The 57,278-nt window shown below is 64.9% G+C and carries 50 protein-coding genes (2 of these 50 only partly in view); 25 read left to right on the forward strand and 25 right to left on the reverse strand.

The features are described from left to right. On the reverse strand, positions 1-676 hold the 5' portion of the coding sequence (locus KF941_RS26535; protein WP_214275069.1) for an acyl-CoA dehydrogenase family protein. 473 nt of this gene lie to the left of the window's left edge; only the first 676 of its 1,149 coding nucleotides appear in the window; it begins with the start codon at positions 674-676; its stop codon lies off the left edge, out of view. A 231-nt stretch (positions 677-907) separates the two neighbouring features. Between KF941_RS26535 and KF941_RS26540 the strand changes: the two genes are divergently transcribed. After that, a complete protein-coding gene (locus tag KF941_RS26540) occupies positions 908-1,441 on the forward strand; it encodes a MarR family transcriptional regulator (protein ID WP_214275070.1) in 534 nt (177 codons plus the stop codon). Between the two features lie 69 nt (positions 1,442-1,510). After that, positions 1,511-2,272 carry an enoyl-CoA hydratase-related protein gene (locus KF941_RS26545; protein ID WP_214275071.1) on the forward strand — a complete coding sequence of 254 codons (762 nt, stop codon included), beginning with the start codon at positions 1,511-1,513 and terminating at the stop codon, positions 2,270-2,272. A gap of 23 nt (positions 2,273-2,295) precedes the next feature. Here the strand turns inward: KF941_RS26545 and KF941_RS26550 are convergent, their stop codons facing one another. The 9 genes from KF941_RS26550 to KF941_RS26590 all read right to left on the reverse strand — a co-directional run bounded on the left by KF941_RS26550 (position 2,296) and on the right by KF941_RS26590 (position 11,608). After that, positions 2,296-2,928: a hypothetical protein gene (locus KF941_RS26550; RefSeq protein ID WP_214275072.1), complete on the reverse strand. Its 633-nt coding sequence runs from the start codon at positions 2,926-2,928 to the stop codon at positions 2,296-2,298. A gap of 7 nt (positions 2,929-2,935) precedes the next feature. Beyond that, positions 2,936-3,907 (reverse strand): hypothetical protein, encoded by a 972-nt coding sequence (locus KF941_RS26555; protein ID WP_214275073.1) that lies wholly within the window; start codon positions 3,905-3,907, stop codon positions 2,936-2,938. Positions 3,908-4,349: 442 nt separating this feature from the next. Then, complete coding sequence (locus KF941_RS26560) at positions 4,350-5,522, reverse strand: DcaP family trimeric outer membrane transporter (protein WP_214275074.1); 1,173 nt, start codon at positions 5,520-5,522, stop codon at positions 4,350-4,352. A 231-nt stretch (positions 5,523-5,753) separates the two neighbouring features. Then, complete coding sequence (locus tag KF941_RS26565; protein WP_214275075.1) at positions 5,754-6,524, reverse strand: enoyl-CoA hydratase-related protein; 771 nt, start codon at positions 6,522-6,524, stop codon at positions 5,754-5,756. Next, positions 6,517-7,395, reverse strand: coding sequence for a 3-hydroxyisobutyrate dehydrogenase (gene mmsB / locus KF941_RS26570; RefSeq protein ID WP_214275076.1), 879 nt, complete (start codon positions 7,393-7,395; stop codon positions 6,517-6,519). The genes KF941_RS26565 and mmsB overlap by 8 nt, the downstream gene beginning before the upstream one ends. Beyond that, entirely contained in the window at positions 7,392-8,405 is a 1,014-nt protein-coding gene (locus tag KF941_RS26575; protein WP_214275251.1) for an enoyl-CoA hydratase/isomerase family protein, read from the reverse strand. Before KF941_RS26575 ends, mmsB begins: the two co-directional genes overlap by 4 nt. Positions 8,406-8,488: 83 nt before the next feature. Further along, positions 8,489-9,634 carry an acyl-CoA dehydrogenase family protein gene (locus tag KF941_RS26580; RefSeq protein WP_036761056.1) on the reverse strand — a complete coding sequence of 382 codons (1,146 nt, stop codon included), beginning with the start codon at positions 9,632-9,634 and terminating at the stop codon, positions 8,489-8,491. Between the two features lie 62 nt (positions 9,635-9,696). Further along, positions 9,697-10,590, reverse strand: coding sequence for a MaoC family dehydratase (locus tag KF941_RS26585; protein ID WP_240540637.1), 894 nt, complete (start codon positions 10,588-10,590; stop codon positions 9,697-9,699). Between the two features lie 10 nt (positions 10,591-10,600). Further along, complete coding sequence (locus tag KF941_RS26590; RefSeq protein ID WP_214275077.1) at positions 10,601-11,608, reverse strand: phosphotransferase family protein; 1,008 nt, start codon at positions 11,606-11,608, stop codon at positions 10,601-10,603. A gap of 159 nt (positions 11,609-11,767) precedes the next feature. Here KF941_RS26590 and KF941_RS26595 point away from each other — a divergent pair, with 159 nt between their 5' ends. The 15 genes from KF941_RS26595 (at position 11,768) to KF941_RS26665 (ending at position 28,620) form a co-directional block, all read left to right on the forward strand. Then, complete coding sequence (locus KF941_RS26595) at positions 11,768-13,210, forward strand: OB-fold domain-containing protein (protein WP_214275078.1); 1,443 nt, start codon at positions 11,768-11,770, stop codon at positions 13,208-13,210. 4 nt (positions 13,211-13,214) lie between these two features. Beyond that, the gene (locus tag KF941_RS26600; RefSeq protein ID WP_214275079.1) at positions 13,215-14,411 is read left to right on the forward strand and encodes an acetyl-CoA acetyltransferase; all 1,197 of its coding nucleotides are present in this window, start codon (positions 13,215-13,217) and stop codon (positions 14,409-14,411) included. A 15-nt stretch (positions 14,412-14,426) separates the two neighbouring features. Beyond that, the gene (locus KF941_RS26605; RefSeq protein ID WP_214275080.1) at positions 14,427-14,879 is read left to right on the forward strand and encodes a MaoC family dehydratase; all 453 of its coding nucleotides are present in this window, start codon (positions 14,427-14,429) and stop codon (positions 14,877-14,879) included. Beyond that, positions 14,876-15,751 (forward strand): CoA ester lyase, encoded by an 876-nt coding sequence (locus KF941_RS26610; RefSeq protein WP_214275081.1) that lies wholly within the window; start codon positions 14,876-14,878, stop codon positions 15,749-15,751. The genes KF941_RS26605 and KF941_RS26610 overlap by 4 nt, the downstream gene beginning before the upstream one ends. A gap of 2 nt (positions 15,752-15,753) precedes the next feature. Then, complete coding sequence (locus KF941_RS26615; RefSeq protein WP_214275082.1) at positions 15,754-16,941, forward strand: acyl-CoA dehydrogenase family protein; 1,188 nt, start codon at positions 15,754-15,756, stop codon at positions 16,939-16,941. Positions 16,942-16,954: 13 nt separating this feature from the next. Next, on the forward strand, positions 16,955-17,872 hold the full coding sequence (locus tag KF941_RS26620) for an SDR family NAD(P)-dependent oxidoreductase (RefSeq protein WP_214275083.1): 918 nt from the start codon (positions 16,955-16,957) through the stop codon (positions 17,870-17,872). Positions 17,873-17,943: 71 nt separating this feature from the next. Continuing rightward, positions 17,944-18,672 (forward strand): CoA transferase subunit A, encoded by a 729-nt coding sequence (locus KF941_RS26625; protein WP_214275084.1) that lies wholly within the window; start codon positions 17,944-17,946, stop codon positions 18,670-18,672. Then, positions 18,672-19,316: a 3-oxoacid CoA-transferase subunit B gene (locus KF941_RS26630; RefSeq protein WP_072464098.1), complete on the forward strand. Its 645-nt coding sequence runs from the start codon at positions 18,672-18,674 to the stop codon at positions 19,314-19,316. Before KF941_RS26625 ends, KF941_RS26630 begins: the two co-directional genes overlap by 1 nt. Positions 19,317-19,445: 129 nt before the next feature. After that, positions 19,446-21,020 (forward strand): Re/Si-specific NAD(P)(+) transhydrogenase subunit alpha, encoded by a 1,575-nt coding sequence (locus KF941_RS26635; RefSeq protein ID WP_214275085.1) that lies wholly within the window; start codon positions 19,446-19,448, stop codon positions 21,018-21,020. A gap of 13 nt (positions 21,021-21,033) precedes the next feature. Next, a complete protein-coding gene (locus KF941_RS26640; protein WP_116220911.1) occupies positions 21,034-22,473 on the forward strand; it encodes an NAD(P)(+) transhydrogenase (Re/Si-specific) subunit beta in 1,440 nt (479 codons plus the stop codon). Positions 22,474-22,529: 56 nt separating this feature from the next. Beyond that, positions 22,530-24,191 (forward strand): electron transfer flavoprotein-ubiquinone oxidoreductase, encoded by a 1,662-nt coding sequence (locus KF941_RS26645; RefSeq protein WP_214275086.1) that lies wholly within the window; start codon positions 22,530-22,532, stop codon positions 24,189-24,191. A gap of 257 nt (positions 24,192-24,448) precedes the next feature. Next, positions 24,449-25,663 carry a phosphotransferase family protein gene (locus KF941_RS26650; protein WP_214275087.1) on the forward strand — a complete coding sequence of 405 codons (1,215 nt, stop codon included), beginning with the start codon at positions 24,449-24,451 and terminating at the stop codon, positions 25,661-25,663. Next, a complete protein-coding gene (locus KF941_RS26655; protein WP_214275088.1) occupies positions 25,663-26,196 on the forward strand; it encodes a hypothetical protein in 534 nt (177 codons plus the stop codon). Before KF941_RS26650 ends, KF941_RS26655 begins: the two co-directional genes overlap by 1 nt. 21 nt (positions 26,197-26,217) lie before the next feature. Beyond that, positions 26,218-27,243, forward strand: a complete 1,026-nt coding sequence (locus KF941_RS26660) for a hypothetical protein (RefSeq protein WP_214275089.1) — start codon at positions 26,218-26,220, stop codon at positions 27,241-27,243. Between the two features lie 57 nt (positions 27,244-27,300). Continuing rightward, the gene (locus tag KF941_RS26665) at positions 27,301-28,620 is read left to right on the forward strand and encodes an MFS transporter (protein WP_214275090.1); all 1,320 of its coding nucleotides are present in this window, start codon (positions 27,301-27,303) and stop codon (positions 28,618-28,620) included. 139 nt (positions 28,621-28,759) lie between these two features. On the opposite strand, the gene KF941_RS26670 is transcribed toward KF941_RS26665, so the two are convergent. The 3 genes from KF941_RS26670 to KF941_RS26680 are packed head-to-tail and all read right to left on the reverse strand — an operon-like array spanning position 28,760 to position 31,549. Beyond that, entirely contained in the window at positions 28,760-29,767 is a 1,008-nt protein-coding gene (locus tag KF941_RS26670; protein WP_214275091.1) for a hypothetical protein, read from the reverse strand. 28 nt (positions 29,768-29,795) lie between these two features. After that, positions 29,796-30,329, reverse strand: a complete 534-nt coding sequence (locus KF941_RS26675; RefSeq protein WP_214275092.1) for a hypothetical protein — start codon at positions 30,327-30,329, stop codon at positions 29,796-29,798. Further along, positions 30,329-31,549: a phosphotransferase family protein gene (locus KF941_RS26680; RefSeq protein ID WP_240540639.1), complete on the reverse strand. Its 1,221-nt coding sequence runs from the start codon at positions 31,547-31,549 to the stop codon at positions 30,329-30,331. The genes KF941_RS26675 and KF941_RS26680 overlap by 1 nt, the downstream gene beginning before the upstream one ends. A 216-nt stretch (positions 31,550-31,765) precedes the next feature. Here KF941_RS26680 and KF941_RS26685 point away from each other — a divergent pair, with 216 nt between their 5' ends. Continuing rightward, the gene (locus tag KF941_RS26685) at positions 31,766-34,384 is read left to right on the forward strand and encodes a LuxR C-terminal-related transcriptional regulator (protein ID WP_214275093.1); all 2,619 of its coding nucleotides are present in this window, start codon (positions 31,766-31,768) and stop codon (positions 34,382-34,384) included. Between the two features lie 48 nt (positions 34,385-34,432). On the opposite strand, the gene KF941_RS26690 is transcribed toward KF941_RS26685, so the two are convergent. The 4 genes from KF941_RS26690 to KF941_RS26705 all read right to left on the reverse strand — a co-directional run bounded on the left by KF941_RS26690 (position 34,433) and on the right by KF941_RS26705 (position 39,634). Continuing rightward, positions 34,433-35,332, reverse strand: a complete 900-nt coding sequence (locus tag KF941_RS26690; RefSeq protein WP_214275094.1) for a DMT family transporter — start codon at positions 35,330-35,332, stop codon at positions 34,433-34,435. A 191-nt stretch (positions 35,333-35,523) separates the two neighbouring features. Beyond that, positions 35,524-36,234, reverse strand: coding sequence for a tyrosine-protein phosphatase (locus KF941_RS26695; protein ID WP_214275095.1), 711 nt, complete (start codon positions 36,232-36,234; stop codon positions 35,524-35,526). 103 nt (positions 36,235-36,337) lie between these two features. Then, positions 36,338-39,103: a LuxR C-terminal-related transcriptional regulator gene (locus KF941_RS26700; RefSeq protein ID WP_214275096.1), complete on the reverse strand. Its 2,766-nt coding sequence runs from the start codon at positions 39,101-39,103 to the stop codon at positions 36,338-36,340. A gap of 72 nt (positions 39,104-39,175) precedes the next feature. Then, on the reverse strand, positions 39,176-39,634 hold the full coding sequence (locus tag KF941_RS26705; RefSeq protein ID WP_214275097.1) for a hypothetical protein: 459 nt from the start codon (positions 39,632-39,634) through the stop codon (positions 39,176-39,178). Between the two features lie 383 nt (positions 39,635-40,017). On the opposite strand from KF941_RS26705, the gene KF941_RS26710 reads away from it, so the two are divergent. The 5 genes from KF941_RS26710 (at position 40,018) to KF941_RS26730 (ending at position 44,970) form a co-directional block, all read left to right on the forward strand. Beyond that, positions 40,018-40,875, forward strand: a complete 858-nt coding sequence (locus tag KF941_RS26710; protein ID WP_140847419.1) for a branched-chain amino acid ABC transporter permease — start codon at positions 40,018-40,020, stop codon at positions 40,873-40,875. Continuing rightward, positions 40,872-41,867 (forward strand): branched-chain amino acid ABC transporter permease, encoded by a 996-nt coding sequence (locus tag KF941_RS26715; RefSeq protein ID WP_140847421.1) that lies wholly within the window; start codon positions 40,872-40,874, stop codon positions 41,865-41,867. The genes KF941_RS26710 and KF941_RS26715 overlap by 4 nt, the downstream gene beginning before the upstream one ends. Continuing rightward, positions 41,864-42,562 carry an ATP-binding cassette domain-containing protein gene (locus KF941_RS26720; protein ID WP_214275254.1) on the forward strand — a complete coding sequence of 233 codons (699 nt, stop codon included), beginning with the start codon at positions 41,864-41,866 and terminating at the stop codon, positions 42,560-42,562. Before KF941_RS26715 ends, KF941_RS26720 begins: the two co-directional genes overlap by 4 nt. Next, positions 42,559-43,254 carry an ABC transporter ATP-binding protein gene (locus tag KF941_RS26725; RefSeq protein ID WP_140847427.1) on the forward strand — a complete coding sequence of 232 codons (696 nt, stop codon included), beginning with the start codon at positions 42,559-42,561 and terminating at the stop codon, positions 43,252-43,254. The genes KF941_RS26720 and KF941_RS26725 overlap by 4 nt, the downstream gene beginning before the upstream one ends. A gap of 72 nt (positions 43,255-43,326) precedes the next feature. Then, the gene (locus KF941_RS26730; RefSeq protein ID WP_214275098.1) at positions 43,327-44,970 is read left to right on the forward strand and encodes a long-chain-fatty-acid--CoA ligase; all 1,644 of its coding nucleotides are present in this window, start codon (positions 43,327-43,329) and stop codon (positions 44,968-44,970) included. 105 nt (positions 44,971-45,075) lie between these two features. On the opposite strand, the gene KF941_RS26735 is transcribed toward KF941_RS26730, so the two are convergent. Together KF941_RS26735 and KF941_RS26740 are read right to left on the reverse strand one after the other, a co-directional pair. Next, on the reverse strand, positions 45,076-45,984 hold the full coding sequence (locus KF941_RS26735; protein ID WP_140847433.1) for an SDR family oxidoreductase: 909 nt from the start codon (positions 45,982-45,984) through the stop codon (positions 45,076-45,078). Next, positions 45,971-46,879: a 3-keto-5-aminohexanoate cleavage protein gene (locus tag KF941_RS26740; protein ID WP_214275099.1), complete on the reverse strand. Its 909-nt coding sequence runs from the start codon at positions 46,877-46,879 to the stop codon at positions 45,971-45,973. The genes KF941_RS26735 and KF941_RS26740 overlap by 14 nt, the downstream gene beginning before the upstream one ends. Positions 46,880-47,149: 270 nt before the next feature. On the opposite strand from KF941_RS26740, the gene KF941_RS26745 reads away from it, so the two are divergent. Both KF941_RS26745 and KF941_RS26750 read left to right on the forward strand, forming a co-directional pair. Continuing rightward, on the forward strand, positions 47,150-47,911 hold the full coding sequence (locus tag KF941_RS26745) for a glucose 1-dehydrogenase (protein ID WP_214275100.1): 762 nt from the start codon (positions 47,150-47,152) through the stop codon (positions 47,909-47,911). A gap of 11 nt (positions 47,912-47,922) precedes the next feature. After that, complete coding sequence (locus KF941_RS26750; RefSeq protein WP_214275101.1) at positions 47,923-48,393, forward strand: PaaI family thioesterase; 471 nt, start codon at positions 47,923-47,925, stop codon at positions 48,391-48,393. 135 nt (positions 48,394-48,528) lie between these two features. On the opposite strand, the gene KF941_RS26755 is transcribed toward KF941_RS26750, so the two are convergent. The 6 genes from KF941_RS26755 to KF941_RS26780 form a co-directional block, all read right to left on the reverse strand. Beyond that, positions 48,529-49,545 carry an NADP-dependent oxidoreductase gene (locus KF941_RS26755; protein WP_214275102.1) on the reverse strand — a complete coding sequence of 339 codons (1,017 nt, stop codon included), beginning with the start codon at positions 49,543-49,545 and terminating at the stop codon, positions 48,529-48,531. A gap of 30 nt (positions 49,546-49,575) precedes the next feature. Beyond that, complete coding sequence (locus KF941_RS26760) at positions 49,576-50,715, reverse strand: enoyl-CoA hydratase-related protein (protein ID WP_214275103.1); 1,140 nt, start codon at positions 50,713-50,715, stop codon at positions 49,576-49,578. A gap of 968 nt (positions 50,716-51,683) precedes the next feature. Further along, complete coding sequence (locus KF941_RS26765; RefSeq protein ID WP_214275104.1) at positions 51,684-52,883, reverse strand: ABC transporter substrate-binding protein; 1,200 nt, start codon at positions 52,881-52,883, stop codon at positions 51,684-51,686. A gap of 46 nt (positions 52,884-52,929) precedes the next feature. Then, a complete protein-coding gene (locus KF941_RS26770) occupies positions 52,930-54,480 on the reverse strand; it encodes an AMP-binding protein (RefSeq protein ID WP_214275105.1) in 1,551 nt (516 codons plus the stop codon). 28 nt (positions 54,481-54,508) lie between these two features. Then, complete coding sequence (locus tag KF941_RS26775; RefSeq protein ID WP_140847456.1) at positions 54,509-56,176, reverse strand: acyl-CoA dehydrogenase family protein; 1,668 nt, start codon at positions 56,174-56,176, stop codon at positions 54,509-54,511. 54 nt (positions 56,177-56,230) lie between these two features. Then, positions 56,231-57,278, reverse strand: the 3' portion of a protein-coding gene (locus KF941_RS26780) for an AMP-binding protein (protein ID WP_214275106.1). 881 nt of this gene lie beyond the right edge of the window; only the last 1,048 of its 1,929 coding nucleotides appear in the window; the start codon falls outside the window, past its right edge; it ends in the stop codon at positions 56,231-56,233.

Raw genomic sequence — 57,278 nt, forward strand, 5'->3', positions numbered from 1 at the left:
CTTCGTCGCCCAGCATGAATTCGGCCGGCACCACCACATCCTCGAAGAACACCGACCCGCGCGAGATCTGCCGGCATCCCACATCGTCGAAGCCGGTCGTGGCGATCCCCGCCACGCCTTCGGGGATGAAGAAGGCCGAGATCCCGCGCGCGCCGCTGTCGACTGGGCCGGTGCGGGCAAAGACCAGATGGATGTCGGCTTCGGTGGCAAAGGTAATCGACGTCTTCTCGCCTGTCAGTACGTAATCCGAACCGCGTTTGCGGGCGCGCAGCCGGATGTTGGCGGCATCCGAACCTCCCTGGGGTTCGGTCAGGCAGATCGACATGATCTTTTCCCCGCGCACCATCTGCGGCACCCATTCCTCGACGATGGGTCTTGGTGCGTGGCGCAACAGGATCGCTGCATTCAGCGAGACGTTGACCGGCACCTGGCTGATCGAGAAATCGCCATAGCCCAAGGCCTCTGCCACCAGTCCGACCATGATCGAGTCGGCGCCGAGCCCGCCGAGTTCCTCGGGCAGGTCGGCCCCCAGAAAGCCCAGATCGCCCAATTCACGGATGAGATCGCGGTCCAGCACACCTCGCTTTTCGCGAGCCAGATAGCCGGGTTGCAGCACCTCGCGCGCGAACCGCATGGCCATGTCGCGGATGGCTTCCTGTTCTTCAGAGAAAAGCATTTTCAGATCCTTGATGAGGTTGCGATCTGCCGGGGCGCGCGCGTGCCAACTCTCGTTCCGGCAGCATGGGATGCCAGATAACATTATGCATGCGTATCATACTGTAAGCCCTATGTCTATTGGATCTGGTAGCGCAACATATGCTTGAGTATTATCCATTCTTGGAGCTGCCGGTCCGGGATGCCGGGTCGGAGGCACGCAGCAGCGCATTGCATGAAGGAAAGGTTTACCATGAGTGTCAAGAAAGCGGTCGCCGTCGACAAGACCGGACGTGCCAACAACGATCTGCGGATCGGCTATTTTGTGCATGACGTTTCACGTCTGCGGCGCACCTTGTTCGACCAGAAGATGAAGCCCTTGGGGGTGACGCGCTCGCAATGGTGGGTGCTGGCGCAACTTGGCAGGTCGGAAAAGACCTTGGGCGAACAGGGCATGTTGCAGACTGAACTTGCCAATGTGCTGGATGTCGGCAAGGTCACGGTTGGCGGGTTGATCGACCGGCTGGAGGCGGGGGGGTTCGTGCGCCGCATGCCCTGTCCCAACGACCGCCGCGCCAAAAGGGTCGTGGTGACCGAGGCCGGCCGTGCGACGCTGCGGCAGATGCAAAGCGTCAGCCAGGAGCTCAATGCCCTGATCTTGAACGAGATTCCGAAAGAATCCATTCGCACGGCCGAAGAGGTCCTGGCGAAGATGAAAGCCAATATCATGCAGGAACTGCACGGAAACCATGTGGGAGAAGACGAGCTGATCGACGACGATCTCTGAGCGGTCCCCGCCCTTGAATAATTGGTTTGCAAGTGTATTATGTGTTTAAATGCATAATCGGGAGTCCTCATGTCCGCCTCGGAGCTTTTGACGGAAATTTCCGCGGAAGGTTGGGCTATTCTGCGCCTGAACCGGCCTGAACGGCTCAACACGCTGTCCGTTTCCCTGCGCAGGGCACTCATCGCGGAAGTGGCGCGGCTCGAAGCGGACCCGGAAGTCCGGGTTCTGATCCTGACCGGGAACGGCCGGGCCTTTTCCGCCGGCCTGGAAGTTTCTGAATGGGACAGCGCCGGAGCGGCCGCGGCAGGTGCCTGGGTCCATGACCCGGTCGCTGCGCTGCGCGGCTTTTCCGGGCCGGTGATCGGCGCAATCAACGGGCTATGCGTGACCGGCGGGCTTGAACTGGCGCTTGCCTGCGATCTGTTGGTCGCCGCACGGGGATCGCGCTTTGCGGATACGCACAGCCGGGTCGGCCTGTTGCCGGGCTGGGGGGGGAGCGTCCGGCTTGCACGGCGCATCGGCCCGGCGCGCGCCATGGAGATGGCGTTGACCGCGCGCTTCCTGTCCGATCAGGAGGCGCTCGATTGGGGTCTCGTCAATCATCTGGTGCCGCCCGATGCGCTTTTGCCCGCGGCGATCGACTTGGCGCGGCAAAGCCTGTCGGCACCCCAGGGCGGCGCCGAGGCCTATAAGGCGCTGCTGCAGCGCGGTTCGGCGGCAACCTTCGAAGAGGCCCTGACGCTGGAACGCACTACGGCGATGGCCGTGAATTCCAAGGTTTCCGCGACTGAAATTCAGGAAAGGATCGCCGCATTGCGCGGCAGGGGATAGTCCAGGGCCGGGCGCAGGCCGCCTCAGGACGGGCTTTTATCCGCGACAAGCTCGTGAAGCTTGGCGACAAACGGGTGGGCCCATCCCCTTTTTGCCGCGGTCTCGACGATTTCGCCCAGCGTGATGCGCAGGTTGATTTCCGCACGGGACAGACGCAGAACGCCGTTCGGATCCCCTTCGCCGATGAACCAGGCGGCCTCGTGCAGGAGCAGGCGGGCGGAATGGAGCCGCGCTTCGAAAAGCTCCAGCTCCGCCAGTTCGGTCCTGAGCCGTGGTTCCGCCTTGCTGCGGGCCACCGCAGCATCCGAACAGCATGTCGCCAATGCGGCGCCTGCACGGCCAAGAAGAATCGCCGCGCGAAACAGGGTTTGCAGCGGCTGGCAGGCATCTTGCGCGCCCAGCTGGCTCAGGAACTCATGTCCGGCCAACAGCCGCGCGAGCCTGGGACTCTGGCCCGAAGCCGCCTCGATGAACAAGATCAGGTCGAGCCAAGGGAGATTGATCTTGCCGGGAAAAGGCAGCAGGCCAAGAGCGGCCGCCTCTTCCAGCAAATGCTCCAGCCCTTCCGCATCGTCGCTTGCTCTTTCAACGCAGGCGGCCAGATCTTGGATCAGCTCGGCCACCGCATGCTGTTCCTCATGCAAGGCGAAATCCATCGGGGCGTCAGCCTTGGGCAGCCTGCTTGCGCTGGCGCAGGTAATCCAGATAGGGGGTAGGCCAGTGGGTCTCGAACTGTCCCGATCCGGCAATTCCGTCCAGGGTCGCGGCGCAGCCCGCTTCGGTGATCGTGACCGGGTTGCGCTTGGAACTGGGGAAGCGTATCGCCGAAAACGTGCTCAGCCGCAGTTCCATCGGTTGCTCGGCCCCATAGTCGATATTCATGACGGCCGATTGCTGCATCATCTCGGCGTCATATTCCGTGTGGTCGCGGATCGCGGTGATGGGGCTGACCTTGCCGTCGCGGGCGACATAGCCGGCCACGCCGCGTTCACCGCCCGCGATCCAGATCCAGCCGTTCATGGTGATCGACCCGTCCGGCGTATAGGCGGCAAGCCATTTCCAGTGCTGCGGCATGGCCCATTCGCGCAAACCCCAGGAGTGGTCGCGATGTCCGATCCTGCCGTCCAGGGACACGCGCCTGCCGTCTATCTCGAGCCAGCCTTGCAGCATTCCGCTTTGCTCGATCCGATTCGTCGCCATCCAGGCCGGCAGCCCGTCCGCATTGGCATGGTAGCTGAAGGCCGCGTGCAATGCGGCAAAGCTGAAGTCGAGCTTCAATCGCGTGCCGGCATAGGAAAGCGTCGAACGCTGAGTGCCGATGTCCTGCCGCACCGACAGCCCACCCAGGCTGATACTGGAAAAATCGCAATCCTCGGGAATGCTGCCCGCGTGGAAATCGACCACGGCCGGGTCGATGCCCCCGCCCCACAGGCAGATGTTGCAGCCGGCATTGCCGTCATCCGTAGCGAAGAAGTAGATCTGAAGGCAGATATTTTCCTCTGCCAGGCTTACCTGCCAAAACAGCGAATCGCGCATCTGGCCGCCTGGGGCAGGGCGGTGGCGCAGGTCGTCCTCGGCGCGGACCAGGGCCGCAAGATCGGGCGCCAGTCGATGCAGGTAAGGGATGTCGGTCATCTTACTCCTCGCAATGTCCGGAGCCGGAAGGGTTCCCGGCGCTCATATTGTTTGCATGTATACTATAAATTTCAATATAAACCAGCCTTGAATGCCGGAACCCCATAACGCCCGCCAACGCAACGGCGACCGCCTGCTGTCATGCGCGTGGGTCGCGGCGCTGTTCAGGGTGCTGGATTGGCGGCAGGGCCTGCGCCGCAGCAGCCCTTCGGGCGGAATGCGCGGAACAGCCCCTGGTTTTAGCGGTCAGAGCGGGAAAGGCAGGGGCCCATTCCGCATATCGTCGCCGCTCTTGCCGGGGTGAACGCGGGCACCCGGAACCCGGATCAGCAGATCGCATCCCCGCATCTCGACCAGTTCCCAAGCCCTGCGCACAGGGGCGGAACGGTCACGCTTGCAATGGTCTGGGCGAGCCGGCTTCGGCTCGCCCCTTGGTCATGGTTCAGAATTCAAAGGTCGCACTCAGGTGCAGCCGGGTGTTGTCCACCGTCTGGCTGTCGAACTGCGTGCGCTTGTTCCAGATTACCTCTCCGCCAAGGGCGAGATTCTCCAGCAGGTTGTATTTCCCGCCGACATGGACCGATTCCAGCTTCTTCGTATCGGTTGCCAGCGCACCGGCATAGGGGTCGTAGCTTTGCGAGCCATAGGCCGCGAGAACCGACAGATTGGGCTGGATCTTGTGGCTGACGGCAAGGAAATAGCCGTCCATCTCGACCGCGTCCCCCGCCGCGTCCACGTCATAGAAGGTGCGGCCGCCCGTCGGGCTGGCCTGTTGCCCGGCATAGCTGCTGAAGCCCATGATCGAGGAAATCCCCTCGCCGCGCGTATAGCCGGCCTGGATCAGCCCGCCTTCCCAGGGCTTGAGCGTGGCGGCGATGTTCGCGCCCCAGCCGTCGACGTCGCCCTGGGCGCTGCGAAGCTCGCGATTGATATAGGCAAAGCGAATGCTGCCCTTGTCGAACTTCTGGCTTACCGCGAAAGTGACGGCGGGACGGTTGCCCCAATTGACGTAATCCTCTTCGATCGAGGCGTCGAAATGGGTGCCGGTGCCGAAATCGGTCGAATAACGGATCAGCGGCACGCGGAAGTTGGCCGGACCCGCGGTTCCGTTGAAGTCCCAGACCGCCGGAGTCTCGCCCAGGGCCGAGAATGTCGACCAGGTCTGACCGATGGTCCAGCCGCCGATCTGCCCATAAGCATGGCGCAGCCGCAAGGTGCCGCCGCCGCCGCCGAAGAAATCGCCTTCGATATTGAAGCGCAGTTTTCCGTATTCGGTGTCCTGTTCGGCGCGGAACCCGAAAAGGGTCTGATAGCCGTGGATTTGCTGATCGCTGCTTTCCGGGGTGCTGTCGGTGACAAGCGCCATCCCGCCGGTCGACGGGCCGAGCCCGTAGTTGTTATCCATGACGGCGTCGACCTTGACCTTGCCATAGAAGCTCAGCTGCATGCCGAAGCGATTGGTCAGTTGCACCGGCTCCTGCTCTTTCGCTTCCAGTGCAGCAATGCGGGCCTCAAGCTGCGTCAGCGTTTCCGCTTGGGCGCTGCCCGCCATCGACAGGCATGCAGCAGCCATTCCCACCGCGATCGCGGTGGAGGATCGGTAATTCCCGAACATGTCTTCTCCTCCCAGAGTGTATTGCGCCAAGTGTCGGCGCACGTCGCGGAGGTTACATGCAAAGCAAATAGTAACCAAGCAATTTATATATCTACCTAATGATATGCTTGCATAAAAGCAACTATAGCACAGGATAGCCTGGGGCGATCTCGGGCCGCCGGCCGGATGTCCGCGCAGGATTGCGCGGCGGGGCGTTCCCCGCCGCGGTCTGGCTGTCACGCAGGCCCGCCGTCAGCCCCGTTGAAACACCGGCGGACGTTTTTCCAGAAAGGCCGCCATGCCCTCGACCTGGTCGGGGGTTCCGAACAGGGCGTGAAACAGGCGCCGTTCGTAAAGCAGCCCCTCGGCCAAGGGGCCCTCTTCGGCGCGGTGCACGGCCTCGCGCGCCAGCCGGGCGGCCGGACGTGAATAGGATGCGATCTGCCGCGCCGCCTCCATCGCACGGGGCAAGACCTGATCGTCGGGCACCACTCGGGCCACCAGCCCGGCGGAAAGCGCCTCTGCCGCATCCATGTTGCGCCCGGTCAGGTGCATGTCCATCGCTCGCGCCCGTCCGATCAGCCGGGTCATGCGCTGCGTGCCGCCGATTCCCGCGATCACGCCCAGCCTGATTTCAGGCTGGCCGAATTTCGCACCTTCCCCGGCTATGGCGAAGTCGCACATCATCATCAGCTCGCAGCCGCCGCCAAGCGCATAGCCGTTCACGGCGGCGATCTTGGGGATGCGCAGATCGGCAAAGCGGCTCCATTCGCCGAAATAGTCCAGCTCACTCATCTCGGCCGCGGATTTGCCGGCCATCTCGGCGATGTCGGCCCCGGCGGCAAAGGCGCGCTCGGACCCGGTAAGCACCAGGCAGCCGATGTCGCGATCACGGTCCAATGCCTCGGCCGCCGCGATCAATTCGCGCGCCAGCGCGCTGTTCAGGGCGTTCAGCTGCTTCGGCCGGTTCAGGCGAATCAGCGCCACGTTTCCGTCGCGGGAAACCTCGACCAGATCAGGCATGGGCTTTCCCCCTTTTCACGAATCTCGGGAGCATTGCTGAGAAGTCCTGGCCCTTTCCGTCCTCGTCCTCGACGAAGCGGGCGTAGAGGGCTGCGGCGAGCTGGCCCATGGGGGTGTCGGCATCGGCGGCCTCGGCGGCCTGCTGGGACAGGCGCAGGTCCTTGAGCATCAGTTCCGCGGCGAAGCCCGGCTTGTAGCCGTTGTCGGCGGGCGATTGCGGGCCGACGCCCGGCGCCGGGCAATAGGCGTTCATCGACCAGCTGTAGCCCGAGGAGGTCGAGACCACGTCGAACATCTTTTGCCGGTCCAGCCCCAGCTTGTCGGCCAGGGCAAAGGCCTCGCAGGTGGCGATCATGGTCACGCCCAGGATCATGTTGTTGCAGATCTTGGCAGCCTGGCCGGCGCCCGCCTCGCCGCAATGCACGGCCTTCTGGCCCATGACGTCGAAAAGCGGCTTCACCTTGGCGAAGGCATCGGCCGAGCCGCCGACCATGAAGGTCAGCGTGCCGGCGGTGGCGCCGCCGACCCCGCCCGAGACCGGCGCGTCCAGCGCGCCCAGGCCCGCCGCCGCGGCCTGCGCCGCCGCCGCGCGGGCGCTGTCCACGTCCACCGTCGAGCAGTCGCAGAACACCGCGCCCGCGGCCATGGCCGGGATCGCCTCTGCCGCGACCGCGCGCAGGATGGCGCCGTTCGGCAGCATGGTGATCACCACCTCGGCGCCCGCGGCCGCCTCGGCCGCCGTCGCCGCCTTGGCGACGCCCTCGGGCATCGGCGCGGCCAGGTCGAAGCCTGCGACCGCGTGCCCCGCCTTGGCCAGGTTGGCCGCCATCGGGCCGCCCATGTTGCCCAGGCCGATGAATCCGATCTTCATGTCCGGTCCTCCCATTCGATTTCGTCCTCGCCCAGCGGCGCCAGCATGGCCGCGACATGCGCGGGGCCGGCATCGGCCGACCATCGCGGGTTGCGGTCCTTGTCGATGATCTGCGCCCGCACGCCTTCCAGGAAGTCGCTTTCCGCCGTGGCGCGGGCGGTAAAGCGCAGCTCGCGCGCCAGGCTCTCGCGCAGGCTGGCATCGCCGCGCGCCGCGCGCACCAGCGCCAGCGTCGCCGCCATCGACAGGGGCGAGTTGCGGCGCAGGGGCTTGAGCGCCGCCTCGTCGCCCGCCGCCTCCAGCGCGGCCGCGATCTCGGCCACGCTCGGACCGCCGAAGGCCGAAAGGTCGCGGCCCTCCAGCGGCGCCGTGGGGCGGGGGTGGGGCGCGATCGCCGTCGCGTCGCCGGTCTCGGCCAGCCGGTCGATCAGCGCCGGCCATTCCGCCTCGGGGATATAGGCGTCGGCAAAGCCGGTGAAGATCGCGTCGCCGGCGCCGATGCGCGCCCCGGTCAGGCCCAGGTATTCGCCGCAGCGGCCGGGCGCATGGCCCAGAAGCCAGCTGCCGCCCACGTCCGGGATCAGGCCGATGCCGGTCTCGGGCATGGCGATCTGGGTGGTGTCGCCGACGATGCGGTGGCTGGCATGGCCGCCGACGCCGACGCCGCCGCCCATGACGAAGCCCTGCATCAGCGCGACCACGGGCTTGGGATATTCGGCGATCCGCGCGTTCATGCGGTATTCGTCGCGAAAGAACGCGCGCCCGACCCGGTGGTCGCCCTCGAGCCCCGCGCGATAGACCGCGGCGATGTCGCCGCCCGAGCAGAAGGCGCGCTCGCCCGCGGCGTCGATGACGACCAGCGCCACCTCGGGGTCGTGCTGCCATTCGCGCAAGGCGGCGTCGATGGCCAGCGCCATCTCGTGGCTCAGCGCGTTCAGCGCCTGCGGGCGGTTGAAGGTCAGCCGGCCGGCGCGGCGGTCCTTGCGGGCGATCATCTCGGATTCGGGCATCTCGGATTCGGGCATCTCGGATTGGGGCATCTCGGATTGGGGCATCTCGGATTCAGGCATCTCGGATTTGGGCATCTCGGCCATCAGTCACGCTCCGCCAGCAGGGCGCGGCCGACGATCAGCCGCATGATCTCGTTGGTGCCTTCCAGGATCTGGTGCACGCGCAGGTCGCGCACGATCTTCTCGATGCCGTAATCGGCCAGGTAGCCATAGCCGCCATGCAGCTGCAGGCATTGGTTGGCGACCTCGAAGGCGCGGTCGGTGACATGCAGCTTGGCCATGGCGCAGAACTTGGTCGCGTCGGGCGCGCCGCGGTCCAGTTTCCAGGCGGCCTGGCGCAGGAAGATCCGCGCCGATTGCAGCGCCGTCTCCATCTCGGCCAGGCGGAACTGCAGCGCCTGGAACTGGTCGAGCGTCTGGCCGAAGGCGCGGCGCTCGCCCATGTAGCGCAGGGTCGCCTCCAGCGCCGCCTGCGCGCCCCCCAGCGCGCCGGCCGAGATGTTCAGCCGCCCGCCGTCCAGGCCGGCCATGGCATAGGCAAAGCCGCGGCCCTCCTCGCCGATCAGGTTCTCTTCGGGGATGACGCAATCGTCGAACTGCACCTGGGCGGTCGGCTGCGCCTTCCAGCCCATCTTGTGCTCGAGCGCGCCGAAGCTGAGGCCGGGCGTGCCGGCCTCGACCACCATGGTCGAGATGCCGCGCGGCCCGTCCTGGCCGGTGCGGGCCATGACCAGGTAGCAATCCGAATAGCTGCCGCCCGAGATGAAGGCCTTGGTGCCGTTCAGCTTCCAGCCGCCCTCGACCCGCTCGGCGCGCGTGCGCAGGGCGGCGGCGTCGGAACCGGCGCCGGGCTCGGTCAGGCAATAGGAGAACACCGTCTCCATGCTGCACAGGCCGGGCAGCCAGCGCGCCTTGTTCGCGGGGGTGCCGAACTTGTCGATCATGCCGCCGCACATGTTGTGGATCGACAGGAACGAGCCGACCGAGGGGCAGGCCATGGCCAGCGCCTCGAAGACCAGCGTGGCGTCCAGCCGCGAAAGCCCGGTGCCGCCATGCTCCTCGCCGACATAGACCCCGCCCAGGCCCAGTTCGGCCGCCTGCGCCCACAAGGCGCGCGGGATGGTGCCCGCCTCTTCCCAGGCGCGGGCCTGCGGCGCGATATGATCGGCCCCGAAATCCCGAGCCAGATCGAAGATCGCCGCCTGTTCCTCGCTCAGACCGAAATCCATGCTCTCCCCATTGATTTTTGCATCTCCGTCCTCTGCCGTTCGGGCTGAGGGCGGCATTTCTCCTAGCGCGAGATCTCCATCTCGTTCAGAACCCCCGACACCGCCGGCGACAATTCGGCGCGGCCCCGATCCAGCACGATCACATCGCGCTCGATCACCCGCGATCGGAAACGGATTTCCCCGGCGCCAAGATCGAAGATCTCGGTCTGGATGGTCTCTCCGGGATAGACGGGGCGCGAGAAGCGCAAGGACAAATGCCGCAGCCGCTCGGGCGCGCCGGGGCACAGCATCGAGATCAGAGCCCGGCAGGCGATGCCCATGGTGCAAAGCCCGTGCAGGATCGGACGATCGAAACCGGCCTTCCGGGCCAGTCCGGGGCTGACATGCAGCGGGTTCATGTCGCCGCTCAACCGATACAGCAGTGCCTGCTGGGGAAGGGTGGAGTGGCGCAGGACATGATCCGCGGCACGCTCGGGCAGGGGGGCCAGTTCGGGCTCGGGCGCGCCGAACATCCCGCAGCCGCCATCGCCCCGCAACATGTAGGTCGAGCTTACGCGTGCCACCGGCCGGCCCTCGGCATCGCTCAGATCCTTGCGCAGATAGAGCCACGCCCCCTTGGCCGCGCCGTCGTCGACGACGCCGGTGACCCGATATTTCGCATCCACCTCGCCTTCGGGGGGCAGGGGGCGCAGGATGTCGAAACGCTGCTCGGCATGCAGCAGCTTTTGCCAGCCCAGGCCCAGTTCGGGGCGTTGCACCCACAGGCCCGGATGGGCCAGGATATTGACCATCGACGGAACGGCGCGGAGGTCTTTCTCATAGGTGAAGCGAAGCTCGTCCTCGTTCAGCGGGTCGCTGCCGAAGCCCAGGCCGAGGGCGTAAAGGATGGTATCCTTCCGGGTGTAGCTTTGCCGGGTCTCGTCGAACCGGAAGCGGCGCAATACTTCAATATCCATTCTTCTCTCGTCACTTGTCCCGGCGGGCCAGGTAATCGGCGGCTGCGTCCAGGAAGGCGCGGCAATGCGCATGGTCGTCGTAGTAGCTGTCCTCTCCGCGCTGGCGTGACAGGACGTAGAAAACCGCGGTCTTCCAGGCCACGAAGGCGGCAAACCAGTCCAGATCGGCCAGAACCCGGCCCGTGCGTTCGCCATAGCGGGCCAGCAGGTCCGAGATCGCTGGAAACTCTGCCTGGTAGAGCGCCCGGCCTAGATCCTGCAACGGCGTGCGGGCGATCCCCGGCGCCGGATAGGCGATCATGAAATAGCCCAGGTCCAGCCGCGGATCGCCGATGGTGCTGAGTTCCCAATCCAGCACCGTCGCCAGCCGGGGCGGCAGGTCGGCCACCCACATCAGGTTGCCCAGCCGGAAATCGCTGTGGACCACGCATTGCCGGACCGCGTCCGGCACCCTTTCGTCCAGCCGCTTGGCCATGGCGCGCAGGGCCTCGCCTTCATGCCCGCCGAGCCCGGCGATCAGGCCGCGCATCATGGCGAAATGCTGGCGGTTGGCTTCGGAGTCGTCCAGCGGGCGTGCGGTGATCCGGGCGGCATCGACGCCGTGCAGATCGGCCAGCGCGTCGATCATCGCATGGGCCATGGCGCAGGGGTCCTGCCGCAAGGGCTCTGGCAGGTCGCCCGAAATGACGACGCCCGGCACATGTTCCATCACATAGAGCGGCACCTCCAGCGCCTCGCCCGCGGCGGCCATCGCCAGAATCCGCGGCGCCAGAACCCCGGCGGCGTTGAGCTTGGCGATATGGCGCGCCTCGCGCAGCACATCCGGCGCATTGGCGCGAATCACGGGTTGGTGACGGATGATGAGCCGCGAATCGCCCAGCTCGACCAGCGAGGTGATGTTGGAATGCCCCTCTCCGATGATCTTCAATTCCGGCCGGCTGTCTTGCGCCACCAACGCGTGGGCCTTGAGCCAGGTGATCAGCCGATCAGTGTCGGCCTCGGTCCAACTCCACTCCATTTCCTCGTCCTGTCTGAGGGTTATGTGCGCGGCAGCCGGGGCCAGCACGATATTTTGACTGCTGGCATATTATAATGCAAAGAACATAGTTCAAGCTTAATGTTATGCTTGCGTATCGTATGCATTAGTGCATATTTCCCTTGCACGGGAGGAGAAGGCATGGCGAACAGATCTATCAAAAGCACCGGCGCTTACCTGCCACTGCTGCGATTCGAGCGAAAGGCCGCGCGGGCCGAGCTGGCCTGGTCGGGGCTGGGCGGCAACGGCAAGGGCCGCCGCGCAGTAGCGGGCTGGGACGAAGACGCCCTGACCCAGGCGGTCGAGGCGGCACGCGAAGCCCTTGCCCCGGCGCAGGGAGCGATTGCGCGGGTGGTGTTCGCCTCGACCTCCTCTGCTTTCTCCGACCGTTCGCAGGCGGTGCTTCTGGCCGATGCGCTGAGCATCGCCCGCGACGCAGAGACGGCCGATCTGGCCAATTGCCGCCGGTCGGCCGTCTCTGCGCTGTTGCGTGCGTTGCGTGGCGCGCCGGGAGAGGAACTGATCGCGGCAGGGGAAAAGCGCGCGACCCAACCGGGCAGCCCGGCGCATCTGTCCTGGGGCGACGGCGCGGCGGCGGCTGTCGTCGGCGACGGGCCGGGCGTTGCGCGGTTGTTGGGGGCGGGCCGGGTCAACCTGGATTTGCTCGACAGTCATACCTCGGTCGCGCGGGGCCTGCCCTATGCCGCCGAGGAGCGTTTCGCCCGCGATGCGATCGTGTCCGAGGCGCTGATCCCCGCCGCGCAGGTGGCGCTGGCCGAAGCAGGGCTGCGCGGCGAGGATGTCGCGCTGGCCGTGGTGCCCGAGGCCGTGTCGGGGCTTTATGCCGCGGCCGCGCGCAAGCTCGGGATGTCGGCGCCGAACGTCATCGACCGGCTGGGTGCCGGGGCGGGCGATCTCGGCACCGCCGCGCCGCTCTTTGGGCTGGCGCTGGCGCTGGAGCAGGCCGAGCCGGGCCAGATCGTGCTGCTGGCGGGCTGCGGCAACGGCTGCGACGTGCTGGTGCTGGAGGTGACCGCCAAGACCGACCGTCGCCCGGCGCATCAGGCGCTGGACGAGGGCGCGCCGCTGGCCAGCTATTCGCGCCTGCTGTCGCTGACCGGCGGCATCGACCTCGACTGGGGGCCGCGCGCCGAGGTGAACCAGAAGGTTTCGGCCAGCGTGCTGGCACGCCATGGGCGCGAGATGCACGGCTTCGTCGGCGGCCGCGACCAAAGCGGCAACGTGCAGTTCCCCAAGACGCCGATGCCGGTCAGCCCGGCGCTGGCCGAACCCGGCGTCTACCAGGATGTGATCCTGCGCGACGAGCCGGCCCGCGTGGTCTCGATCACGGCGGACCGCCTGAATTTCACGCCCGACCCGCCGTTCTATTTCGGACTGGTGCAGTTCGAGAATGGTGCGCGCGTGGTGATGGAACACTGCGATGTCGAGGGCGAGGCACAGGAAGTGGGCGCCCCCTTGCGAATGCGGTTCCGCATCAAGGCGATCGACCGGCAGCGCCAGTTCCGCAGCTATTTCTGGAAGGCTGCGCCGCTGGCGCGCCCGCAGCTCGCAGCAAAGGAGTAAACCCATGGCGCAAGGCATCCGCGACAAGGCCGTCATCATCGGCATGGGCTGCACCCGCTTCGGCGAGCGTTGGGACATGAGTTCGGACATGCTGATGGCCGAAGCCTTCGAGGAGGCGCTGGCCGATGCAGGCATCGCGCGCGACGAGATCGGCGCGGCCTGGCTGGGCTCGGCGCTGGACGACGTGAACGTCGGCAACTCGGCCATCCCGCTGGCCACGGCGCTGCGGCTGCCGCCGATGCCGGTCACGCGGGTCGAGAACATGTGCGCGACCGGCACCGAGGCGCTGCGGGCAGCGACCTATGCGGTCGCTTCGGGGGCGGTGGACATCGCCCTGGCGCTGGGGGTGGAAAAGCTGAAGGATACCGGCTTCGGCGGGTTGCCGATCCGCACCAAGGGCTCGGTCAACGACCTGTGGATGCCCTATGGCTCGGCGCCCGGCACATTCGCGCAGCTGGCCGGCGCCTATGCGGCGCGCCACGGCATCGACGCGGCCGACCTCAAGCGGGCGATGGCGCATGTCTCGTGGAAATCGCACCAGAACGGGGCGCTTTCGGAAAAGGCGCATCTGCGCAAGCCGGTTTCGATGGAAACGATCCTGAACGCACCGATGATCGCCGACCCACTGGGCCTGTTCGATTGCTGCGGCGTTTCGGACGGCGCCGCCGCTGCCATCATCACGACACCCGAGATCGCCCGCAGCCTTGGCCGCGACGCGCTCGTCTCGGTCAAGTCGGTGCAGGTCTGCGCTTCGAACGGGTGGGAGATGCAATATGGCGAATGGGACGGCTCTTATGTCCGCAACACCCGCATCGCCTCGGCCCGCGCCTATGAAGAGGCGGGGATTTCCGATCCGCAACGCGACCTCGGCCTTACAGAGGTGCATGATTGCTTTTCCATCACCGAACTGGTGGCGATGGAGGATCTGGGCCTGTCCGATCCCGGACGGGCGGTGGCCGATGTGCTGGACGGCAAGTTCGACCGCGGCGGTGCCGTGCCCTGCCAGGTGGATGGGGGGCTGAAATGCTTCGGCCACCCGGTCGGCGCCTCGGGCCTGCGCATGGCCTATGAGGTCTACAACCAACTTCAGGGCCGGGCCGGGGCGCGTCAACTCGACAACATCGACTTCGGCCTGACGCATAACCTCGGGGGCCAGCCCTCGAATTCGGTGGTTGCGGTTTCGGTTCTCGGCCGCCTGTAGTTCTGGGAGAAAATCATGGCAGGACGCTATTACGAAGGTTTCAGCATCGGCGAGGTCATTTCCCATGCCGTTCGCCGGACCGTGACCGAGATCGACAACACGCTGTTTTCGACCATGACGATGAACACGGCGGCGATCCATCTGGATTACGAATATGCCAAGGGCACCGAATTCGGGCAGCCGCTGGTCAATTCGATCTTCACCCTCGGCCTGGTCGTCGGCATCTCGGTCAACGATACCACGCTGGGCACGACGGTCGGCAACCTGGGCTGGGAAGAAGTGAAATTCCCCAAGCCGGTCTTCATCGGCGACACCATCCGCGCCCAGACCGAGATCCGGGCCATGCGCCTGTCCAAAAGCCGGCCGACCCAGGGCATCGTCACCTTCCTGCACCGCGGCTGGAACCAGCGCGACGAGATCGTCTGCGAATGCCTGCGCAATGCGCTGATGCTGAGGCAGCCGGAATGACCGCCAGGCTGCGCTCGCTGCTGTTCGTTCCCGCCGACAGCGAGAAGAAATACCGCAAGGCCCGCGGGACGGCGGCCGACGGGCTGATCCTCGATCTTGAAGACAGCGTGGCCCCGCCGAACAAGGATGCCGCGCGCGCGATGGTGGCCGGCTGGCTGGACGAAGGGCTGGACGGGCCTGCGCTGTGGGTCCGGGTCAATGCGTTGGACAGCGGCCTGACGCTCGCCGATCTGGCGGCGGTGGTCCGGCCGGGGCTGGCGGGGATCATGCTGCCCAAGGCCAATGGCGGGCAGGATGTCCTGCGCGTGGCCCACTATCTCGACGCGCTGGAGGCCCGAGCCGGATTGCCGGCCGGGGCGGTCCGCATCATCGTCGTGGCGACCGAGACCGCGCAGGCGATGTTCAACCTCGGCTCCTATGCGCCGGCGCATCCCCGGCTGGCGGCCTTGACCTGGGGGGCCGAGGATTTGTCGGCGGTTGTCGGCGCGACCTCGAACAAGGATGCCGAGGGCGACTGGGCGCAGCCCTATCAGCTGGCCCGCAGCCTGTGCCTGATGGCGGCGGCGGCGGCGGAGGTGCCGGCACTGGATACGCTCTATGCCGATTTCCGCAGCGAATCCGGGCTGATCCAAGCCTGCGGGGTTTCCCGCCGCGACGGCTTTGCCGGCAGGCTGGCCATCCATCCGGCCCAGGTCGAGCCCATCAACCGTGCCTTTGCCCCCTCTGACGAGGATCTGGCGCTGGCCGCCCGCATCGTGGCCGCGTTCGATGCCGATCCCGGCCTCGGCACGATCGGCATCGACGGCAAGATGTATGACATCCCCCATCTGAAGCAGGCGCTGCGGACCCTCGCCAGTGTGCAGAAAGGATAACCATGTCCCAGAATACCGACAGATCCGCTGAGGAACTGGCCGAGACCCGCGCCGCGATCCGCGAGGGGGTGCGCGCCGTCGCCTCGCGCTTCGACGCCGATTACTGGCTGGCGCGTGACGAGGACGGGGTTTTCCCCCGTGAATACCACCGCGCGATGGCCGATGCCGGCTGGCTGGGCATCACCATGCCCGAGGAATACGGCGGTGCCGGCCTTGGCGTGACCGAAGCCGCGATCATGATGCACGAAGTCGCCAGCCATGGCGGCGGAATGGCCGCGACCTCTTCGGTGCATATCAACCTGTTCGGTCCGCATCCGATCGTCGTCCACGGCACCCATGAACAAAAGTCCGAATGGATCCCGCGGCTGATCGCCGGGTCGGATCAGGTCGCCTTCGGCTTCACCGAGCCCGACGCCGGCCTGAACACCACCCGCATCAAGACCTTCGCCGAAAAGGTGCCGGGCGGCTATCGCGTGCGCGGGCAGAAGGTCTGGACCTCGACCGGCCAAGTCGCCAACAAGATCATGCTGCTGACGCGCACCACGAAATTCGAGGATTCCAGGCGCCCGACCGACGGCATCACCATCTTCTACACCGACCTCGACCGCAGCCGGATCGACGTGCAGCGCATTCCCAAGATGGGGCGCAAGGCGGTGGATTCGAATGCGATCTTCATCGACGACCTCTTCGTGCCGGACGAGCATCGCATCGGCGATGAGGGCAGGGGCTTCAGCTATATCCTCGACAGCCTCAATCCCGAGCGCGTGCTGATCGCGGTCGAGGCCATCGGCATCGGCCAGGACGCGCTGCGCCGGGCGACCCAATACGCCAAGGAGCGCGTGGTCTTCGACCGCCCCATCGGCCAGAACCAGGGCATCCAGCACCCGCTGGCCGAACGCTGGATGTATCTGGAATCGGCCTGGCTGATGGCGATGAAGGCGGCCGAGCTTTACGACGCCGGCAAGCCCTGCGGGGCCGAGGCGAACGCGGCCAAGTTCCTGGGTGCGCGGGCAGGCTATGACGCCTGCGAAAGGGCGATCTTCACCATGGGCGGCTTTGGTTATGCCAAGGAATATCATGTCGAGCGGCTGTTCCGCGAGGTGGCGGTGACGCGCATCGCGCCGATCACCGAACAACTGATCGCCAGCTTCATTGCCGAGAAGGTTCTCGGCCTGCCGAAATCCTATTGAAAGGGCTGTATCAATGACCAAGGCAATGGAAGGCAAGGTCGTCCTGGTAACCGGCGCCGGCCGCGGCGTGGGGCGCGGCATTGCGCTGGACATGGCGCGGGCCGGGGCCGCCGTGGTGGTCAACGATCTGGGCGTGGCCCTGAGCGGCGCCTCGGAAAGCGGCCTGAGCCCCGCGCAAGAGGTCGTGTCCGAGATCGAGGCCCTGGGTGGAGCGGCGATCGCCGATGGCCATTCGGTCGCGGACTGGGAAGGCGCCCAGGCGATGGTGCAATCCGCCATCGACCGCTTCGGCCGTATCGACACGGTGGTCAACAATGCCGGAAACCTGCGCGATGTGCTGTTCCATCGCATGTCGCAAGACGAATTCGATTCGGTGATCGCCGTTCACTTGCAGGGCACGTTCAACGTCAGCCGGGCCGCGGCACCGCATTTCAAGGAACAGGGCTCGGGCGCCTATGTGCACATGACCTCGACCTCGGGCCTGATCGGCAATCTGGGCCAGGCGAACTATACCGCCGCCAAGCTGGGTATTGCCGGGCTGTCCAAGGCCATCGCCATCGACATGCATCGTTTCGGCGTGCGTTCGAACGCGGTCGCGCCCTTCGCCTGGACGCGCATGGTCTCGTCGATCCCGGACGAGACGCCGGAACAGAAGAAGCGGGTCGAGGGGCTCAAGAAGCTGGTGGCGGAAAAGATCGCACCCTTCGTCGTGGCGCTGTCCTCGGACGCGGGCAAGGAGGTCACGGGCCAGATCTTCGGCGTGCGCAACAACGAGATATATCTCTTTTCGCAGCCGCGTCCGATCCGGACTGCACATACTTCGGACGGCTGGACGCCGGAAACCGTGGCCGAACGGGTGTTTCCGATGTTCCGCAGCGACTTTTACCCGCTGCACAAGTCTGGTGATGTCTTCACCTGGGATCCGGTCTGAACAGATCGGAAAGCCCCGGTTCGCTGCGCTCTTCGCGGGGCGCGGCGTTCGTTCAACAAAAGGGGGGATGTATGAACAAGCTTTATCCCAGCGCCGGGTCTGCGCTTGAGGGAGTGTTGCGGGACGGGATGTTGATTGCGGCCGGGGGTTTCGGGCTTTGCGGCATCCCCGAGCTCGCCATCGAGGCGATCCTGCGGGCGGGGACCAGGGACCTGACCATCGCCTCCAACAATTGCGGCGTCGACGGCTTCGGGCTGGGCAAGCTGCTCGACTCGCGCCAGATCCGCAAGATGATCTCCTCCTATGTCGGCGAGAACGCCGAGTTCATGCGGCAATACCTGTCGGGCGAGCTGGAGCTGGAGTTCAACCCGCAGGGCACCCTGGCCGAGCGCATGCGGGCGGGCGGCGCCGGCATCCCCGGCTTCTATACCCGGACCGGCGTCGGCACCGTGGTCGCCGAGGGCAAGGAACACAAGGATTTCGACGGCCAGACCTATATCCTGGAACGCGCCATCGTCGCCGACCTGTCGATCGTCAAGGGCTGGAAGGCGGACGAGACCGGCAACGTGATCTTCCGCAAGACCGCGCGCAACTTCAACGTGCCGGCGGCGAAATGCGGGCGCATCTGCGTCTGCGAGGTCGAGGAGATCGTGCCGACGGGCAGCCTCGATCCCGACGCCATCCACTTGCCGGGGATCTATGTCCACCGCCTGGTCCAGGGCAGCCACGAGAAGCGCATCGAGCAGCGCACGACTCGTTCGCGCGTCTTCGACACGACCCGCAGGAAGGAGACCGCGTGATGGCCGCCGAAATCAAGGGCTGGGATCGGAACCAGATGGCGGCGCGGGCCGCGCGGGAGCTGCAGGACGGCTGGTATGTGAACCTCGGGATCGGCATCCCGACGCTGGTGGCGAACCATATCCCCGAGGGGGTGCATGTGACGCTGCAGTCGGAAAACGGCATGCTGGGCATCGGCCCCTTCCCCTATGAGGGCGAGGAGGACCCGGACCTGATCAACGCCGGCAAGCAGACGGTGACGGAATTGCCGCAGACCGCCTATTTCGACAGCGCCGAGAGCTTCGCGATGATCCGCGGCGGCAAGATCGCCATGGCGATCCTGGGGGCGATGGAGGTGGCCGAGAACGGCGACCTGGCGAACTGGATGATCCCCGGCAAGCTGGTCAAGGGCATGGGCGGGGCGATGGACCTGGTGGCGGGCGTGGGCCGGGTGGTGGTGGTGATGGACCACACATCGAAGCACGGCGAGTCGAAGGTGCTGAAGTCCTGCACGCTGCCGCTGACCGGCCAGGGGGTGGTGGACCGGATCATCACCAACCTGGGGGTGCTGGACGTGGTCGAGGGGGGCTTGCGCATCGTCGAGCTGGCCGATGGCGTCAGCGAGGCCGATCTGCGCGCCGCGACCGAGGCGGCGATCGTCGGGTGACGCCCGCGACGGGAGGGGGCTGTCTGCCCCCTCTTGCGGCAAAGCCGCAATTCACCCCCGAGAGTATTTGCCGAACGGAGAAAGCCGGAACGGCACGCCTCGGGATGGAAAAGCAGGGGAGGTGGCCTTGTGAAGATCGGCGGATTGAAGGAGATTTTTGAGGGGGAGGCTCGGGTCGCCATCACTCCGTCCTCTGCGGGGCATCTGCGCAAGCTGGGGCATGACGTGCATGTCGAGACTGGCGCGGGGGTTCGTGCGGGGTTTTCGGATGCGGCCTACGAGGCGGCGGGCGTCACCGTGCATCCCAATGCCGCGGCGCTGGTCGGGGCGGTGGAGGTGGTGGTCAAGGTCCGGCCGCCGAGCGAGGCCGAGCTGCGGCAGATGCGGCGCGGGCAGACCCTGATCTCGCATTTCTGGCCGGCGCAGAACCCCGACCTCCTGGAGCTGGCGCGCGAACAGGGCGTCACCGCCATCGCCATGGACATGGTGCCGCGCATCAGCCGCGCGCAGAAGATGGACGCGCTGTCCTCGATGGCCAATATCGCCGGCTACCGGGCGGTGATCGAGGCGGCGAACAACTTCGGCCGCTTCTTCACCGGCCAGGTGACGGCGGCGGGCAAGGTGCCGCCGGCCAAGGTGCTGGTGGTGGGCGCGGGCGTCGCCGGGCTTGCCGCCATCGGCGCGGCGGTCAGCCTGGGCGCGCAGGTCCATGCCTTCGACGTGCGCCCCGAGGTGGCCGAGCAGATCGAATCGATGGGCGCGGAATTCGTCTACCTGGACTTCCAGGACCAGGTGCAGGACGGGGCCGCGACCGGCGGCTATGCCGCGCCCTCGAGCCCCGAGTTCCGGGAAAAGCAGCTCGAGAAGTTCCGCGAACTGGCGCCCGGGATGGACATCGTCATCACCACGGCGCTGATCCCCGGCCGCGATGCGCCGAAGCTCTGGACCCGCGACATGGTCGAGGCGATGAAGACCGGCTCGGTCATCGTCGACCTGGCGGCCGAGCGCGGCGGCAATTGCGAGCTGACCGTGCCGGACGAGCGCATCGTCACGGAAAACGGCGTGGTGATCATCGGCTATACCGACTTCCCGTCGAGGATGGGCGCGCAAGCCTCGGAGCTTTACGGCAACAACATCCGCCACATGCTCTCGGACCTGACGCCGGGCAAGGACGGCGTCATCGTGCAGAACATGGAGGACGACGTGATCCGCGGCTCGACCGTCGCCCATGACGGCGACGTGACCTGGCCGCCGCCGCCGCCCAGGGTCGCGGCCATCGCCGCCCAGAAGCCGCGCGAGAAGCCCAGGGAGCCGACCCCCGAGGAGCGGCGCGCGCAGGAGATCGCCGCCTTCCGCGCCCAGACCCGCAGCCAGGTCACGCTGCTCGGCGCGGGCGCGGCGGCGATGCTGCTGGTGGGGCTGTTCGCGCCCGCGAGCTTCCTGTCGCATTTCATCGTCTTCGTGCTGGCGGTCTTCGTCGGTTTCCAGGTGATCTGGAACGTCAGCCATTCGCTGCACACGCCCCTGATGGCGATCACCAACGCGATCTCGTCGATCATCATCGTCGGCGCGCTCCTGCAGATCGGCTCGGGCGGCTGGCTGGTGGTGTTCCTGGCGGCGCTGTCGGTGCTGATGGCGGGCGTCAACATCTTCGGCGGCTTCCTGGTCACGCGCCGGATGCTCGCCATGTTCCAGAAGTCGTAAGGGGAGAGGGCGCATGGAATACGGATTCACCACCGCCGCCTATGTGGTCGCGGCCGTGCTGTTCATCCTGTCCCTGGGCGGGCTTTCCGGCCAGGAAAGCGCCAAGCGCGCGGTCTGGTACGGCATCGCGGCCATGGCGCTGGCGGTGGTCGCGACGCTGATCGGGCCGGGCTACGGCAACTGGGGGCTGACGCTGGTCATGCTGGCCATCGGCGGCGCCATCGGCTGGGTCGTGGCCAAACGGGTGCAGATGACCGAGATGCCGCAGCTGGTCGCGGCCATGCACAGCCTGGTCGGCCTGGCCGCGGTGCTGATCGGCTTCAACGCCCAGTTCGAGCTCTCGCGGGTGCTGCGCGCCCGCGCCGCCGACGCGGCGGCCGAGTTCCACGGCTTCGCCGCGGTGCTGGCGCACAAGACCCCGGCCGAGATCGCCATGCTCAAGGTCGAGGTGGCGCTGGGGATCTTCATCGGCGCGGTGACCTTCACCGGCTCGATCGTGGCCTTCGGCAAGCTGGCCGGCAAGATCGACGGCAAGCCCAGGAAGCTGCCGGGCGGGCACATGCTGAACGCGGGGGCGGCGGCGCTGTCGCTCTTGTCGGTGATCCTTTACTGCACCGCCGGGGCGCCGGTGCTGTGGCTGGTGCTGATCACGCTGCTGGCCTTCTTCATCGGCTATCACCTGATCATGGGCATCGGCGGCGCCGACATGCCGGTGGTGGTGTCGATGCTGAACAGCTATTCCGGCTGGGCGGCGGCGGCGATCGGCTTCACCCTGGGCAACGACCTGTTGATCGTGGTCGGCGCGCTGGTCGGCTCGTCCGGTGCGATCCTGAGCTACATCATGTGCAAGGCGATGAACCGCAACTTCGTCAGCGTGATCCTGGGCGGCTTCGGCGGCGAGGCGGGCCCGGCGATGGAGATCGAGGGCGAGCAGGTGGCGATCGACGCCGACGGCGTGGCGGCGGCGCTGAACGAGGCGGACGAGATCGTCATCGTGCCGGGCTACGGCATGGCGGTGGCGCAGGCGCAGCAATCGGTCAGCGAGCTGACGCGCAAGCTGCGGGCGCGCGGCAAGAACGTGCGCTTTGCCATCCACCCGGTGGCGGGGCGCCTGCCGGGGCACATGAACGTGCTTCTGGCCGAGGCCAAGGTGCCCTACGACATCGTGCTGGAGATGGACGAGATCAACGAGGATTTCCCCTCGACCGACGTGGCGATCGTGATCGGCTCGAACGACATCGTGAACCCGGCGGCGCAGGAGGATCCGAACTCGCCGATCGCGGGCATGCCGGTGCTGGAGGTGTGGAAGGCCAAGCAGGTGTTCGTCTCCAAGCGCGGCCAGGGCACCGGCTATTCGGGCATCGAGAACCCGCTGTTCTACAAGGAAAACACCCGCATGTTCTACGGCGACGCCAAGAAATCCATCGACCAGCTCCTGCCCATGATCGAGTGAGCGGCCGCGAAGCCTAATTTTCCGCCCCGCCACCAGCCAGCCAGGGAGGCCGAGCCATGTCCGAAATTGAACGCGAGTCGATGGAATACGACGTTGTGATCGTCGGCGGCGGCCCGGCGGGGCTGTCGGCGGCGATCCGGCTCAAGCAGGTGAACCCGGACCTCGGCGTCGTGCTGCTGGAGAAGGGCTCGGAGATCGGCGCGCATATCCTCTCGGGCGCGGTGCTCGACACCGCCGGCCTCGACAAGCTGATCCCGGACTGGAAGGACAAGGGCGCCCCGGTCAGCACCGAAGTCACCCAGGACAATTTCTACATCCTCGGCCCGCAGGGCCAGGTCCGGGTGCCGAACTGGCCGATGCCGCCCCTGATGTCGAACCACGGCAAGTATATCGTCAGCATGGGCAATGTCTGCCGCTGGCTCGCCGAGCAGGCCGAGGCGCTGGAGGTCGAGATCTTCCCCGGCATGGCCTGCTCGCAGCTGGTCTACGAGGGCGACCGCGTCGCGGGCGTCGTCGCCGGCGAGATGGGGCTCGACGCCGACGGCACCCCCGGCCCGAGCTACGAGCCCGGCATGGAGCTGCGCGGCAAATACGTGCTGATCGCCGAGGGCGTGAGGGGCTCGCTGGCGAAAGAACTCATCCAGAAATACGACCTCTCCGCCGGCCATGAGCCGCAGAAATTCGGCCTCGGCATGAAGGAGATCTGGGAGATCGACCCCGCCAAGGCCCGCCCCGGCACCGTCACCCACACCATGGGCTGGCCCTTGGGCAAGAACGCCGGCGGCGGGTCGTTCATCTATCACCTCGAGGGCAACCAGGTGCTGGTCGGCTTCGTCGTCCACCTGAACTATGCCAACCCCTACCTCTATCCCTACATGGAGTTCCAGCGCTTCAAGCACCATCCCATGGTCGCCGAACTCCTGGAGGGCGGCAAGCGCGTGGCTTACGGCGCCCGCGCCATCTCCGAGGGCGGCTGGCAATCGATCCCGAAGCTGGCGGTGCCCGGCGCGGCGCTCTTGGGCTGCTCGGCCGGGCTGGTGAACGTGCCGCGCATCAAGGGCAACCACAACGCCATGCTGTCCGGGATCGCCGCGGCCGAGGCGGCGGCCGCCGCCATCGCCGCCGGCCGCGCGGGCGACGAGCTCACGGACTACGAGGCCGACCTGCGCTCGGGCCCCATCGCCCGCGACCTCAAGCCGGTCAGGAACGTCAAGCCGCTCTGGTCGAAGCTGGGGCTGTGGCCGTCGCTGGCGCTCGGCGGCTTCGACATGTGGGTGGCGAACCTGACCGGCTGGAACCCGCTCGGCACCTGGAAGCACGGCAAGACGGATGCGCAGGCCACCGGCAAGGCCGCCGATTTCCAGCCCATCGACTATCCCAGGCCGGACGGCAAGCTCTCGTTCGACCGGCTCACCAACGTGGCGTTTTCCTTTACCAACCACGAGGAAAGCCAGCCCTGCCACCTGAAGCTGAAGGACCCCGCGATCCCGATCGCGGTGAACCTGCCGCTCTATGCCGAGCCGGCGCAGCGCTACTGCCCGGCCGGGGTCTACGAGGTGCTCGAGGACGCCGCCAATCAGAACGGGGGCGGCCCGCGCTTCCAGATCAACTTCCAGAACTGCGTGCACTGCAAGACCTGCGACATCAAGGATCCCAGCCAGAACATCAACTGGACAACCCCCCAAGGCGGCGACGGGCCGAATTACCCGAATATGTGACAAGGCAGAGGCGCGCCGCGTCGGGTGCGGTCGGCCATCCGCGGATTTTGCGCCCGGCATGCCCGGCCGAACGTCAAAAAACCCTCCTCCCTCTCCTAAAGGCTGGGCCGCACGTCGGCGAATCGTCCTAGCCTTCATCAGCTAGATGACATTCCGCATGCGTCCATAAGGGCACCCAGCCCGGCACCGCGAAGTCCAGAGGCTTCGCCCCGTGTCCGGCCGCATGCTGCACCGGCACATCAGGGAGGAGGGCACGGATGCTGCAAACGGCCATTGTCGAGGACAGAAGGGACCATCCCAGCCGCGAATGGATCGAGGTCTTGCGCCGCGCCTATCCGACCGAGGCCGAATTGGACCGGATGCTGACGCGCAAGATGCTGCGCCGGATGGAGCCGTCCCAGCCGGGCCGTTATTCGATGCACGAACTCGGCTGCGCATTGCACCGCTTTTTCGATGCCCAGCTCGACGGTCCCTATGAGATTTCGGATCTGCGCTGGCTCATGGGTGGGGCGTCGAAGATCCAGCTTGCCTTCACCCTGGACTGGTCGGAGGCCGGCGTCGCGCAGCGGCGGCGGCTGGTCATGCGGATGGAGCCCGAGGAATCGCTCAACTCGACCAGCCGGTTGCGCGAACAGCAGATCTTCACCTTTTTCCGCGGCATCTTGCCGGTGCCGAGGGTTTTCTGGCTGGATGCGGACGGCACCTGGCTGCCGCAGGCCGCGATAATCTATGAATGGCTGCCCGGAGTTTCCACCCCCAGCCGCAAGGAGCGCCGCGTCGCGGGGATCGGACAAAGCTTTCAGCCGGAACTGCGCCAGAAGCTGGGCCCGCAGTTTCTGGAGGCGCTGGTCCGCATTCACACCGCCGACTATCGCCAAGGGGATCTGAGCGCGTTCCAGGTGCCTGCCGAGAACAGCACCGAATCCGCCCTGCTGCATCTGAACCGTGTCCTGCGCATCTGGGAAGAGGATCGCGGTTTCGAGTTTCCGGTCTTCGACCTGGCGATAAGCTGGCTGCGGCGCAACATGCCGGTACTGGATCGCCCCAGCATCCTGCACGGCGATTTTCGCGCCGGCAATTTCCTGTTCGATGAGGCAACCGGGCAGATTACCGCCTGGCTCGACTTCGAGCGCGGCTATATCGGCGACCGGCATCGCGACCTGGCCTGGACCACGTTGTCGAGCTATGGGAACCTGGCCGAGGACGGCAAGACCTTCCTGGTCTCGGGCCTGGTGCCGCTGGACGAGTTTCTGTCCTCGTATGAACGGCTTTCGGGACTGAGCATCGACCCGATGCGGTTGAAATACTATCGCGTTTTCAATTCCCTGCAGAACATCCTTGCTGCGCTGGCCTCGGCCTGGCGCGTCGTCCGGCTGGGCAAGACCCATCAGGACGTTCTGGTCGCCATGCTCGAAGGAATAGGCCATGCGCAGGCCGACGAGATCTGCTGCCTGCTAGAGGAGGATTTCTGATGCCCAACACTCTTGGCAATACGCTGCAGGCCTGTGTCCGCGGGCTTGAACAGATGATCGTGCCCGCGATCGACCCGGCCAATCCGCTGGCGCTTGAACAGGCGGCGCTGATCGCAAAGACGATCCGCTTCACCATCGCGCGCCTGCCCCATGTCATCGCCCGCTCGCGCCAGGAGATGCGCCTTTACCAGGAGATGGCCGAGAACCTGGTGCCCGACATGGCTGTGGTTGCCCCGGCGGAATTGCCCGCCCTGCGGGACGAGATCGCCCGCGCCGACGCGCTGTGGCACGACCCCCATGCCGGGCTGGAACGGATCGACGCTTGTGCCGAAGCCCTGGCCGGACGGATCGCGGCGCTGGTCCGGTCGTGCCGCGACGACGACAGCGCGGCGGCGCGCAGGATCGAGCGCGCGGTGCTGCGCCACAGCCCAGGGATCAACCGGCTGAACCGCTCATGGCATGTCCTGTCGGGGTTCGAGACCCGGCCGGAGGAGATCCCCTCGCTGCCGACCCTTTTCCCGCACAGCGAATGACACCCTGAACGAGGTTTTGCAATGAACGCTCCCCATCCTCCGATCACGCCGCAGACGCTGGATTTCCAGGCGCCCGCCGACGCAGACCATCACTGGATCGAGACGATGCTGATCCCCTTCGTGCTGCCGGAGGAGGGGATCTACGGCCTGATCTATCTGTATGTCCGGCCCGCGCTGGAGGTGATGACGAACCAGATCATTATCTGCGGGGCGCTGTCGGACAGCCGCGGCGACCTGCTGCATTATGCCGACAACCAGCAGCTGCCTGCCATCTCGACCTTCCGCGACTTTACCACGCCGCTGGGGCTTTCGGTCCGATTTACCCGCGGGGTGCGGGATTTTCGGGTCGATTATGTCGGCCGGGACGGCACCGAGTTCCACTTTGACTGGACCGGCCTGATGGACCCGTTCGACATCCACAACCCCGCCCACAGCCCGCAAGCCGGAAAGGCTCGCGACATCCATGCCGACATCGAGCCGGGGCAGGCCCATCGGGCCGGGCATTTCGACGCGACGGGGCACGTGTCCGGGACGTTGAAGCTGCGCGGCAATACCTATCGCATCGATTGCATCGAGCGGATGGACCACAGCTGGGGGCCGCGCGACGCCACCGTGATCCGGCCGACCTATATCGTCTCGGCGACATTTTCCCGCGACCTGTTCTTTCACATGATCTGTCCCTGGGATCCCGCGGCCACGGCGGGAGAGCAGCTTCGCCTCAGCCACGGCTATGTCTGCGAGGGCGGCGAGGTCTTCGGGCTGACGGATGTGGCCCGGATCGAGGCGCAGCATTTCGGCAATATCACCGTCGGGCTGCAGATGCAGGTCACGGACACCCGCGGCAAGACTTGGGATCTTGTCGCCTCGCCCAATGTGGGCGCGCCCTGGTACGGCTTTCCCAGTGCGGTGACCTATCTCTCGCTGATGCGGTTCTTCATGGACGGGCAGCGCGGCTACGGCATCGTCATGGCCAATCACAACATGGGCTGGCTGAACGAAACCCGCGGCCGGTTTCTGAACGATCCCTGCCCGCGAATTCTAGCCTGACACAAATCAACAAACGGCGCGGCACAGCGCGTGCCGGGCCCTTCAGGGAGGAGAAACATGACAATCCAGACTTCCGCCATGGCGATGCCCGACCAGTCCGAGAGGATGACGCCGGAAAGCCGTCGGGCGATATTCTCAGCCAGCTTCGGCACATTCGTCGAATATTACGATTTCATCGTCTACGGCTTTCTCGCCACCATCTTGGCGGGGCTGTTCTTTCCAGGCGACGATCCGGTGACAAGCCTGCTGATCACCTTCGGCGCCTATGCCGTCAGCTATTTCGTCCGCCCGCTGGGGGCGATCCTCATCAGTCCGATCGGAGACATCTACGGGCGAAAGGCCCTGCTTCTGGTCGTCATCGCGCTGATGACCTTGCCGACGGCGGCCATCGGGCTGCTGCCGACCTATCATCAGATCGGTATCCTGGCGCCGATCCTGCTGACCCTGTGCCGGGTGCTGCAGGGCCTGTCGGCCGGCGCTGAATATGGCGGCGCCTCGGCTTTGGTGGTCGAATATGCCCCGGCCCGCCAGCGCGGCTATTATTCGGGCTACCTGACCCTGACGATTTCGCTTGCGATGGCGGTGGGGATGGGTTTGGGCCTGTTCATCACCAAGATGACATCGACCGAGGTGATGCAGAGCTGGGGCTGGCGCGTGCCCTTCCTGCTGGCCCTGCCGCTTGGGCTGATCGGACTCTACATCCGGCTGCAACTCGAGGAAACGCCGGTCTTCCAGAAGGTGGCGCAAAAGGCGCATGACAAGAAGAAGACTCCGCTGCGCACGACGGTCCAACGCGACTGGCGCGCGGTGCTGCTGGGCATGAGCGTGGGTGCCACCCATGTCATCACCGCGTCGATCCTGTTCTTGTTCGTCCCGACCCACCTGATCCGCAATCTCGGCTATCCGCCTGCGACGGCGATGTCGATTGCGCTGTGCGGGCTTCTGGTCTGGTCGCTGTTCATGCTGCCGATGGCGGCGCTGACGGACAGGTGGGGGCGCAAGCCGGTGGCGTGGCTGGGTAGCCTGGGCCTGATGGCGTTGTATTACCCGGTCTATCTGGCCTTCGGCGTCGGCCCGATGGCCTCCTATGTCGCGATCATGGTCGCGGCTCCGTTCGCCTCGATGGCCTCGGCCTCGCTCGGGCCGATGTTCGCCGAAATGTTCAAGACCGACAACCGCTCGACAGGGATAAACCTGGGCTGGCAGTTCTCCACGCTGATCTTCGGTGGCCCGGCGCCCATGATCGCGATGTGGCTGATCGGACGCAGCGGCAATACGAACGCGCCGGCGCTGTTCGCCATGTCCTGCATCTGCTTTACGCTGTTCGCGCTGTGCTTCATTCGGGAAACCAAGGGGATAGACCTCAGCCGGATGTGACCGTCCTCGCTAGCCGGCCGACTAGCCGCGGCAGGCCGTCCGAACCCGGCGGCCTGTTTCGTCACCCCCGAACGCCTGCCCGCCGAAAGCAGAACACCCCCTGTTGCCAGGGGGTGTTCGGGCATCGGTGCGGTTGCGGTCAGACCCAGATCTTGGGGCACAGTTCCTCGGTCAGGCGGCCCTTTTTGGCGTTGAGCCAGGGCAGCGAGTAATTGGCCAGCACGACGCCATAGCCCTCTCGCCCGTCCATGAAGAAATTCATCAGCCCGTTGTAGGTGATGGCGCTGGGATAGGGCATCCACGGTGCGCCCAGATTGGGCGAGGCGTTCATGCGGTAGGATTTGCCCCGCACGTCCTTGACCGTCATCTGCAGCCCGACGCAGGGCAGGCCCAGATGCTGCGACGTCATCTGAAGCTCGCTGGTCAGGCCGTGGACCTGGCCGCCCTCGCAGACATAGCCATGGGTCAGCTGGAACTGGTTCGCCTTGGGCAGGTCGGGATTCCACGGACAGATCATGTGAAAGAACAGGTCCTTACCGAAGGTGGCGGAAACGATATACATGTTCTTGATGATCGTGGGGTTGCGCGGCCCCCAGCTATGGTCCATCCGCTCGATGCTGTCCACGGTGTAGGTCTTGCCGCGGATGGTCAGCGTGCCTGTGGCATGGCCGGTCAGGTCGTAATGCCCGGCCTTGTGGCTTTGCCCGACCGAAATGTCGGCATGCATGTCCTCGACCTGCGCGGCTTGCGGGCTGTGGTTGGGGTCGTGGATGTCGAAGGGGTCCATCAACCCTTTCCAGTCGACGTGGAACGCGGTTCCGTCGTCCCCTTTGTAATCCAGCGTGAAATCGCGCGGTGCATTGGTGAACCTGACGCGCAGCCCGATGTCGGAGCCGAAGTCGGTCAGGCGCTGCGGTGCGGGCAAATGCTGGTTGTCCTGATAGTGCAGCAGGTCCGAGCGGTTGTCGGACAGCGACCCGCAGATCCAGACCTGATTGGCCATGACGCCCAGTCCCGGCCGGACGCAGACATAGACCAGGCAATAGATGTTCGCCTCGCGCGCGATGAAGGGGATCAGCAGCGTTTCGACCCAGGCCGGGCTAGCGTCGGTCCCGTTCTGGAAATCGACCATTTGCGGTGTGATCATGGATATGTCCTTGGTTGAGGGAAGGAAATCAGGGCTTCGGCGCGGCCAGCAGGATGTCCAGCGGCGGAAGATGGGCCGTGTCGTCGAATCCGGTGGGGGCGAACCATGCACGATGCAGGTCGATCAGCGCTCCCTGGCTGTCGATGGCGATCCGCTCGACCTGGCGCGCGGCGGGGTCGTCGCGCGGTCCACAGGCGCCGACCGCGGTGCCGATAAGGCTGGCGATTGCGGCGGCACTGCGGTTCAGCGCATCGGTCGTGGCCGCGGGATCGGCCAACAGGTGCCCGGCGGCGCCCGTCTCGGCCTCCAGCCTGTCGGCAACGGTAGGGTCCAGGGCGCGCAGCGGGCCGGCCACGGCCAAGGCCGCGGACCTGTTCAGTTCAAGTTCCTTGCGCGCCTTGGGATGCAGCAGGGTGGCGCGGGCGCGCAACAGCCCCAGCATGCGCAGGACCAGCTGCGCCTGTTCCACCGCCAGCGGGTTCGCCTCGTCGATGGCTGGAAGGATCATGTCCTCCAACGCGCGCTGACAGGCCAGGAAAGCATTGTCGATGGTGTCGGGCATCAGAGTTCCTCCAGCAGAAGACGGCGCAACTCCTGCGCCTGGCTGTAACCCACACCCTCGACCCAGGCGATCAGCACGTCCTGGTGGGTTTTCCCCAAATGGACGATGCGCCAGGCCGAACACAGCGCCGTGGTGATGATCTGGTAGCAGTTGAAGATGCGGTAATAGCGCAGCCTTGCCGGATCGACTGGCAAGCCGGTGCGGCGTTCATATTCGTGGTAGAATTCATCCAGCGGGATCAGGCCGCTGACCAGAAAGGTCTTGCCGTCCTCGGCCAGGTTCCCGAAGGAGCTGGTGGTCGTCCATGCCAGATCGCGGTGGCGGTCGCCGATATGGCCACGCTCCCAGTCCAGCCAGGCGGTGATCCGGCGCGAGCCTTCGTCGAACAGGAAATTGCCCGCCCGGAAATCGCCGTGCAGGATGGTCGCATGGTCCAGCACCGGCAGGTTGCGTTCTAGCCAGTTGCCTGCTGCGTCGAACAGGGGGAAGCTGAAGTGGTGGTCCTCGTGCCAGACGCGACGCACCCGGTTCAGTTGCAACAGCGCGCTTTCCGTGGTGCCAAGTTCCGGCCGGTGAAAGGCCTCCAGCCCGACGGCCGCGGGATCGGCGGTGTGGATGCGCGCCAGGGCATCCATGAACTGGGGCGCAAGTTCTTGCCGCAGCTTGGTGGAAAACCGCTGGCCAATGCCGCTAACGCGGTTTTCCTGATCCGTGGGCCTGGTCACGCCCGAAGCGCGGTCGTAGATGATCGCGGGTTCGGGGAACCAGCGCGCATCGTCGTCCAGCCAGCGCACTTTCGGGACTGGTAGCTTGTCCTGAAAAAAATCCAGCAGCTGGACCTCGCGCAGGCGGCTGGTGGTATTGATCGACTCGGCCGGCTCCATCCGCATCACCAGATCAAGCTGCTCGGTCCCGCCGCCGTCGGCAGGCCGGTCCAGCGTGAAGGCGACCTGGATTTTCGAGGCGCCGCCAGCCATCCAGCGCGGATTGCCGATGCGTTGGCCAGGACCGCCGTGATCCTCAAGGAATCGTTCCAGACAGCCTACCAGCGCGTCCAGGGAATAGGCGGCCGGGTTGCGGGGCTGGGCGCGCTTGCGCATCTTGCGGGTCAGCATCCGGTCGAGTTCGGCTTCGACCGGGAAAAGCCTGCGGGACCGGGCGATGAAATCCTCGGTCGGGGCGTCACGTATGTCGGACGGGTCTTGTGTTGGAACGGTCATGGGCCTCTCTCGGACTGGGCTGGTTGCAAATGAAGACGCCGGGGACTTCCCGTGGATTCCGGCGTGCCGATGGGGTCGAAAGCCAAGCTAGCGCCGTTCCCCCCGCGCCCGCCCCCGCCCAGAGGAGGGGGTGGACGAATTATTCTTGGCGCTAGAATCATCCCACCGGCCGCCGGGGAGGGCGGGCGCGCACCCCGAAGGGAGGAGATGCAGAAGATGGACGGACCGCTCCAGTTCCCATCCGTATTTGACACCACTCCGAAGCTGGTCGATGGCACCAAGCAGCATGCAGGCAGTCGGATGGAACTGGCACGGTTGCTGGCCGAGTTGTCTGCCCGCGCGGTCGCCACGCCCTGCGGTCTGCCCGCGCTGACTTGGCTCTGCGCCATACCGGGTTCGGGCAAGACCTTGCTGCTGGCCCGGCTGTTCCGCCAGTTGCAGGACGCTGGCGAGACCGTCGTCTGGATCGGGCTGCGCGAAGCGGGCACTCCGGCAAGCCAGATCACCCTGAGGCTGGATTCCGAATGTGCGGCCGGCAGCCAGCGCCGCTTCATTCTGATCGACAATCTGGACCATTGCCCCGAGGCAACCGGGGGCAGGTTCATCGACGATCTTCTGGTGATGCTGGGCAGCCAGGACCGGCTGGTCGTGGCCAGCGCCAGCCGGTTGTCCTTCAGCGAGATCGAATTGCGCATCCGCGACCAGCTTCTGCTGCTCGACGACGGGCATTTCCGGTTGGATGCCGCCGAGATCGAGGCCGGGCTGCCGCCGGATGTGGTCGCGCGCATCGGTCCCGGCGGCCTTGCACGGGTCGCCGGGGCGTCCTCGGGGTGGCTGATCGCCGCGCGGCTGATCGGTTTGCAGCTGCGTCAGAAATCCTGCCCGGAACTGTATCTGGACGATCTGGACCAGCTGCTGAACGACCTGGACCCGTGGATCGAGCGCAACGTGCTTGATCCTCTTTCACCCGAACAGCAGCTGCTGCTGTGCCAGCTGGCGCAGTTCCGCAGCTTCGATACCCATCAGGCGGACTGGGTTTTCGACGATCCGCAGACCGGGGCGCGGCTGGCCTCGGTGGTTGCGCAGCTTCCCGGTCTGTTCATGTCGCCGGGGCAGGATGGTCGCCGCCGCCTGCACGAACCGCTGCATAGCCATCTGCGCCGCGTGGCCCAAAGGCGGCTGGCTCCGCCCGCCCGCGACCGGCTGCGGCAACGCCTGATCCAGTGGTGCATCAGCTTCGGGGAATGGCAGGACGGGCTGCATTACGCGATTGAGGCTGGGGACTGGACCGCGCTGGCCACCATCCTTGACTGCGGCGGTGAAAAGCTGGTGCTGCGTCTTGGCGACACCGAGACCTATGTCGCTGCGGTCCAGGCGCTCATCGCCGCCGGACAGCGGCCTTCCGCTGGCATCATGCGGCTTTATGCGTTCTGCCAGACCTTCCGCCTGCATGACATCCACCGTGCGACCTGGGATCAGGTTCTTGCCGCATCTCCGGGGGGCGATCTGGATGTTCCGACGCCCGAGGCGATCTGCAGACTGTTCTGGCACAATGACGACGAAGCCTTGCATCGGACCATCGGGCAATGGCTGGCCTCGGCCGGGCACAAGGAGCCGTTTGAAATCGTCTGGGTCCGCCATATCCAGGCGGCCGCCCTGATGCGAACCTATCAATTCGCCCTTGCGCGGGCCGCCCTGATCGAGACCGTGCCGCTGCTAGAAAAGATGAAGCTGCCGTTTCTCAGCAGCATGGACGACGCCATCCATTGCGCGCTTCTGCTTTACGAGGGGAATTGCCGCGAAAGCGACCGGCGCGCGTCGCTGGCGCTGGATCATGCGCGCCAGCTTCTGGCCGAGGATGCGATGATCGTGGACGTCTTCGCCGCCTTTTGCGCGAAATGCGCCATCGAGGCGGGACGGGACGATCGGGCGCGCGATTTCCTGCCGCAGGTGATGCGGCTGCTGACGCGGCACGAAAGCCTTGGCGCCAGCGCCTGCGCGACGGATGTGGCGCTGCATTTGTGGGACGGCAAGGAGCCTGCTGTGCTGGAGGAGGTCCGGCGCGCGATCGGCGCGCATACGCCCCGGCTGACCGTGACCTTCGACTGCTACCTGATCCGGCGGCTGTTGCGGCAGGGGGATGTCTCCGGGGCATTGCGGCAGGCGTCGCTGGCAGGGCTGGACCCGGTGCGGGCCAGCATCATCCTGCCCTCGGGCACGCGCGCGCATGACGAAAGAAACCTGATCGTAATGACATCGCTGGAATTGCTGATCGCCATGGACGACTGGGATTCCGCCCTGCCGCTGCTGGCCGCTCACAAGGAGCGCGCAAGATGCAATGGCCGGATCGGCCGGCTGGTGCAATACGAGTTGCTGGAGCTGGTCCGCGCGGTGAAACTGGGCGACGAACGTCAAGCGAACCGGATGCTGATTTCGGCCATCCGGCATGCCCATGCGCGTGAAATCTGGCGTCCGTTCCTTGAACACCGGCAGACGCTGCTATGTCTGTCGAACCGCGCGCCCATCGGGACGGCCTGGTTCACTGTGCGTTCCGAGCAGCAATTCTTCCTGCGCCTCGTGGAACGGCTGGGGCTTGCGACCTCCGAGGGTCGGGCGGCGCCCGAGGATCTGGCTTCTGAAGCGCTGACCGGCAGCGAAAAGCGCATGCTTGCGATGGTCGGGCAGGGTTTGTCCAATCCGCAGATTGCCCGGCTCGAGGGGATCTCGGACAAGACGGTTAAATGGCATCTGCGCAATGTCTATCGCAAGCTCGGCGCCACCAATCGCACCATGGCCCTGCGCTTCGCCAGGGAAGCCGGGGTGATCGACCCCTGAGCCCTGCCGGTCGTGGCCGGCCGCGGCTGGAGGGCAGCGCGTGGGGGCTTAGCGTTGCCGCGTCTCCTGCCAGACGCTATAGGCGCCTGAGGCGATGATGATCGACGCGCCCCCCAGCGTCCAGAAATCCGGGAGCTGGTCAAAGATCAGAACGCCCCACAGCACGCTCCAGATCATCAGCGTGTATTGAACCGGGGCAAGCGTCGCGGCTTCGGCCAAAGCAAACCCCCGGATTAGGGTAAGCTCGGCGCAACCTGCCGTGAATGCGATGCCCAGGAACATCAGCAAATCCCGCAAGCTGCCTGGTGCGGCACCGACAAAGGCCAAGGCGGTGGTCAGCGAAAGCGTCGTGATCAGGCTGGACCAGGCAATCGTGGTGCGGATGGGATCTGCACCGGCCAGAAGGCGCGACAGGATCTGTCGCAGCGCATAGGCCACGGCGCAAAGCAGGACCAGCAGCGTTGCCGGATGGGCGACACCCGCTCCGGGGCGGAGCACGATGAGCGTGCCGACCAGCCCGATCCCGACAGCGCACCAGCGTGCCAAGCTGACCTGTTCCTTCAGCAGGAAAGGGGCAAGCGCGGTGATCAGCAGCGGAGCGACGAAAGTGACGGCCGTTGCATCTGCCAGGGGAAGATAGCGCAACGCGGCGACGAAGGAGACGGTCGAGACGATCGAAGTCGCCCCCCGCAGGATCTGCAATCCAGGGCGGCGGGAATGCAATGTCGACGACAGCCCATTCGTCCCCAGCACGCCAAGGGTTCCGACGAAAAGGCCCGCTTGCCGCGCCCAAGCCACCTGCACCGGATGATAGCTGGTCGAGATCTGCTTGGTCATCACATCGCAAAGTGAAAACAGGAAGAAGGTCAGCATCACCCAATAGAAGCCGCGCACTTGTTGCTGGGGCCTGCACGGCGGGCTCGCAGGCCCGTTCATGGGGAAGCTCATCTGGGCCTGCCTTCTGCCGGAGAATGGATGCATGGGCGCAGGCCCCTTGCCAGTTATCGCAAGGCCTGTGCGGGAACGGATGCCGGATGCGTGCTTGTCGGGACAGCAAAGCGGCATGGATAAGTTATATACGCATGAATACTATTTGCTAGACCATTAAATTTGGAAGCCGGCCCATTCGCCCAGGCGGGTCAGTCCAGAAAGCGCCGGCGCAATGCGGCAAACGCGGCTTCATCAAGTCCGATCCTTTGCCGCAGATAGGTTTCGGGCGATCCGATGCTGGCGAGGAACGCGTCCAGATAAGCCGTTTCGACCTGAAGTATCGGCCGCAGCGCCGGATTGTCCATCGCCGACAGATGCGGGTGGCGCAGGCGAACGCTTGCGGCGATGTCGGGATAGGCATCGTTGCTGAGTAGATAGTCGTCGTTGATTGCTTCGTGTCCGACGCCAAGCGCACTCAGCAGCAGCGCCACCATGGCTCCGGTGCGATCCTTGCCCACCGCGCAATGGATATAGATCGGCCCCTCGCTGGTCAGCAGATCGGCGAAAACAGCCTCGAACGTCGACTGGAACGTCTTGTGGAATTCGCCATAGATTGCCAGCATCGCCGTGCGGTTGCCTTCGGCTCGGGCGGTTCCCTCGCGCACCATTCGAATAGGCGCGGCAAGATCGATGTCATGGTGGCGGACCGGATGGCGCAATCCCAGCCCGCGCAGGGCCGAGGGGCGCTCGGCCTCTTCGCGCCGGTTGCGCAGGTCGTAGACCGTCGTTACGCGATGGTTCTTCACGAGTCCGGCCGACGCGGGGTCGATGACTGCGCCGCCGCGAAAGATCATTCCCGGCCGGATCCCGCGGCCTTCGTGACCCCGAAGACCCGAAACTTCACGGAAGTTCAACAACATCGCGATATCCTTTCTGGAAGCTGGATCGACATGAGCCTGGCTGCGAGATGTGAGGCCCGAAGAGCCGCGGCCCGCGCTGCCTCGGGTCCGACCATCGCGGGGGCTAAGCATCCTGCATGAAGCGCCGCACTGCCGACGTCCGGTTCACGACATCCAGCTTGCGAAATACATTCTTAAGGTGCCATTTGACCGTATTCTCGCTAAGGCCAAGCAATCTTGCGATCACTGCATTGCTCATGCCGCTGCTGACCAATTGCATCAGTTCGTGTTCGCGTTCGCTGAGAGCGCCAAGGGGAACGCAACCACCCTCGGGCTGCAGGACCGACGAACCTTCGTCCAGCCCAAGCAGATCCAGAACCCGGCCGACGAAGACCCTTTCCCCGCGCATGGGAAAGCAGCTTTCCAGCGGCTGCCCCAACCTGCCGACAAGCGCCGCAATGACAGCGCGGTGATTCTGGAACGGCTGGAGGATGCCGCACCGCCCGGCCTGCCGCAGCGCGGCCAGAAGATGGCGCAAAGCGTCGGGTTGCCGGCCGGTCTGGAAACTGATCGACATGATCATCAGCTCAAGCCGGACGCATCGCAGCATCCGGCCCTCGTGCTTTGCCCGGCGCAACTCCCGCTCGGCCAGTTTCAGCGATCCTGCATGGTCGCCCCGGCCGTGCAGCACCTCGATCGAGGTCATGACGAGCAGGTCGCGGAAACGGGCGGGCTGTTCGTCGCGATGGCCGCGCAGAGCCGCCTTGCGCACGTCCAGGTCGATTTCGCGCGCCACCGCTTCGGCATCCTGCACCCGCCCGAGTTGGACCAGCCGCCGGGCCACCAGACACCGGAAGGTCAGCGCCAGACGCGGGGCATAGGTGCCGATCAGCGCTTCAAGCCGCTGGAAGGACGAGGCCGTTTCATCGCCGTTCCAATAGGCGATGGCCGTTTCCACGGCATAGGCGCTGGATCCGACGGTGCCGTGACGATCCATGCTGCGCAGGCCGCGCTCCAGCCAGGCCCGCGCGACCAGATGGTCGCCCTGCTCGAACGCGCATTTCGAGCCGATCGAACAGATCGTGTCGCAAATCTCGGCCTCTGGTCCCATGCTTTGTTCGGCTGCGACCAGCGTGGCGTCGATGATCTGGCGCGCCTTGGACAGGTTGCCTTCATAGACGAAGACGGTGCCGCGGATCAGATCGCACCAGGCCGTCAGATAGGGAGAGCCGGCTTCGCGGATCATTGGTGCGGCTTTGCGCAGGCATTCGCGCGCCTCGGCAAAGCGATAGGCCATCAGGTGATGGACAGCCAGGATTGACAGCACCCACCCTCGGTCGAACGGGTTCTGGGCCGTAGGCGCATTCAGCCACGCCTGGGCATGGCGCCCCGCCGCCGGGATGTCGTCGGCCAGAAAGGCGAAGGCTACCGACAGATGCGCCAGCCGGTGCGAGAAATCGGCATGGCCGGGGTCGGTCGCGTCCAGCAAGTCCGTCAGCCGCCGCCGCTGCGTGTCCGCCGAGGCGTGGCGCAGGTGGAACGACAGCGCAAAGGCATACCAATATCGGGCTTCGATCCCCAGCGATATACCTTGCGCCAGTAGGCCGTCCACGACCTGCATATAGGCTTGCAGGCGCCCCTGACCCTGAACCAACCGCGGTGCCGCCTGCTCTAGAACGGCGTTGATGAAGCTGTGGTCCCGAGATTTGACGGCCGCATCGATGGCTGTCAGCCAAGCGCCTTGCCGCATTGACCATTGGGCCATGCGGCGGTGGCATTCCTGACGCCGCACGGCGGGTATCTGCTGTTCGGCCTCGGACCGAAGCCGGTCCAGGAACAGAGTGTGAAACCGATAGGTTCGCTCATGCGCCGAGATGGGAATGATGAACATGCCCGCGTCCAGCAGCATGGACAGGTGCTGAGACGCATCGGCGATGCCCGCGACCTCGGCCATCTGCGCGGCGCTGAAATGGGGAAACAGCGAGGCATGGCGCAGAAAGTCCTGCGTCCGGGCCGGGATCGCCCCCAGCACATGATGGTCGAACCAGGACCGCAGATCCGGGGCATCGCCCGAAAACGAGTTGGCCACGGTGGTGCTGTCCGGCGCGTGGTCGAGCAGCAGCCGGCCCAGCCGCAGTCCGGCGGCCCAGCCCTCGGTCCTGGCGATCAGCGTGTTCAGCGTCGTGGCCTCGACCGGACCCAGCCCTTCCTGCAGGATCTGGCGGGCCTCATCCTCAGTCAGCGCCAGATCGGCCGTGCCATGGGACCACAGGCGGTTGTTCAGTCGCGCGGCCGTCAGGTCGCTGCCGGTCGGGCGGTTTGCGGTGACCAGCAGATGCACGCCCGCGGGTGCGGTCTGGGCCAGTTCCGCGAGGAAATCCGGGCCATCGCCGGAATTGGGATTGCCGGTGCAGTAATCGACGTTGTCGATGCAGATCAGGAACGGGCGGGGCAGCCGTTCCAGCAGATAGGCCAGATACGAGGGACAGGATTGCTCGATTCCGGCGTCAGCCGAGGTCGGAGAGCCCCTTGCATCGGCGACGGCACGATCAAGACGCGCGATCAGATGCGTGGAAAGCGCCCAGGAGCCGGTATTCGCCCGGTTGATTCCCAGCCACAGCCCTGGGCGTTTCAACTCCTCGACCCAGTGCTGATAGACCTGACTTGCGGCAACGGTCTTTCCCCAACCGTTCGGGGCGACGATCAGGTCGATCATCGCGGCCCTGGCGTCGGTCGTGGCCAGCCGCTGCAGGATGGCCGAGACCAGGCATGTCCTGACCGGCTTGAAATGAAACATCAGCGGCGCCGCCGCGAACAGGCCGTTCGGGGATTCGATCCGGGGCAGCACAGGCTCTGCCTCGGTCATGGCCATTATGGATTCGGCTTTCATCCGCGCCTCCCCTCGCGTTCTGGCTGCAAATGTATGCTAGCGAATTATGTGCCTGTGGGGAAGTGCCTTGTGTCAGAGGTCCGTGGCCTTGCGCTTGGGATCGTGCTGCAGGGCGCGCAGCTGCCTGGGTTCGGCCTGGTCGAAGCCCAGGGGTTGGAACCTCAGCCGTTCCCGCTTAATCCGGGTTCTGCTTGTCGCCAGAACCGCGTGGCGGATCGCACGGGCCTTTCCTGATCGGCCAAGTTCGCGCAGCGCCTCGGCCATGGCCGTGGCCGGCTGGTCACGGCAGTCGCGGATGTCGCTGGTGGTCCGTTTAGGATCGGCCAGCGTCTGGCGCGCACCACTCGCTCGACGCTGGTGCTGACCGAGGCATAGGCCTGGGCCGCATTCAGGATGCGGTAAATAGTCCAGCCTGCGCCGATCCACCTCCCACCCCGATGCTTGGCAATCACGAAGGGCAGGACCATGGTCTCGACTCAGTTGTGATCGGCATGGGGGCGCCTGGAAGCCGGTCATGTCGGCGGCGATCATCGCAATTTCCTCGTCTTGCTGTTGTCGACCTGGGGCAGGGCGCAACCGCGCCATTGCCGGAACAGCCCGGATTTTGCGAAGGGCGGACCGCCCCGCCAACCACACCCCAGTGTGGCGGCAGGGGCGGGATGCGGGGATTATCCAGATCGGGGACAGGGGCCGGTTCACCTGGCCGCAGCGGCAGCCAGCGGTCCACAGGCCGCTGGCGCGCACCGGTTCGGGGCAGGGAAGCCGAAGCAGACGTGGGGCATGTTGACTGCTAGCATATAGTTTGCTAGCTTTTTAAAATCCTGACTGTGCCGGTCGCCGATACGCCACAGCGGGGACCGGAAGGGGCCCTGTCAACGGGCCTGCCGGGACTTCTTCGCTTTGGGAGGGGCGGAATGATACCCACATTGATTTTGAACGCGCTGGCCGTTTCGTCACTCTATATCATGATGGCCAGCGGTCTGGCGTTGATCTTTGGCCTGCGGAGGGTGATGAACTTCGGCCATGGGGCAATCTACATGGTCGGCGCCTATCTTGGCTACACCATTGCCTCGGGGATGAACTTCTGGGCTGCGCTGATCCTCGTGCCGCTGATCATGTCGGTCTTTGGCGTGCTGCTGGAGCTTCTGGTGCTGCGGCCGCTGGAAAAGCGCCAGCAGATCGAGGTGGCGCTGATCACCTTCGGCATCGGCATCGTCATCGCCCAGATCGTGATTCGCATCTATGGCGGCACGCCGCTTTCGGTGTCGGCGCCGCCGCTTCTGGCGTCCTCGATCAAGATCTTCGGCGCCGACTATCCGGTCTATCGGCTGTTCATCACCGTGATCGGCCTTTGCTCGGTCATCGCGCTGGCGGTCTGGCTGAACACGACCCGGACGGGTATGTTCGTCCGCGCTGTCAGCCATGCGCCCGACGTGTCCTCGATGATGGGAATCAATGCCAACCGGCTGAGCCTGCTGATCTCGACTCTCTCGACCGCTTTCGCGGGACTGGCCGGGGTGCTGGTTGGACCCTATCTCTCGATCGACCCCGGCATGGATGTCGCGATGATCATCACCTGCATGATCGTGGTGGTGATCGGCGGCACCGGCTCGATCTGGGGGGCGATCCTTGCCGCGCTGATCTTCGGTTTCGTGCAGACCTTCGGCACCGTCTACCTGCACGAGATTTCCGTTCTCATCCCCTATCTGATGCTGATCGCCATTCTGGTTTGGCGTCCGCAGGGACTCAACTTCGGAGGAAGCGCCGAATGAGCAGCGCCACCCTGACCCTTCGCGCCGCTTCGCGGGCGCGCCTGCCCATCCTCGGCGGACTTGCGCTGCTCATATTCCTCGCCGGCTTCCTGCTGCCGGGCTATCTTGAGGGGGGCTACCTGCAGTCGATGCTGAACAATGGCTTCATTACCGGCATCCTTGCGCTTTGCGTGGCCTTCGTCATGCATCAATGCGGGCTGGTGCTGTTCGGGATCGCCACCTACTACGGGCTCGGGGCCTATGCCTGCGCCATTTTGGTGAATAGCTTCGGGTTCTCGGCGATGGCGGCGGCCGTGCTGGCGCTGCTTCTTACGCTTGTCGCGGCCTTTCTCATCGGGGCGATCGTTATCCGCGTGAAGCCACTTGCCTTCATGATGATCTGCCTGTCGCTGGCTGAGCTGATGCGCCATCTTGTCGCGCTTCCAAGCCTGCGCAGGACGACCGGCGGCAGCGACGGCCTGCTGTTCATGCCCGAGGGGCGGGTGTTCGGCATCGACGCGATGGACCTGCTGGATGCTTCGCGCGTCTGGCCGCTGATTTGGTCTGCGACCTGGGTGATCGCCGGAATCTTCCTGGTCGTAGCGCTGTCGCATTTCGGGGTCCGCCTGCGCGCGATCAAGGAAAACGAGGAGCGCATGCGCTTTTCCGGCTTCAATACCTATTGGCCGCGCGTCTGTGCCTTTGCCGGGGTGGGGCTGGCTGCCGGCGTCGCGGGGGTAATTCAGGCGCTGGCGAGCGGTTTCGCCTCGCCCGAGATGTTCAGCATCATCACCTCGACCAATGCCTTGCTGGCCGCGATCACTGGCGGGGTATCCTCGGTCGTCGGGCCGGTCCTGGGCGGGGTGATCTATACCTGGGCAATCAGCGAATTCGGCGCGATGGGCTATTCCCAGCTGTTCACCGGCATCGCCGTTATCCTTGTCATCCTGTTCATCCCGCGCGGCGTCCTGCATCCGCTGCGGCTGCTGCTGCGGCAAGGAGGCCGGGCATGATCCGTGTCGAGAATCTGACCGTCGCCTATGGCGCGTTCAAGGCGCTGACCGACATATCTGTCGATCTGGGCCAGCGCGGGCAGGTCCATTCCATCATCGGGCCGAACGGCGCCGGGAAATCGACCTTCATGGACGCCATCGTCGGCAAGCGCCGACCCAGTGCCGGGCGCATCTTCTACAAGGACCGCGACATCAGTCGCGAAACCATCCAGTGGCGTCGCAAGAATGGCATGGCGCGGTCTTTTCAGAAGACCTCGATCTTTCCGGGGCTGACGATCTTCGAGCAGCTTGACCTTGTGGCCAGCCATCTGAACGAACCGGATCTTGATGCGATCATCGACACGATGGACCTGCGCGAGGTGCTGAACGTCGAAGCCACCCGCGCCGCCTATGGCGTCCAGCGCCGCGTCGATGTGGCCCTGGGCCTGATCGGCATGCCCGACATCCTGCTGCTGGACGAGCCGGGCGCCGGGCTTTCCGCCGAAGAGACGGCCCACCTGTTCCGGCACCTGCGCAAGCTCGCCTCCGAACGCAACATTGCCGCCGTCGTCGTCGAGCATGATGTGGAGGCAGTCTTCGCCTTGTCGGATGTGGTGACCGTCCTTGATCTTGGCCGCCATCTTGCGACCGGCACCCCGGCCGAGATCCGCGCGAATTCGCAGGTTGTGGCCGCTTATCTGGGAACCGCAGCATGAGCTTTCTGGAAATTTCGGGCCTTTCTTCAGGCTATGGCAAGGCGACGATCCTGCGCAACCTGTCGCTTTCGGTGGATCGCGGGGAAGCCGTCGGCATCCTGGGACGCAACGGCGCCGGGAAATCGACGCTGCTTCTGTCGATCTTTGGCCAGACCCGCATCTTCGGCGGCGAGATCCATGTCGCCGGGACCCGCATCGACCGGCTGCCCGCCTATCGCGCTGCGCATCTCGGCGTGTCGTTCTCGCCCCAGGGGCGGATGATCCTGCCGAACCTGACAGTGCAGGAAAACCTGTGCATGAGCCTGGCGACGGGTCGCAAGGGCGACTGGAACCTCGAGGCGGTCTTCGACCTGTTCCCGATCCTGCGCGAGCGCGCCCGCCAGCCGGGCGTGGCGCTGTCGGGCGGGCAGCTTCAGATGCTGGCCATCGGCCGGGCGCTGATGGCCAATCCCGAGGTGCTGGTCCTGGACGAGCCGACCGAGGGGCTGGCGCCCGTCCTGGTTGATGTCCTGACCGAGGCGCTGCTGAAGGTGCGCGCCAGCGGCACCGGCATCCTGGTGGTCGAGCAGCACCATGCGCTGATCCGGGCGGTCACCGACCGCTTCGTGGTGATGGCGAAGGGGCAGGTCAGGGGCGGGGGGGACAGCGCCAACATGGCGGCCGAGGAATACGCCCATCTGTTCGAACTGTAGGTGTTCAGGCCCCGTCGGGGCTTGATCGAAATTGGGTCCGTGGAAGAAAGCCCCGCGGGCAGGAGGAAAGCGATGTCACATCTCTTGGGTCTGAGCATGGACCTGCCGCTGTTGATCTCGGCGATCAACGAGCATGGCGCCGAGGCGCATGGGCGGACGGAAATCGTCTCCTACGATCTGGCAGGCCGCCGCCACTGCTACAGTTTTCTGGACATGAACCGGCGCAGCAAGCAGCTGGCCAATGCCCTGACGGCGCGGGGCATGACCCTTGGCAAGCGGGTGGCCACCCTGGCCTGGAACACGCACCGGCACATGGAGATATTCTATGGCGCGACCGGGATGGGCTGCCCCATCCACACCGTCAACCCGCGCCTGACCTCGGAGCATCTGGAATATGTCATCAACGAAGGGGCGGCCGAGGTTCTTTTCCTTGACGCAGACCTTGTCCCGCGCGTGATCGAGCTTGCCGGGAAATTGCCGCATCTGCGCCATTTCGTGGTCCTTGAGCCGCGCGAGAACCTGCCCGACGGCGGGCCGCTGACCCTTGAATCCTACGAGGACTGGCTGGCGGCGGAATCGCAAGAGTTCCAATGGCCGGAATTCGATGAGCGCTCCGCCTCGACCATCTGCTTTACCTCGGGAACGACCGGGCTGCCCAAGGGTGTCGTCTATTCGCATCGCGCGACGGTGTTGCAGACGATGACCTTCACCTCGATGGGGTGGCTGCCGCCCACGCGCCGCGGTCGGCCAGTCCTGCTGGCGGTCGCGCCGATGTTTCATTCCAACGCCTGGAACTTTCCCTTTGGCGCGCTTTACGCGGGGGTTCCGCTGGTGCTGCCGGGACGCAACCTGTCGCCCGAAAACCTTCAGAGGGTCATCGCGCAAGAGGGCGTGACCTGCGCGGCCATGGTGCCCTCGATCCTGACCAATATCATCGAGCATGTCCGGGCGAACGGGCTGGATCTGGGCAGGCTGGAATCGGTCGTGACCTCGGGCGCCGGCGCGGCGCCGCGGCTGATCGCCTGGCTGCACGACAACGGCATCGCCACCACCCACACCTGGGGCATGACCGAATGCATGTTCGGCACCTCGGGCGCGCTGCTGAGCCATCATGCGGACCTGCCGCTGGAAGAGCGCATGCCCTATCTGCTGAAGGATGGCCGCCAGACCGCGCTCACCCGCATCCGGATCGTCGATGACGAGGGCAATGTCCTGCCGCGCGACGGCAAGGCGCGGGGCCATCTGCGCGTCAAGGGCCAGTGGGCGGCCAAGGGGTATCTGAACCAGGCCGAGAACTGCACGCTGGACGGCGACGGCTGGCTGATCACCGGCGACATAGCGACGATCGACCCCGACGGCTATCTGAAGATCGTGGACCGCGACAAGGATCTCATCAAGTCCGGGGGCGAGTGGATCAGCTCTTCCGATCTTGAAAAGATCGCGGCCAGCCATCCCGATGTGGTCCAGGCCGCCGCCATCGCGGTCAGCCATCCCAAATGGCAGGAGCGGCCGTTGCTGATCGTGCAATTGCGCGACGGCGCAGTGCTGGACGCGCGCGCGATCCTGGACCTGATCGGCAGCCAGGTGGCGAAATGGTGGGTGCCCGACGACGTGGTGCAGATCGCCGAGTTCCCGCTGAGCGCGACGGGCAAGGTCCGCAAGATGGACCTGCGCCAGACCTATGCGGATTATTACAACCAGCGCGCCGGCGCCTGACCTGCCCGCGGGCGGATGACCTGTCCGGCCCCTGGAGGCCGGGCGCGAGGGGAGAAACGAAAAAGCCCGCCGTCTGGCGGGCTTTCCTGTCGGTAGAGGAAAGGATCAGGCTTTGCGGCCTTGCTTTTCCTTTTCGGCCGAGGCCCGCAGCGCCTCCCGCGCGGCCGCCCAGTCCTCGGCGCTCATGTCCGAGAGATCGGCGAAGGTCGAGGGAGCCGCCAGATGGTGGCCACCATCCACCGCGACCGTGGCGCCGTTGATATAGGTGCAGGCGTCCGACATCAGGAAGGCGGTCAGGTTGCGCAATTCGTGCATCTCGCCGAAGCGGCGCAGCGGCACCTTTTCCTTTTGCGTCGCGCCGACCGACGAGCCGGGGATCGGGTTCAGCTTTTCCCAGGCGTTCGGGGTCGGGAACGGGCCCGGCGCGATGGCGTTCAGGCGGATATTCTTGGGGCCCCATTCGACCGCCAGCGACATGGTCATCGCCTGGATCGCCGCCTTGGACATGGCCGAGGGCGTGACAAAGGCCGAGCCGGTCCAGACCCAGGTCACCAGGTTCGACAGCACGGTGCCCGGCAGTCCACCGGCGATCCAGCGCTTGCCGCAGGCCAGCGTGGCGTAGAACGAACCGTCCATGACCGTCTGGGTGATCGCCTGATAGCCGCGCGGGCTGAGCGACTCGGTGGGCGCGATGAAATTCGCCGCCGCATTGTTGACCAGCCCGGTCAGCGGCCCGCTTTCCCAGATCTTCGCCACGGTCGCATCGACGCTTTCCGGATCGCGGACATTCGTGATCAGATAGTCCGCCGCGCCGCCTTCCGCCGCGATGGTCCTGCATGCCTCGGCAAGCACGTCCTCGCGCCGGCCGCAGATGAAGACATGGGCGCCGAGTGCGGAAAAGCCGCGCGACATTTCCAGCCCCAGGCCGGTGCCGCCGCCCGTGACCAGGATGCGCTTGCCCGCCAGCAGGTCGGGCTTGTAGGGGCTTTGCGCGCGGATCTCAGAATTTGACATGGGCAGCTCCTTTCAGCCCCAGCATGGCGCGGGCTTCGTCAGGGGTGGCGGTTTCGATCGACAATTCGTTCAGGATGCGGGTGATCTTCTCGACCTGCTCGGCGTTCGACTTGGCCAACTCGCCCTTGGCGATATAGATGCTGTCCTCCAGCCCGACGCGCACATGGCCGCCCAGCGTGGCGTTGGTCACGGCCATCGGCATCTGGTGGCGTCCCGCCGCCAATACCGACATCACATACTGGTCGCCGAACAGGCGGTCGGCGGTGCGGCGCATATGCAGCAGATGCTCGGTTTCGGCGGCGATCCCGCCGAGGATGCCGAATACGCCCTGCACGAACAGCGGCCCATCGACCAGCCCGCGATCCAGGAAATGCGCCAGATTGTAGAGATGGCCGACATCGTAGCATTCATATTCGAAGTGCGTGCCCTGTTCGGACAGGGCGCGGATACCGCGCTCGATCTGGGTGAAGGTGTTCGACAGGATGAAATCCTTCGTCATCTCCAGATAGGGGCGTTCCCAGTCGTGCTGGAACTCCTTGATCTTGGCCGCAGCGCCCGAGATGTTGAAGTTCAGCGAGCCCATGTTCATCGAGGCGAGTTCGGGCGCGAAGGCCAGCGCCGGGGCCAGCCGGTCCTCGAGCGACATGCCCAGGCCGCCGCCGGTGGTGATGTTGACTACCGCATCGCAATTGTCGCGGATGCGCGGCAGGAAGCGGGCATAGTCCTCGGGCTTTTGCGAGGGCGTGCCGGTGCCTTCGACGCGGGCATGCAGATGCAGGATCGCTGCCCCCGCGCGAGCGGCGTCGATGGCCTGCGTGCCGATGGTCTCGGCGCTGACCGGCAGATAGGGGCTCATCGTCGGGGTGTGAATCGAGCCGGTGATGGCGCAACTCACGATAACCTTCCTGGATGGTTGCAAGGCTTCCTCCTCCTCCTCAGGGATCCGCGCGGGTCGGGGCAAGGCCGTCACCTTCAGCGCATATCGTTTGCTATATTATGGTATGTCTATACACTATGCCTGTAAAGCGCCACGCGGGCGCTGGGGAGGAAAAAAATTCGGTTGCCAACAAATGTATGCTAGCATATCGTATCTATGCTAAATTCAAGGCGGGGCAGGATCGTCCGTCAGGCTTACCCTGCATCCCGGCCATCGGAGGAGAAATCAATGTCCAGCACGACCAGAACCGCCATCGTCACCGGCGGCGGGCAGGGAATCGGGCGCGCCATCACTTTGCGCCTTGCCCGCGAGGGTTACAATGTCGCCATCTTCGACCTTAAGCCGGAACTGGCCGAGGAAACCGCCGCAGAGGCCCGCGCGAGCGGCGTCGAAGTCAAGATCTACGGCCTGGACGTGGCGGATCAGGCGGCGGTCAATGCGGCGGTCGCCGATGTCGAGGCGAATGTCGGTCCCATTTGGGTGCTGGTCAACAATGCCGGCTGGGACAAGCCCGCGATGTTCCTGCAAACCGACAGTGATCTGTGGGACAAGATCATCGCCATCAACCTGCGCGGCCCGTTGAACACGCACAAGGCGGTTTGCCCGCATATGGTCGGCCGCAAGGGCGGCCGGGTCATCAACATCGCCTCCGATGCGGCCCGCGTCGGCACCTCGACCGAGGCGGTCTATTCCGCCTGCAAGGGCGGCGTGATCGCTTTCACCAAATCCATGGCGCGGGAACTGGCGCGCAGCAACGTGCTGCTGAACGCGGTTTGCCCAGGGCCGACCAACACGCCGATGATGGCCTCGGTGCTGGGCACGGGCGAGGATGCGGTGAAATGGAAGGACGCCATGGTGCGCGGCATTCCGCTGCGCCGCATGGGCGAGCCCGAGGATTATGCCGGCATTGTCGCCTTCCTGGCGTCCGATGACGCGGCCTTCATCACCGGCCAGACCATTTCGGTCTCGGGCGGCATGAACATGATCTGACCGGCCACCCGATGCTTGACGAGCCGAATCCGGTCGAGACCGAAGAGGCGGACAACCCGCCTCCAGGTTTCATACTGCTGGCGGAGAGTTCCGAATCCGAGCGGCTGACGGGGCCGTATTACGTGCGCCTGGACAAGGATGCGCCGGCGATCGGCTTTCGGGTCCGGCGCCGTCATCTCAACCGCGCCGGCATGTGCCATGGCGGGGTTCTGGCGACGCTGGCCGACATGAACATCACGCCGATCAGCCGCAGCCAGGATCTTGGCGAAGTCAATCCGACGATCTCGATGACGCTGGATTACTTTGCACCGGTAGTGCTGGGCCAATGGGTCGAGGCGCAACCCGACATCCTGCGCCGCACCCGCAACATCCTGTTCAGCCGCTGCGTGCTGACCGCGGATGGGGTGCCTTCGGTGAGCGCCAGCGTGGTTTATCGCATTGGCCGCCCACGCGGCGCGGGCAAAGGCGACACATCCACCTGACCGCGGCCCGCCGACTTGTCATCGGTCCGTTTTGAGAGGCCGAGCGCGAGCGATACGATCCAGCAGCAGGTTGCAAGAGCAAGAGGCGGGCCGAGCGCGATAGCTCGGCCCGCCAGGCCGTTTGCCGGACAATGCCTAGAGCCGGACGAGCTGCTTGCCGTTGTTGCGCCCCGACATCATCCGCAGGAACGCCTCGGGTGCCGCGCCGATGCCGTCCAGGATGTCCTCGCGGAATTGCAGATGCCCTTGGCGATGCCATTTCAACAGATGGGCAAAGGCCTCGTCACGGCGATGCCACCAGTCAAAGACGACCAGCCCCTGAACCGTCGCGCGGGTTACGATCAGCCGGGCGCTGGAGCGCAGGCCGATATCTTCGGATGCGGGCTTGTCGATGACAGCGATGCGCCCGACGATGGCGACGCGTGCGAAATTGGCGAGATTGGCCAGAACCGCATCGTGGATCGGTCCGCCGGTATTGTCGAAGAAGACATCGACGCCCTCGGGGCAGGCCTCGGCGACCGCGACCGCCAGATCGGGTGCGGTGCGATAGTTGATCCCGGCATCGAAGCCGATAGAACGGCAATAATCCAGCTTGTCGTCGCTGCCGGCGATGGCGACCACCCGCGCGCCCATCAGCCGGGCGATCTGGCCGGCAATCTGTCCGACCGCGCCCGAAGCTGCCGAAACGACCACCGTATCGCCCGGCTTGGGGCGGCCGATCTCGAACAGGCCGATATAGGCGGTCAGCCCCGGCATCCCCAGCCACGACAGCGCGGCCTGGGGTGGCGTGCCGGGCAGCACGCGATTGGCGGCGGCCGTGCCGCCCTGATCGGGCGCGATCACCGCATATTCCTGCCAGCCGAGATTCATCGACTCGACCAGGTCGCCCGCCCGCCAGCCGGGATGGTTCGAGACGATGACCTCGCCCACCCCGCCGCCATGCATGGTTTCGCCGGGGCGGACGCCCGCGGTGTAATTCTTTGCCGGGCTGATGCGCCCGCGCATATAGGGGTCCATCGACAGCCACAGCGTGCGGACCAGGATCTCGCCTTGGCCCGGCTCGGGGACCGGATTTTCGACCAGCCGGAAATTTTCGGCCCGTGCCGGACCTTCGGGATGGCTGGCCAGCACCCAGCTTCGATTCATGCTCATGCTGCTTTCCTTTCGTCCGGTGGGGAATGCCTAAAGGAACCCGCGCAAGCGGGCCACGCGCTCAAGATTGCCGGTGCCCTGCATCAGGATCTGGCTGCGGTTTTCCAGCTCGATCGCGGCCGCCAGGCTGCCGGCCTCGAGATTGGCCCACATGCCCCGCTTGGTCAGCCAGGTGTTCAGCCGGCCGTTCTCGGCAATGGTTTCGGCAAGCTCGAAGGCGGCCGGCATCAGCCCCTCGGCGGTGGTGCCGAGATGCACCAGCCCGATGCGGCAGGCTTCCTCCGCGCCGACCATGCGGCCGGTGAGCATCATTTCGAAGGCGCGCGAGGTGCCGATGGTGCGGGGCAGCAGATAGCTGACGCCGATGTCGCAGCTGGTCATCCCGACCTTGATGAAAGCCGCGTTGAATTTCGCCTGGTCCGAGCAGATGCGCAAGTCGCAGCCTAGCGCCAGGCCAAGTCCCGCCCCGCAGGCGGGGCCGTTGACCGCGGCGATCACAGGCTGGCGCAACGCCCGCAGCCGCGTAACCAGCCCAGCAAAGTGTTCCTGGCGGGCAGTCCAGTGGGCGGCGGTTTCGACAGCGTCGTCCTGGGTCTCATCCGCAGCCTCCAGATCGAAACCCGCGCAGAAGCCGCGACCTTCGCCGGTCACGATGACCGCGCTGGCATCCGTCCGGCCGATCCGGTCGAGCGCTGCGAAGAACGCATCGACCGCCAGGTCGTCGAAGGCGTTCAACCGCGCCGGCCGGTTCAGCCGAATGACGGGTATACGCGGATTCGTATCGTCCATGACGACTGGGTCTTGCAGCATGATCGCCTCTTGTGCCGGGCTTTGAGGAGTTAATTTCGAAGAGTATGATAAGCATGCGAATGAATATGGCAAGCCCCGCTGCCACATGGGTCGATCTTTGCTCACGCTCCGATCCGTCCGCAACGAAGAACCGCAGGCCGGTCCATCCTGCGGTGCGTCCTTGGCAGGACCCAGGTGATGGGAAGCGCAGGTGGTTATGCCCGCTAGGCATTCTACGGCCCTTCGACATCCGTCATCGCGCAAAGCCTGAACGATTTCTCTGGCAAGATCGAAGCAGTCGCAAACGCTGTTGTATTCCAGATCCAGGTGCTTGCAATCGCCGGTTTGTCCGAAGCCAGAACCGATCTTGTTGACATACAATCCTTGACCGCTACGTCTGGCGATAAGATGCATCGCCGATGCGTGACGCGGTCAAATCATGTTGCATCTATGTCCCGCCGCGTCGTCGGAAAACAGTTCATCGGGTTTCCTCCAGTTTCAGTCGTACGGTTAAGATTGTCGGTGTTTCGCAACCGGCGCTGAGCGAGAAAGCAAATTGATCGGAGGATCAGCTTCAGGTTATTCGATTATATCGAACAAAAGGGCAGGACCGATTGGCCAATGCAGGGATGATCCTGAACGGTAAGCTGGATGGATTTCTTTTCCGGTCCCGGTCCTGGGAAGCATGGCTTCGCAACTGCGGCGGCGGAATGTGGTCCAGGAAGATCGTCGGTTATTCAAAAATAACCTTGGGTTTGTCCATGCCAAAGCAATCGCCATCGAATACTCATAATTTTATTCTGATGGGATGGGTTGGTGGTCTACGTTCTTTGTTGCTCCGGGCGCTGATGAATTTCCTAAAGTTTAAGGATGTGAAGAACTATGGTTACGTGTCGTGGAATCAAACTGAAAGGTTTTCTGAGGGATCCATTACGGAGATACGGAACATATCGGCCGCCTTGCTTAACAAAGAAATCGCGTTTTCGACGTATCCCGCAATGCTGGAAGAGCGGTAGATACAGTACAGAGATTGTTCTGACGACCGATGCCTTTTCCATTATGCCGCTTGCGGCATCGGGTCATGGAAGCGGATTTGTGCCTGCCATCATGATGCGGCCTTAACGGTCAAGGTCGACATGATAGAGTTTCCCCAGAGCGATCTTATACGGCCTCTCGGCTTGATCTGGTCGAAATTAGTATTTATCGAGCCCGTTTGGAAATTTGGCGGTCGTGCCAAAATATATGAAGTTGTTCGCTCTGATCCGGTCAGGCTGCCCGGCATGCCTTTTGTATCGAATTGTGCCGCACTATGGTGCGGCACAATTGTCCTTGAATCGGTGCTGTCAGTATCACGAGGAGTTGCAGAGTTTGCACTCCGAATTGGGATTTCCAGCCACTTTATCCCAGGGAATGATGGTCTGGACAGCAAGGTCGGGTTTCCCGTTCGTCATCACGACCTGGGAAATCACGACGGGGCGCAGGAGCTGGTGATCTTCGGCCCGTATTGATAGTTCTCCCAGAAGCGACTGGAAGGTCAGGCCGGAAAGGGCGGAAACGATTTCCGGAACCCTAAGGCTTCCAGCCTTCTGTGCGGCCGCCTGTGCCGCCTGCACCGCGATATATTGGTCGGCGGCGACATAGTCGGGGATCGCGTTGAATTTTTCCTTATAGCGTTCTGCGAATTTCTTGCTTTCCTCGGTCGGAAAGTCTGCAAGCCAGCCAAAAGTCTGGTAGTTTCCTATCACGTTATCCGCTTGGCCACCCAAAGTTGTGCGGGTGATGTAGCTGTGACCCAGGATGATGTCGTATTTCTCGTTCAGCTTGAATTGGCGCTGTTGCTTGGCGAAGTTGATCGCATCCGACCCGAAGGTCGAGATGAACAGCCCCTTGGAGGGCGATGCCGCCAGCTGGGTGATCGACGTGCCGAAATCGCTTGTCCCCAGCGGTGCATATGCGACATGGCCGATCGATCCGCCATGTGCGGCCGCCATCTTCTGGAAGGATTCCGCAGCGTTGCGGCCGGTCGTATAATCAGCGGCAAGGATGTCCCAGGAGATCTGACCCTGCTCGGCGATCATCTGGTCATAGGCGCTCAGCACCAGTTGGTCGGTGGTGGCGATATGGAAATAATTCTTGCGGCAATGCTCGCCCGTCAGGGATGCGGCCTGCGCAAAGCCGTCCAGTACGGCGACGTTCAAGGCCTTGGCCCGAGCGGCAAGAATGATGGAGGTGGACGAAGGCATCATGCCGGTGATGACCTGCACCCCGTCTTCTTTGACCAGCCGGGACGCGGCCTGCAATGCCGTTTCGGGCGTTCCCGGATAGGTCGCGCGCCGAATCTCGATCCGGGGCGCGTCCGGCGCGCGGCTTTCATTCAGATCGGCTTCGGCAAGCTCCAGCGCCCTGACCTGGCCTTCGTAGAATCCGGCAAGCGGCCCGGTGTCGATCAACAGGGCGCCAATCTTCAGCACCTGTTCGGCGCGCACCTCCGGCGGCGCAAGAATTGCCGTTCCGGCCAGGGCCAGCGCAGCAAGAAAATGTTTGCTCATTATATCCTCCCAGTTTTGATGAGCTTTCTGCGGGCTTTCGGAAAAGCTAGTGAACGCGTCGATTTTGCTCTGCCCAGAAGCGTTCGCGCAGATGTCCCTTTTGGATCTTGCCCGCGGCCGACATGGGCATTTCTTCCAGAATCTCGACCGAGCGGGGGCATTTGTAATTCGCGATGCGGCTGTGGCTGTGGGCGATCAGCTCGCTTTCGCTGGCGGTATGGCGGGGCTTCAGCACGACGACCGCATGGACCGCCTCGCCCCAGCGCGGATCGGGGCGGCCTATGACCGCGCATTCCTGTACGGCGGGATGCGAGCGCAACGCATTCTCGACCTCGACCGAATAGACATTCTCGCCGCCCGAGACGATCATGTCCTTCAGGCGATCGACGACGGTGATATAGCCGTCCTCGTCCATTACGGCGACGTCGCCGGTATGGAGCCAGCCGTCGCGGATTGCCTCGCCGGTGGCTTTCGGATTGTTCCAATAGCCTTTCATCACGTTGAGCCCGCGCACGACCACCTCGCCGGAAACACCGGCCGGGACTTCGTTTCCGTCGGGGTCGACCAGCTTGAAATGCGCGCCATAGACGCTGCGCCCAGTGGCCCGGCGCTTATTGGCGGAGCCCTCGCCGAAATGCGCCGCCCAGGGCAGGCATGTCAGGATTCCGGCCACCTCGGTCTGGCCATAGCCCTGGATGAATTCCCAGGTCGGCAACTTCTGGATCATCAATTCGATCAGCACGTCGGGAATGGGCGATCCGCCATAGATGCACTTGCCCATGCTGGTCAGGTCATAGCGGTCGAATTCCGGGTGATGCAGCATCATGTTGATCATGGTCGGCACGAAGGTCGATGCATTGACCTTGTGCCTTTCGATCACGGCCATGGTGGGAACGGGATCGAATTTGGGCTCGATCACATGGCAGCCTCCGGCGACCGAGATGGCGACCAGCGGCATGGTGGAAATGATGTGGAAGAACCCGCAGATATGCAGATAGCGCGTCGCATCGGTATAGCCGCAGGTCGAAAGCAGAAACAGCCCGGCAAGGAACACGTTGGTATGGGTCAGCGTGACCCCCTTGGGGTGGCCGGTCGTTCCGCCGGTGTACATGACCCCCCAGACGTCGTCGCCGGACCCGTGATGCTCATCGACCGGGGGATGGAGCTGAAGCTCGGATTCCAGTTCAAGGAAACCCTCGGGGCAGGGGGCCTCGCCGATGAAGATGCCCCGCAGCCCAGGATTGTTCGCGATCAGCCGGCGCGCCATGTCCAGGAAGGCGTCGTCCACCACCAGGATCGGCGGGCCGCAATCCTTGATGGCGCGGTCAAGCTCGTCCAGCGACCAGCGGGTGTTCAGCGGCACGATGGCACCGCCCATCCAAGGAACCGAATAGAGCAGTTCGAAATAGCGGTCGTTGTTCAGCGCCAGCACCGCCACCCGGTCGCCCGGCCTGACGCCGAGCGCGGTGAACATGCCCGCCTGGAGGCGGACGCGGCGGACCACTTCCTTCCAGGTGATGATCCTGTCGCCATGAATTACCGCGGGCGCGGCGGAGTGCAGTTTTTCGCAGTTGTGCAATACCGATGTCATGCGCATCGCTTGTTCTCCCATGCTGCCTGTGCCGTCATTCCGGCAATGCGCGTTCAAGAATGGCGTCGAACTTGATGTCGGCGGGCAAGGCGCCGAAGCAGGTGCCGCCCTCGCGGCAAAGCCTGGTGCGCAGGAAGGCCTCGGACACCGCCTCGGGGGCGTGGCGCAGCAGCAGGCTGGCCTGCAAGGCGATCGCCATCCTTTCCGCCAGATGGCGCGCCGTCAGGTCCGACAGTTCGGAATCCCGCACCCGCTCGGCCAGGTCGCGGATTTCCGCGTCAAGCGGTGCGCTCTCGCCCTTGACCCGGTTCAGCTCGGCAAAGAACGCCTCGCCCGACTCGGGCTCGCGCCGGAAGGCGCGCAAGATGTCCAAGCTGATGACATTGCCGGGGCCTTCCCAGATGCCGTTCAGCGGGCTTTCCCGGAAATAGCGGGCGATCGGCGATTCCTCGATGTAGCCTGCGCCCCCATGTGTATCCATGCATTCATGGACAAAGGGCACGACGCGCTTGTTGATCCAGTATTTGCCGACCGCCACCGAAATCCGGCCGAACGCGCGTTCGTGCGGATCGTGCGCGTGACCGTCGAAGGATTCGGCCACCCGCATCATCAGGGTGGTCGCCGCTTCGGATTCGATGGCCAGGTCGGCCAGCACGTTGCGCATCAGGGGCTGGTCCACGAGACGGCGCTGGAAGGCCGAGCGGTGGCGGGTGTGGTGGATCGACTGCGTCAACGCCATGCGCATGATGCCAGCGGGAATGAAGCCGCAGCCCAGTCGGGTGTGGCGCATGAACTCCATCACCGTGGGAATGCCGCGGCCCTCCTCTCCGACCATCCAGCCATGGGTGTTTTCGAACTCAAGCTCGGTCGAGGCGTTCGAGCGGTTGCCCATCTTCTCCTTCAGCCGTTCCAGCTGGATCGGGTTGCGGCTGCCGTCCGGCAGCCAGCGGGGGACGAGAAAGCAGGACGGCCCCTTTTCGGCCTGCGCTACGACGAAGATCACGTCGGCCCCTGCGGCCGAACAGAACCACTTGTGCCCGCGGATCAGGTATTCCCGGCCCGGACCCGGCTCCCCGACAGGGGTGGCAAAGGTCGAGTTGCGGCGGATGTCCGAGCCGCCCTGCTTTTCGGTCGAGGTAAAGGCGATGGTCACGCCGGTCTTTTCCCAATGCGGGATCGGCCGCGGATCATAGTCCTGGGACAGCATCAGCGGCACCCATTGCTCGGCCAAGTCCGGCTGATGCATGCGCAGCATCGGAATGACGCCATAAGTGATGTCGATGGGGCACAGCACCCCGCATTCAAGCTGGGCGAACATCAGCTCGGCCGCGCTGCGCGCGACATGGGCGCCGGGCCGGGTTTCCCGCGCCGCAAGGGCGTGCAGGTCGTGCTGGAAGGCCATGCCGATGATGTCGTGATAGGCCGGGTGGAACTCGACCGTATCGACGCGCCTGCCGAACCGGTCGAAACGCTTTAGCTCGGGCGTCACCCGGTTCGCCAACTCGGCGCGCTCCATCCAGGCGGGGTCATAGATCTTGGCCCCGAGGCTGGTCAGGTTGGCTTCGGCCCAGCTGGCGCGGCCGCGCCGGACTGCTTCCTTCAGGGCGATGTCGTTTTCAAACGCGTTGAGCCCTTCCAGCGGCCCGGACTGGTTTTCGACGCTGTGGGTCCGCAATTCGGTGCGGGGCTGCAGATATGCCATTCTTGATCCATTTCTTCCTGTGGTGATGGGGCAGGGGGCGCGACTGATCCGGCGTTAGTCCCGTGCCTCGACTGCGAACGCATAGGGGGCGAAAGCATGCTTGAAGGCCCGGCGTTGTCCGTCGTCGCGAAGCACCGCGGCCAGGCCGCTGACCAGCGCAACGGGCCGCTTGTTGAGCGCGTCGATCCTGATTTGCGGCGAAACGCCGGGAAAGAGGTGCTGCAACTCATCCGCAACGGCGTCCTTGATCGCGCGGTGGCGCAGGGCGGGCTTGTCCAGCTTGCCCGCCCCGGTGATCGGCAGGCGGTCGAGGATCGAGATCCGGCAGGGCACGGCTGCGCGCTCGGTGATATGGGCGGCGGCGACGGCCATCAACTCGTCCTCGGTTGCGCTGCATCCTTTCCGCAACTGCACGAAGGCCATGGGCTTTTCCCCAAGCCGGGGATCGGGATAGCCGATGCCCACCGGAATCAGCACGGCGGGGTGTTTTTGCAGCGCCTCCTCGATCACCTTAGGGTCGATATTGGCCCCGCCCCGGATGATGAGATCCTTTTCGCGGCCGTGGATCCACACATAGCCGTCCTCATCGACGGTCCCGAGGTCGCCGGTAATGCCCCAGACCTGTTGTCCGGGGGCGTCCGTGACGAAAAGTTCATCCGCGCCGTCGCCGTGGTAGCCTTCGCCGACGCAGGCGCCCCGGACGACAAGCACGCCCTGCTCGCCCGGCGCGCATTCGCCACGAAAGCGACTTCCGTCCAGCTTGAACGCCTTGACCTCATGCCAGGGGTGCGCCCGCCCGGTCGAGCCCAGCCGGGGCATCTTGCCGTCGTCGGGATGGCCGCAGACCACGCCGTGGAATTCGGTCATGCCCCAGACCTCGCGCAGATAGATGCCGAACTTGGCGTGGAAGCCGTGGAGCAGTTCGACCGGGATAGTGGCGCCGCCGCAGGCGAAGGTATGGATGCTGCCGTGGCCTTTTTCGGCATCCGGCAGGTTCATGAAGGCCGCGGCGCTGGTCGGAGTGGCGATGACGTTGGTCAGGCCGAATGTCTTGGCGATCTGCCAGAAGCGCGCGACGATCTGGCTGTTGCGATAGCCGTCG

The sequence above is a fragment of the Paracoccus sp. pheM1 genome, assembly GCF_018499825.1.
Classification (GTDB): Bacteria; Pseudomonadota; Alphaproteobacteria; order Rhodobacterales; family Rhodobacteraceae; genus Paracoccus; species Paracoccus versutus.

Bases quoted from the DNA above. Each gene is read 5' to 3' on its own strand.
- KF941_RS26540 (WP_214275070.1), top strand. From the start codon at position 908: ATGAGTGTCAAGAAAGCGGTCGCCGTCGACAAGACCGGACGTGCCAAC.
- KF941_RS26545 (WP_214275071.1), top strand. From the start codon at position 1,511: ATGTCCGCCTCGGAGCTTTTGACGGAAATTTCCGCGGAAGGTTGGGCT.
- KF941_RS26550 (WP_214275072.1), bottom strand. From the start codon at position 2,928: ATGGATTTCGCCTTGCATGAGGAACAGCATGCGGTGGCCGAGCTGATC.
- KF941_RS26555 (WP_214275073.1), bottom strand. From the start codon at position 3,907: ATGACCGACATCCCTTACCTGCATCGACTGGCGCCCGATCTTGCGGCC.
- KF941_RS26560 (WP_214275074.1), bottom strand. From the start codon at position 5,522: ATGTTCGGGAATTACCGATCCTCCACCGCGATCGCGGTGGGAATGGCT.
- KF941_RS26565 (WP_214275075.1), bottom strand. From the start codon at position 6,524: ATGCCTGATCTGGTCGAGGTTTCCCGCGACGGAAACGTGGCGCTGATT.
- mmsB (WP_214275076.1), bottom strand. From the start codon at position 7,395: ATGAAGATCGGATTCATCGGCCTGGGCAACATGGGCGGCCCGATGGCG.
- KF941_RS26575 (WP_214275251.1), bottom strand. From the start codon at position 8,405: ATGCCCGAATCCGAGATGATCGCCCGCAAGGACCGCCGCGCCGGCCGG.
- KF941_RS26580 (WP_036761056.1), bottom strand. From the start codon at position 9,634: ATGGATTTCGGTCTGAGCGAGGAACAGGCGGCGATCTTCGATCTGGCT.
- KF941_RS26585 (WP_240540637.1), bottom strand. From the start codon at position 10,590: ATGGATATTGAAGTATTGCGCCGCTTCCGGTTCGACGAGACCCGGCAA.
- KF941_RS26590 (WP_214275077.1), bottom strand. From the start codon at position 11,608: ATGGAGTGGAGTTGGACCGAGGCCGACACTGATCGGCTGATCACCTGG.
- KF941_RS26595 (WP_214275078.1), top strand. From the start codon at position 11,768: ATGGCGAACAGATCTATCAAAAGCACCGGCGCTTACCTGCCACTGCTG.
- KF941_RS26600 (WP_214275079.1), top strand. From the start codon at position 13,215: ATGGCGCAAGGCATCCGCGACAAGGCCGTCATCATCGGCATGGGCTGC.
- KF941_RS26605 (WP_214275080.1), top strand. From the start codon at position 14,427: ATGGCAGGACGCTATTACGAAGGTTTCAGCATCGGCGAGGTCATTTCC.
- KF941_RS26610 (WP_214275081.1), top strand. From the start codon at position 14,876: ATGACCGCCAGGCTGCGCTCGCTGCTGTTCGTTCCCGCCGACAGCGAG.
- KF941_RS26615 (WP_214275082.1), top strand. From the start codon at position 15,754: ATGTCCCAGAATACCGACAGATCCGCTGAGGAACTGGCCGAGACCCGC.
- KF941_RS26620 (WP_214275083.1), top strand. From the start codon at position 16,955: ATGACCAAGGCAATGGAAGGCAAGGTCGTCCTGGTAACCGGCGCCGGC.
- KF941_RS26625 (WP_214275084.1), top strand. From the start codon at position 17,944: ATGAACAAGCTTTATCCCAGCGCCGGGTCTGCGCTTGAGGGAGTGTTG.
- KF941_RS26630 (WP_072464098.1), top strand. From the start codon at position 18,672: ATGGCCGCCGAAATCAAGGGCTGGGATCGGAACCAGATGGCGGCGCGG.
- KF941_RS26640 (WP_116220911.1), top strand. From the start codon at position 21,034: ATGGAATACGGATTCACCACCGCCGCCTATGTGGTCGCGGCCGTGCTG.
- KF941_RS26645 (WP_214275086.1), top strand. From the start codon at position 22,530: ATGTCCGAAATTGAACGCGAGTCGATGGAATACGACGTTGTGATCGTC.
- KF941_RS26650 (WP_214275087.1), top strand. From the start codon at position 24,449: ATGCTGCAAACGGCCATTGTCGAGGACAGAAGGGACCATCCCAGCCGC.
- KF941_RS26655 (WP_214275088.1), top strand. From the start codon at position 25,663: ATGCCCAACACTCTTGGCAATACGCTGCAGGCCTGTGTCCGCGGGCTT.
- KF941_RS26660 (WP_214275089.1), top strand. From the start codon at position 26,218: ATGAACGCTCCCCATCCTCCGATCACGCCGCAGACGCTGGATTTCCAG.
- KF941_RS26665 (WP_214275090.1), top strand. From the start codon at position 27,301: ATGACAATCCAGACTTCCGCCATGGCGATGCCCGACCAGTCCGAGAGG.
- KF941_RS26670 (WP_214275091.1), bottom strand. From the start codon at position 29,767: ATGATCACACCGCAAATGGTCGATTTCCAGAACGGGACCGACGCTAGC.
- KF941_RS26675 (WP_214275092.1), bottom strand. From the start codon at position 30,329: ATGCCCGACACCATCGACAATGCTTTCCTGGCCTGTCAGCGCGCGTTG.
- KF941_RS26680 (WP_240540639.1), bottom strand. From the start codon at position 31,549: ATGACCGTTCCAACACAAGACCCGTCCGACATACGTGACGCCCCGACC.
- KF941_RS26685 (WP_214275093.1), top strand. From the start codon at position 31,766: ATGGACGGACCGCTCCAGTTCCCATCCGTATTTGACACCACTCCGAAG.
- KF941_RS26690 (WP_214275094.1), bottom strand. From the start codon at position 35,332: ATGAGCTTCCCCATGAACGGGCCTGCGAGCCCGCCGTGCAGGCCCCAG.
- KF941_RS26695 (WP_214275095.1), bottom strand. From the start codon at position 36,234: ATGTTGTTGAACTTCCGTGAAGTTTCGGGTCTTCGGGGTCACGAAGGC.
- KF941_RS26700 (WP_214275096.1), bottom strand. From the start codon at position 39,103: ATGAAAGCCGAATCCATAATGGCCATGACCGAGGCAGAGCCTGTGCTG.
- KF941_RS26705 (WP_214275097.1), bottom strand. From the start codon at position 39,634: ATGATCGCCGCCGACATGACCGGCTTCCAGGCGCCCCCATGCCGATCA.
- KF941_RS26710 (WP_140847419.1), top strand. From the start codon at position 40,018: ATGATACCCACATTGATTTTGAACGCGCTGGCCGTTTCGTCACTCTAT.
- KF941_RS26715 (WP_140847421.1), top strand. From the start codon at position 40,872: ATGAGCAGCGCCACCCTGACCCTTCGCGCCGCTTCGCGGGCGCGCCTG.
- KF941_RS26720 (WP_214275254.1), top strand. From the start codon at position 41,864: ATGATCCGTGTCGAGAATCTGACCGTCGCCTATGGCGCGTTCAAGGCG.
- KF941_RS26725 (WP_140847427.1), top strand. From the start codon at position 42,559: ATGAGCTTTCTGGAAATTTCGGGCCTTTCTTCAGGCTATGGCAAGGCG.
- KF941_RS26730 (WP_214275098.1), top strand. From the start codon at position 43,327: ATGTCACATCTCTTGGGTCTGAGCATGGACCTGCCGCTGTTGATCTCG.
- KF941_RS26735 (WP_140847433.1), bottom strand. From the start codon at position 45,984: ATGTCAAATTCTGAGATCCGCGCGCAAAGCCCCTACAAGCCCGACCTG.
- KF941_RS26745 (WP_214275100.1), top strand. From the start codon at position 47,150: ATGTCCAGCACGACCAGAACCGCCATCGTCACCGGCGGCGGGCAGGGA.
- KF941_RS26750 (WP_214275101.1), top strand. From the start codon at position 47,923: ATGCTTGACGAGCCGAATCCGGTCGAGACCGAAGAGGCGGACAACCCG.
- KF941_RS26755 (WP_214275102.1), bottom strand. From the start codon at position 49,545: ATGAGCATGAATCGAAGCTGGGTGCTGGCCAGCCATCCCGAAGGTCCG.
- KF941_RS26765 (WP_214275104.1), bottom strand. From the start codon at position 52,883: ATGAGCAAACATTTTCTTGCTGCGCTGGCCCTGGCCGGAACGGCAATT.
- KF941_RS26770 (WP_214275105.1), bottom strand. From the start codon at position 54,480: ATGCGCATGACATCGGTATTGCACAACTGCGAAAAACTGCACTCCGCC.
- KF941_RS26775 (WP_140847456.1), bottom strand. From the start codon at position 56,176: ATGGCATATCTGCAGCCCCGCACCGAATTGCGGACCCACAGCGTCGAA.